The organism is Gluconobacter sp. ESL1110, from assembly GCF_058107395.1.
The window spans coordinates 1-55,213 of sequence record NZ_JBYLUK010000009.1 but is presented as its reverse complement, the minus strand read 5'-3'; the positions used below and the strand labels follow the sequence as shown (position 1 = coordinate 55,213).

59 protein-coding genes, 2 pseudogenes and 1 riboswitch (1 of these 62 cut by a window edge) are annotated in these 55,213 nt (G+C 57.8%); of the genes and pseudogenes, 23 read left to right on the top strand and 38 right to left on the bottom strand.

All coding sequences use genetic code 11. From position 1 onward, the window contains the following. Together AC3B6F_RS12150 and mazF are read left to right on the top strand one after the other, a co-directional pair. Positions 1 to 785 (top strand): IS630 family transposase gene (locus AC3B6F_RS12150; RefSeq protein WP_489824558.1). Its coding sequence is split into 2 segments (ribosomal slippage): positions 1 to 205 and positions 205 to 785, totalling 1,068 coding nucleotides (it extends 282 nt beyond the left edge of the window); the frame shifts between segments, so codons are not numbered across the junction. Further along, positions 733 to 1,128, top strand: coding sequence for an endoribonuclease MazF (gene mazF / locus AC3B6F_RS12145; protein ID WP_489824581.1), 396 nt, complete (start codon positions 733 to 735; stop codon positions 1,126 to 1,128). The genes AC3B6F_RS12150 and mazF overlap by 53 nt, the downstream gene beginning before the upstream one ends. 160 nt (positions 1,129 to 1,288) lie before the next feature. Here mazF and AC3B6F_RS12140 read toward each other — a convergent pair whose 3' ends face one another. From AC3B6F_RS12140 to AC3B6F_RS12130, 3 genes are all read right to left on the bottom strand, one after another. Further along, the gene (locus tag AC3B6F_RS12140) at positions 1,289 to 3,613 is read right to left on the bottom strand and encodes a TonB-dependent receptor (RefSeq protein ID WP_489824580.1); all 2,325 of its coding nucleotides are present in this window, start codon (positions 3,611 to 3,613) and stop codon (positions 1,289 to 1,291) included. 498 nt (positions 3,614 to 4,111) lie between these two features. Then, the gene (locus AC3B6F_RS12135; protein WP_489824557.1) at positions 4,112 to 4,360 is read right to left on the bottom strand and encodes a hypothetical protein; all 249 of its coding nucleotides are present in this window, start codon (positions 4,358 to 4,360) and stop codon (positions 4,112 to 4,114) included. Beyond that, positions 4,332 to 5,135, bottom strand: coding sequence for a hypothetical protein (locus tag AC3B6F_RS12130; protein WP_489824555.1), 804 nt, complete (start codon positions 5,133 to 5,135; stop codon positions 4,332 to 4,334). The genes AC3B6F_RS12135 and AC3B6F_RS12130 overlap by 29 nt, the downstream gene beginning before the upstream one ends. A gap of 624 nt (positions 5,136 to 5,759) precedes the next feature. Here AC3B6F_RS12130 and AC3B6F_RS12125 point away from each other — a divergent pair. Continuing rightward, positions 5,760 to 6,857: a hypothetical protein gene (locus AC3B6F_RS12125; protein WP_489824554.1), complete on the top strand. Its 1,098-nt coding sequence runs from the start codon at positions 5,760 to 5,762 to the stop codon at positions 6,855 to 6,857. 86 nt (positions 6,858 to 6,943) lie between these two features. On the opposite strand, the pseudogene AC3B6F_RS12120 reads toward AC3B6F_RS12125, so the two are convergent. After that, positions 6,944 to 7,246 (bottom strand): annotated as a pseudogene (locus AC3B6F_RS12120) (transposase); the annotation flags it as partial. A gap of 319 nt (positions 7,247 to 7,565) precedes the next feature. Next, a complete protein-coding gene (locus AC3B6F_RS12115; protein ID WP_211555710.1) occupies positions 7,566 to 8,465 on the bottom strand; it encodes a LysR family transcriptional regulator in 900 nt (299 codons plus the stop codon). 107 nt (positions 8,466 to 8,572) lie between these two features. Here AC3B6F_RS12115 and AC3B6F_RS12110 point away from each other — a divergent pair, with 107 nt between their 5' ends. The 4 genes from AC3B6F_RS12110 to AC3B6F_RS12095 all read left to right on the top strand — a co-directional run bounded on the left by AC3B6F_RS12110 (position 8,573) and on the right by AC3B6F_RS12095 (position 15,596). Next, entirely contained in the window at positions 8,573 to 10,213 is a 1,641-nt protein-coding gene (locus tag AC3B6F_RS12110; protein ID WP_211503511.1) for an NAD-dependent malic enzyme, read from the top strand. A 3-nt stretch (positions 10,214 to 10,216) separates the two neighbouring features. Then, complete coding sequence (gene fumC / locus AC3B6F_RS12105) at positions 10,217 to 11,665, top strand: class II fumarate hydratase (RefSeq protein WP_211503512.1); 1,449 nt, start codon at positions 10,217 to 10,219, stop codon at positions 11,663 to 11,665. A 333-nt stretch (positions 11,666 to 11,998) separates the two neighbouring features. Then, the gene (locus AC3B6F_RS12100; protein ID WP_237390140.1) at positions 11,999 to 14,908 is read left to right on the top strand and encodes a Tn3 family transposase; all 2,910 of its coding nucleotides are present in this window, start codon (positions 11,999 to 12,001) and stop codon (positions 14,906 to 14,908) included. Positions 14,909 to 15,047: 139 nt separating this feature from the next. Then, on the top strand, positions 15,048 to 15,596 hold the full coding sequence (locus tag AC3B6F_RS12095) for a recombinase family protein (RefSeq protein ID WP_237390139.1): 549 nt from the start codon (positions 15,048 to 15,050) through the stop codon (positions 15,594 to 15,596). On the opposite strand, the gene AC3B6F_RS12090 is transcribed toward AC3B6F_RS12095, so the two are convergent. The 8 genes from AC3B6F_RS12090 to AC3B6F_RS12055 form a co-directional block, all read right to left on the bottom strand. Next, the gene (locus tag AC3B6F_RS12090; protein ID WP_489824553.1) at positions 15,593 to 16,186 is read right to left on the bottom strand and encodes an HD-GYP domain-containing protein; all 594 of its coding nucleotides are present in this window, start codon (positions 16,184 to 16,186) and stop codon (positions 15,593 to 15,595) included. The genes AC3B6F_RS12095 and AC3B6F_RS12090 overlap by 4 nt on opposite strands. Positions 16,187 to 16,240: 54 nt before the next feature. After that, the gene (locus AC3B6F_RS12085; RefSeq protein WP_489824552.1) at positions 16,241 to 16,663 is read right to left on the bottom strand and encodes a hypothetical protein; all 423 of its coding nucleotides are present in this window, start codon (positions 16,661 to 16,663) and stop codon (positions 16,241 to 16,243) included. A gap of 2 nt (positions 16,664 to 16,665) precedes the next feature. Next, positions 16,666 to 16,962, bottom strand: a complete 297-nt coding sequence (locus tag AC3B6F_RS12080) for a hypothetical protein (RefSeq protein WP_346006254.1) — start codon at positions 16,960 to 16,962, stop codon at positions 16,666 to 16,668. Positions 16,963 to 16,966: 4 nt separating this feature from the next. Beyond that, the gene (locus tag AC3B6F_RS12075; protein ID WP_489824551.1) at positions 16,967 to 17,254 is read right to left on the bottom strand and encodes a DUF2312 domain-containing protein; all 288 of its coding nucleotides are present in this window, start codon (positions 17,252 to 17,254) and stop codon (positions 16,967 to 16,969) included. Between the two features lie 11 nt (positions 17,255 to 17,265). After that, a complete protein-coding gene (locus tag AC3B6F_RS12070; RefSeq protein WP_489824550.1) occupies positions 17,266 to 17,817 on the bottom strand; it encodes a transcriptional regulator in 552 nt (183 codons plus the stop codon). Next, positions 17,810 to 18,340 carry a hypothetical protein gene (locus tag AC3B6F_RS12065; protein ID WP_489824549.1) on the bottom strand — a complete coding sequence of 177 codons (531 nt, stop codon included), beginning with the start codon at positions 18,338 to 18,340 and terminating at the stop codon, positions 17,810 to 17,812. Before AC3B6F_RS12065 ends, AC3B6F_RS12070 begins: the two co-directional genes overlap by 8 nt. 70 nt (positions 18,341 to 18,410) lie before the next feature. After that, the gene (locus AC3B6F_RS12060) at positions 18,411 to 18,764 is read right to left on the bottom strand and encodes a hypothetical protein (RefSeq protein ID WP_489824548.1); all 354 of its coding nucleotides are present in this window, start codon (positions 18,762 to 18,764) and stop codon (positions 18,411 to 18,413) included. 86 nt (positions 18,765 to 18,850) lie between these two features. Next, entirely contained in the window at positions 18,851 to 19,213 is a 363-nt protein-coding gene (locus tag AC3B6F_RS12055) for a hypothetical protein (protein ID WP_489824547.1), read from the bottom strand. A gap of 375 nt (positions 19,214 to 19,588) precedes the next feature. Between AC3B6F_RS12055 and AC3B6F_RS12050 the strand changes: the two genes are divergently transcribed. From AC3B6F_RS12050 to AC3B6F_RS12040, 3 genes are all read left to right on the top strand, one after another. After that, positions 19,589 to 20,161, top strand: coding sequence for a hypothetical protein (locus AC3B6F_RS12050; protein ID WP_489824546.1), 573 nt, complete (start codon positions 19,589 to 19,591; stop codon positions 20,159 to 20,161). A gap of 168 nt (positions 20,162 to 20,329) precedes the next feature. Further along, on the top strand, positions 20,330 to 20,590 hold the full coding sequence (locus AC3B6F_RS12045; protein WP_173585269.1) for a type II toxin-antitoxin system RelB/DinJ family antitoxin: 261 nt from the start codon (positions 20,330 to 20,332) through the stop codon (positions 20,588 to 20,590). Continuing rightward, complete coding sequence (locus AC3B6F_RS12040) at positions 20,587 to 20,880, top strand: type II toxin-antitoxin system RelE family toxin (RefSeq protein ID WP_003618711.1); 294 nt, start codon at positions 20,587 to 20,589, stop codon at positions 20,878 to 20,880. Before AC3B6F_RS12045 ends, AC3B6F_RS12040 begins: the two co-directional genes overlap by 4 nt. A 116-nt stretch (positions 20,881 to 20,996) precedes the next feature. Here AC3B6F_RS12040 and AC3B6F_RS12035 read toward each other — a convergent pair whose 3' ends face one another. Continuing rightward, positions 20,997 to 21,464 (bottom strand): DUF2513 domain-containing protein, encoded by a 468-nt coding sequence (locus tag AC3B6F_RS12035; RefSeq protein WP_489824545.1) that lies wholly within the window; start codon positions 21,462 to 21,464, stop codon positions 20,997 to 20,999. 375 nt (positions 21,465 to 21,839) lie between these two features. Here AC3B6F_RS12035 and AC3B6F_RS12030 point away from each other — a divergent pair, with 375 nt between their 5' ends. From AC3B6F_RS12030 to arsH, 11 genes are all read left to right on the top strand, one after another. Next, the gene (locus AC3B6F_RS12030; RefSeq protein ID WP_489824544.1) at positions 21,840 to 22,136 is read left to right on the top strand and encodes a type II toxin-antitoxin system RelE/ParE family toxin; all 297 of its coding nucleotides are present in this window, start codon (positions 21,840 to 21,842) and stop codon (positions 22,134 to 22,136) included. Continuing rightward, positions 22,133 to 22,429: a helix-turn-helix domain-containing protein gene (locus tag AC3B6F_RS12025; RefSeq protein WP_099287326.1), complete on the top strand. Its 297-nt coding sequence runs from the start codon at positions 22,133 to 22,135 to the stop codon at positions 22,427 to 22,429. The genes AC3B6F_RS12030 and AC3B6F_RS12025 overlap by 4 nt, the downstream gene beginning before the upstream one ends. A 365-nt stretch (positions 22,430 to 22,794) precedes the next feature. Beyond that, entirely contained in the window at positions 22,795 to 23,778 is a 984-nt protein-coding gene (locus AC3B6F_RS12020; protein ID WP_489824543.1) for a DUF1852 domain-containing protein, read from the top strand. 27 nt (positions 23,779 to 23,805) lie between these two features. After that, a complete protein-coding gene (locus AC3B6F_RS12015) occupies positions 23,806 to 24,834 on the top strand; it encodes a methionine synthase (RefSeq protein WP_489824542.1) in 1,029 nt (342 codons plus the stop codon). Positions 24,835 to 25,026: 192 nt separating this feature from the next. Next, positions 25,027 to 25,935 carry a LysR family transcriptional regulator gene (locus AC3B6F_RS12010; protein WP_489824541.1) on the top strand — a complete coding sequence of 303 codons (909 nt, stop codon included), beginning with the start codon at positions 25,027 to 25,029 and terminating at the stop codon, positions 25,933 to 25,935. Between the two features lie 80 nt (positions 25,936 to 26,015). Next, positions 26,016 to 26,222, top strand: a riboswitch (cobalamin riboswitch). A gap of 310 nt (positions 26,223 to 26,532) precedes the next feature. Beyond that, positions 26,533 to 28,575, top strand: a complete 2,043-nt coding sequence (locus AC3B6F_RS12005) for a TonB-dependent receptor (protein ID WP_489824540.1) — start codon at positions 26,533 to 26,535, stop codon at positions 28,573 to 28,575. Between the two features lie 381 nt (positions 28,576 to 28,956). After that, positions 28,957 to 29,289, top strand: coding sequence for an ArsR/SmtB family transcription factor (locus tag AC3B6F_RS12000; RefSeq protein ID WP_211571844.1), 333 nt, complete (start codon positions 28,957 to 28,959; stop codon positions 29,287 to 29,289). Then, positions 29,280 to 29,726, top strand: coding sequence for an arsenate reductase (glutaredoxin) (arsC, locus tag AC3B6F_RS11995; protein WP_211591234.1), 447 nt, complete (start codon positions 29,280 to 29,282; stop codon positions 29,724 to 29,726). Before AC3B6F_RS12000 ends, arsC begins: the two co-directional genes overlap by 10 nt. 90 nt (positions 29,727 to 29,816) lie before the next feature. Further along, positions 29,817 to 31,130, top strand: coding sequence for an arsenic transporter (locus tag AC3B6F_RS11990; RefSeq protein ID WP_489824539.1), 1,314 nt, complete (start codon positions 29,817 to 29,819; stop codon positions 31,128 to 31,130). Positions 31,131 to 31,151: 21 nt separating this feature from the next. Then, the gene (locus AC3B6F_RS11985; RefSeq protein ID WP_211571841.1) at positions 31,152 to 31,691 is read left to right on the top strand and encodes a GNAT family N-acetyltransferase; all 540 of its coding nucleotides are present in this window, start codon (positions 31,152 to 31,154) and stop codon (positions 31,689 to 31,691) included. After that, entirely contained in the window at positions 31,688 to 32,410 is a 723-nt protein-coding gene (arsH, locus tag AC3B6F_RS11980) for an arsenical resistance protein ArsH (RefSeq protein WP_211591231.1), read from the top strand. Before AC3B6F_RS11985 ends, arsH begins: the two co-directional genes overlap by 4 nt. A gap of 168 nt (positions 32,411 to 32,578) precedes the next feature. Here the strand turns inward: arsH and AC3B6F_RS11975 are convergent, their stop codons facing one another. From AC3B6F_RS11975 to AC3B6F_RS11945, 7 genes are all read right to left on the bottom strand, one after another. Next, positions 32,579 to 34,600 (bottom strand): ATP-dependent helicase, encoded by a 2,022-nt coding sequence (locus AC3B6F_RS11975; RefSeq protein ID WP_489824538.1) that lies wholly within the window; start codon positions 34,598 to 34,600, stop codon positions 32,579 to 32,581. After that, positions 34,593 to 35,276, bottom strand: coding sequence for a hypothetical protein (locus tag AC3B6F_RS11970; protein WP_489824537.1), 684 nt, complete (start codon positions 35,274 to 35,276; stop codon positions 34,593 to 34,595). Before AC3B6F_RS11970 ends, AC3B6F_RS11975 begins: the two co-directional genes overlap by 8 nt. 10 nt (positions 35,277 to 35,286) lie before the next feature. Next, entirely contained in the window at positions 35,287 to 36,258 is a 972-nt protein-coding gene (locus AC3B6F_RS11965) for a DUF3991 and toprim domain-containing protein (protein ID WP_489824536.1), read from the bottom strand. Positions 36,259 to 36,572: 314 nt separating this feature from the next. Continuing rightward, positions 36,573 to 36,935, bottom strand: coding sequence for a hypothetical protein (locus AC3B6F_RS11960; protein ID WP_489824535.1), 363 nt, complete (start codon positions 36,933 to 36,935; stop codon positions 36,573 to 36,575). Next, the gene (locus tag AC3B6F_RS11955) at positions 36,932 to 37,765 is read right to left on the bottom strand and encodes a DNA/RNA non-specific endonuclease (RefSeq protein ID WP_489824534.1); all 834 of its coding nucleotides are present in this window, start codon (positions 37,763 to 37,765) and stop codon (positions 36,932 to 36,934) included. The genes AC3B6F_RS11960 and AC3B6F_RS11955 overlap by 4 nt, the downstream gene beginning before the upstream one ends. Before the next feature lie 74 nt (positions 37,766 to 37,839). After that, positions 37,840 to 38,085, bottom strand: a complete 246-nt coding sequence (locus tag AC3B6F_RS11950; protein WP_489824533.1) for a hypothetical protein — start codon at positions 38,083 to 38,085, stop codon at positions 37,840 to 37,842. A 93-nt stretch (positions 38,086 to 38,178) separates the two neighbouring features. Continuing rightward, positions 38,179 to 38,418 (bottom strand): hypothetical protein, encoded by a 240-nt coding sequence (locus AC3B6F_RS11945; protein ID WP_489824532.1) that lies wholly within the window; start codon positions 38,416 to 38,418, stop codon positions 38,179 to 38,181. Between the two features lie 281 nt (positions 38,419 to 38,699). Here AC3B6F_RS11945 and AC3B6F_RS11940 point away from each other — a divergent pair, with 281 nt between their 5' ends. Beyond that, positions 38,700 to 39,218 (top strand): hypothetical protein, encoded by a 519-nt coding sequence (locus tag AC3B6F_RS11940; protein WP_489824531.1) that lies wholly within the window; start codon positions 38,700 to 38,702, stop codon positions 39,216 to 39,218. On the opposite strand, the gene AC3B6F_RS11935 is transcribed toward AC3B6F_RS11940, so the two are convergent. The 15 genes from AC3B6F_RS11935 to AC3B6F_RS11865 all read right to left on the bottom strand — a co-directional run bounded on the left by AC3B6F_RS11935 (position 39,200) and on the right by AC3B6F_RS11865 (position 52,847). Next, positions 39,200 to 39,721: a hypothetical protein gene (locus AC3B6F_RS11935; protein WP_489824530.1), complete on the bottom strand. Its 522-nt coding sequence runs from the start codon at positions 39,719 to 39,721 to the stop codon at positions 39,200 to 39,202. The two genes, AC3B6F_RS11940 and AC3B6F_RS11935, sit on opposite strands and share 19 nt — an antisense overlap. Before the next feature lie 8 nt (positions 39,722 to 39,729). Further along, positions 39,730 to 39,978, bottom strand: coding sequence for a hypothetical protein (locus tag AC3B6F_RS11930; protein ID WP_489824529.1), 249 nt, complete (start codon positions 39,976 to 39,978; stop codon positions 39,730 to 39,732). A 34-nt stretch (positions 39,979 to 40,012) separates the two neighbouring features. Continuing rightward, positions 40,013 to 40,468 (bottom strand): DUF3085 domain-containing protein, encoded by a 456-nt coding sequence (locus AC3B6F_RS11925; protein WP_415575208.1) that lies wholly within the window; start codon positions 40,466 to 40,468, stop codon positions 40,013 to 40,015. A gap of 75 nt (positions 40,469 to 40,543) precedes the next feature. After that, positions 40,544 to 40,720, bottom strand: a complete 177-nt coding sequence (locus tag AC3B6F_RS11920) for a hypothetical protein (protein ID WP_156472135.1) — start codon at positions 40,718 to 40,720, stop codon at positions 40,544 to 40,546. 255 nt (positions 40,721 to 40,975) lie between these two features. Beyond that, positions 40,976 to 41,365 carry a hypothetical protein gene (locus tag AC3B6F_RS11915; protein ID WP_489824528.1) on the bottom strand — a complete coding sequence of 130 codons (390 nt, stop codon included), beginning with the start codon at positions 41,363 to 41,365 and terminating at the stop codon, positions 40,976 to 40,978. 55 nt (positions 41,366 to 41,420) lie between these two features. Beyond that, complete coding sequence (locus AC3B6F_RS11910; RefSeq protein WP_489824527.1) at positions 41,421 to 42,035, bottom strand: hypothetical protein; 615 nt, start codon at positions 42,033 to 42,035, stop codon at positions 41,421 to 41,423. Positions 42,036 to 42,104: 69 nt separating this feature from the next. Continuing rightward, positions 42,105 to 42,773, bottom strand: a complete 669-nt coding sequence (locus AC3B6F_RS11905; protein ID WP_489824526.1) for an LPD29 domain-containing protein — start codon at positions 42,771 to 42,773, stop codon at positions 42,105 to 42,107. A gap of 493 nt (positions 42,774 to 43,266) precedes the next feature. Continuing rightward, the gene (locus AC3B6F_RS11900) at positions 43,267 to 43,572 is read right to left on the bottom strand and encodes a type II toxin-antitoxin system PemK/MazF family toxin (RefSeq protein WP_415528103.1); all 306 of its coding nucleotides are present in this window, start codon (positions 43,570 to 43,572) and stop codon (positions 43,267 to 43,269) included. Positions 43,573 to 43,586: 14 nt separating this feature from the next. Next, complete coding sequence (locus AC3B6F_RS11895) at positions 43,587 to 43,805, bottom strand: antitoxin MazE family protein (RefSeq protein WP_346006236.1); 219 nt, start codon at positions 43,803 to 43,805, stop codon at positions 43,587 to 43,589. Between the two features lie 201 nt (positions 43,806 to 44,006). Then, the gene (locus AC3B6F_RS11890; protein ID WP_489824525.1) at positions 44,007 to 45,869 is read right to left on the bottom strand and encodes a ParB/RepB/Spo0J family partition protein; all 1,863 of its coding nucleotides are present in this window, start codon (positions 45,867 to 45,869) and stop codon (positions 44,007 to 44,009) included. 53 nt (positions 45,870 to 45,922) lie between these two features. Beyond that, entirely contained in the window at positions 45,923 to 46,348 is a 426-nt protein-coding gene (locus AC3B6F_RS11885; protein ID WP_489824524.1) for a hypothetical protein, read from the bottom strand. Between the two features lie 188 nt (positions 46,349 to 46,536). Then, positions 46,537 to 46,845, bottom strand: a complete 309-nt coding sequence (locus tag AC3B6F_RS11880; protein ID WP_489824523.1) for a DUF5983 family protein — start codon at positions 46,843 to 46,845, stop codon at positions 46,537 to 46,539. Then, positions 46,842 to 47,195: a hypothetical protein gene (locus tag AC3B6F_RS11875; protein ID WP_489824522.1), complete on the bottom strand. Its 354-nt coding sequence runs from the start codon at positions 47,193 to 47,195 to the stop codon at positions 46,842 to 46,844. Before AC3B6F_RS11875 ends, AC3B6F_RS11880 begins: the two co-directional genes overlap by 4 nt. A 133-nt stretch (positions 47,196 to 47,328) precedes the next feature. Further along, on the bottom strand, positions 47,329 to 52,470 hold the full coding sequence (locus AC3B6F_RS11870) for a DEAD/DEAH box helicase family protein (protein WP_489824521.1): 5,142 nt from the start codon (positions 52,468 to 52,470) through the stop codon (positions 47,329 to 47,331). 113 nt (positions 52,471 to 52,583) lie between these two features. Beyond that, positions 52,584 to 52,847, bottom strand: a complete 264-nt coding sequence (locus AC3B6F_RS11865) for a hypothetical protein (RefSeq protein WP_141353760.1) — start codon at positions 52,845 to 52,847, stop codon at positions 52,584 to 52,586. Positions 52,848 to 53,208: 361 nt separating this feature from the next. Here AC3B6F_RS11865 and AC3B6F_RS11860 point away from each other — a divergent pair, with 361 nt between their 5' ends. After that, positions 53,209 to 53,721 carry a Ros/MucR family transcriptional regulator gene (locus tag AC3B6F_RS11860; protein ID WP_489823319.1) on the top strand — a complete coding sequence of 171 codons (513 nt, stop codon included), beginning with the start codon at positions 53,209 to 53,211 and terminating at the stop codon, positions 53,719 to 53,721. Positions 53,722 to 53,723: 2 nt separating this feature from the next. On the opposite strand, the pseudogene AC3B6F_RS11855 reads toward AC3B6F_RS11860, so the two are convergent. Beyond that, positions 53,724 to 54,661: pseudogene (locus tag AC3B6F_RS11855) on the bottom strand (phosphoadenosine phosphosulfate reductase domain-containing protein). After that, positions 54,658 to 55,035 carry a hypothetical protein gene (locus AC3B6F_RS11850; protein WP_489824520.1) on the bottom strand — a complete coding sequence of 126 codons (378 nt, stop codon included), beginning with the start codon at positions 55,033 to 55,035 and terminating at the stop codon, positions 54,658 to 54,660. The pseudogene AC3B6F_RS11855 and the gene AC3B6F_RS11850 overlap by 4 nt, the downstream one beginning before the upstream one ends. Positions 55,036 to 55,213: the final 178 nt, after the last annotated feature.

Sequence of the window (55,213 nt, the reverse complement as noted above, 5' to 3'; positions counted from 1 at the left end):
GAATTGATCATCAGTGGCCCCGATCGGAACCGAGACGGCGTGGTCCGTTGGCGCCGCGTTGACCTAAAGCGGGTGATCGAAGAGCGCTTTGGCGTTTCGTATCACGAACGCCATGTGTCCACCCTGCTGAAGCGGCTGGGCTTCAGTCATATCAGCGCACGGCCCCGCCACCCGGGACAGGATCCGTCCGTCATGGAGGCATTTAAAAAAACTTCCCCCGTATCCTAAGCGCTCACACCGGCCATCTGCCGAAGGGAAGGCCGATCGAAATCTGGTTCCAGGACGAGGCCCGGATCGGTCAGAAGAACGGTGTCGTCCGGCAATGGGCCAGACGGGGCACGCGACCACGTCAGCCCGCCGACCAGCGTTACGCCAATGCCTGGCTATTCGGCGCCATCTGTCCTGCACGCGGCAAAGCGGCAGGCCTCGCGCTCCCGTTTATCGGCACTGACAGCATGCAATTGCATCTCGACGAAATTGCGTGCTGTGTCGCCCGCGGAGCCCATGCTGTCCTCCTTCTCGATCGGGCACCATGGCATACGACTGGAAAGATCAGACTGCCGAAAAATGTCAGTCTGATCTTCCTTCCATCACGCGCTCCCGAACTGAACCCAGTCGAAAACGTCTGGCAGTTCCTCCGCGCCAACTGGCTGTCCAATACCGTCTTCGAAGACATGGACCACATCATCAAGGCCGCATGCTCAGCTTGGAACAACCTCGTCGCACTCCCCAATACCATCCAATCCATCGGCCTCAGAAAATGGGCTCATATCGGTCAAACATGATAACCGTTGGTATAAGGCCTCTTGGGTTCCAGATTGCGGAGAGATTGTCTGGCTTGAGTTTGACCCACAGGCGGGAAGGGAGCAGGCGGGGCACCGTCCTGCTGTTGTGCTCAGTCCGTCCAGCTACAACGCCAAGGCAGGCATGATACTCTGTTGTCCGACGACTACGAAAATTAAAGCCTATCCGTTTGAAGTAGCCATTGCGGGCAAGGCGGCGAGTGTCGCTTTGTCTGACCAGGTGAGAAGTCTCGACTGGCGTGTTCGGAAGGCGAAGCTCAAAGGGAAGGTGACGCCGGAAGAACTGGAAGCCATCCGTCAGCGAGTTCGACTTCTGGTCGGCTGAAAAGCCCAAAGTTTTGCAAGGGTTTTTGAAGGCGAAAGAACGCGGGAGCCAGCAGTGCTCAATGGCTACCCATCGAGCAGCTGGCAAGGGGGAAATGCTTCCCCCGTCGACCCCCATATTTATATTTCAAATATTTGTTACGAGCTTATACCTATATCTCTTAGAAGTCTACGCTGGCTGTTCCAAGAACCGAGAACGGGCTCGCAATCATATAGCTGGTGCTTTGGCCAGAAATGTTAGAACCAAAGACCCCTGTTGTTGCTTTCGCATTGGTTGCAGCACCGCTGACAAAGCCAAGATAATGATTGTTGGCGATATTCATAATATTGAGTTTCAACATTGGATGTTTGAGGAAACCAATATCTTTGAAGCGATATCCAGCGTTAACATTCATGCGGACGTAACCTGGTATTTTGAGATCGTTTGTAAAGGTGGCGTACTGTGAGCCAGTATATTTCAAGCTAAAACCTGAGAAAAAATGTCCGTCATCATAGTCTAAGTTGAAACCAACCTGATATTTGGCTGTTTGCGGTGCGTATTTTCCTTTGGAGCGAACGTAATCACTCACACTCCCGCCACTAGCGGCTAAATTGTTATCAGTTCGAGCATCAACGTATTCAAAGGAAGCATAAGGACGAAAGTTATGAAATGGACGCGTCCCGATTTCTGCGTCCACGCCTGAGGCATGCATACCCCCACCGTTTATGCTGGTCGTGTAGTAACCACCGTTGGGTTGGGTAATAACCTGCGTATAAAGACGATTGGTAAAGTTATAATGAAAAAACGTGATGGAGCTCATGATGCTAGGGCCCTGATAGCGCCAGCCTGCTTCCTCTGAAATGGAGTACTCAGTCTTTTGGTTGGGGTTGGCTTTTGTAGAGTATCCGGAGTTTGAATAATACGCACCTGAATCGTACAGAGAGCTATTCATAGGAATGCGGAAATTTGTCGTGGCAGAGGCAAATAACTGGTTTTCGTCATTAAGTTTGTAGCGAATAGAGAATGCAGGCAAGGGCTGTTGCCAAGATCCATTGATGTATGGCCCCGTCGACGTGTCTGGGAGACCATTATACCCTTGGCGTTTGACAAATGTATATTTCAAACCAGCTTCAATGTTGAGTCTGTTGTTGAGCAGAGAGAGGCTATCAGCGATGAAAAGGGTGTGAATGCGCGTTTGCGTGAGTGTGTCTCGATACTCAGCAGTTTGCCCATTAGACAAAACAAGATTAGGACCACCTCCCAAGAGATCCAAAGCCTTTCCGGTTTGAGAGTTGATAAGACTATAAGGTCCGGTTTGACGTTGTTTGGAGTACTCGAACCAGTATCCAACTTCGAGTCGATTAATTCCCGTGTGTAATGTTAGTTTGGTAACAGATCCAGGGCGATATGTCTGTGTGTTAGATGGATTGTACAAGAGCATAGATTTTGTATTTGATGCATTATACTTTCCTAAAGAACCTGATAATTTTTCGGATCCATACTGATAATTTTGAAATTTTGTACTGTAAGCCCCGCCACCATTGCCATTCCCATACCAGAAATATGGAGTCTCAGTCAGGGTAATTTTGTCTGAAAGTTTGAAGGTAGATGGTGCAGAGGAATAAATATTAGTAAAAGGGTTTCGATGTAGCTGATAGTAATTTCCACTAGGATTGCTCGGATCCCATTTTGCGTCGTAAACGTTATTCTTTATCATGCTATTCACCATGGCATTATAACCTTTGCCAGTGTTCATAGCGTTTATGTCAGCTGCAGACGTTACTCGGGTGGAAGGAAATAGTACACCTGTGGAATGGTTGCCGACAATGGTGAGCGAGACAACGTTGCCATCACCCCATTTGTTCACCCATTTGGTTTCACCATGCATTTTGTTGGAGCTGCCTGGACCACGCCACATATCTTCTGCGGCTTCAGAAAACGACATGAAACCACGTAGATTTGTGTGGCCTACATAGCCTGTGTCTATACGACCAAAAATACGCCGCATGTTATAAGTGCCATAGGAACCAACAACTTTACCCCCGAAATGAGTCATTGGATCCCGTAGATACATGTCTACAGCCCCGCCAGTGGCAGAAATATGCGGACTATCGAGATCTGCTGATCCTTGTTCAACGTTAATCGTTCGAAGATTTTCAGCATCAACAATTTCCTGTGGATAGACCGCATAGCTACCGATATCGTTGATGGGGAACCCCTCAAGAGTGAAGCCAATCTGTTGAGATGTCAGGCCGCGCATGGTCATGTTGCCGCCTGTCATCCCCAAGGGGTCTTGATCTGATGTGTTCACACCAGGAAGAAGCGCAATGAGCTGCATCGGGTTAGACCCGTTGGCCTGTGTCTCAATAAACTCTTGCGTCACGGTTGAACGTGATTTGGGTGCATCCTCCTTAATCATTAAACCAGCAGCGATTTGACGGTGTCGGGCTCCATGGACAGACACTTGTTCTTCATGAAGGTCAGTAGGAGCTGTGGAGCCCATCATACTTGGGGCATTATTATCTTGGAAGCGGGTATTTGCTCGGGGATGATGTATTGATGATGTAACGTGTTTATCTGTTTCAGCGTGTGCAGGCTCAAAGTATATCACTGACATCGCCGAGGTACACAGTAGTGCGCATAAGAATGTTTTCATTTCTCGTCCTGATCACATTTTTATATCGACGTACGACACGTCATCTCGAAAAAATTGGTCGCTCACTAACCTATCCTCCCGACGGGAGGGTGTGAAAGTTTTAAGACAAATAGAACATAGTTGCCATTTCATAATGGTTTTTCTGGGTGATGTGGCGTACGACTGTGAGAAATGTTTGATAGTTTAATAGGTAGGATGTTGGTCCATGAGGCGCTTAATCTGACGGTTCTTTTCAGATCAGAAGTGAACCGGGAAATAAAAAAGCGGTGTTTTTCGGGGGTCAACGGGGGATGCAATCTCCCTTGCCAGATGCTTAATGGGTAGCCATTGAGCACTGCTGGCTCCCGCCTAACTCCAGCCTTTTTTGAAGATGTCGTCGGGATAAGAAATGGTTTCAACGGTCTGTTTGAGATTGGCCGTTGTAATGCCGCTGAGATAGGTCGAGGTCCCTTGGCTTTTATGCGTCGCTTCATGGCCCAAAAGCCTATCAATCCAGATTTCCCGAATGTCGGACGAAGTGTTCCGCAATTGCGTCGAGACGCTGTGTCGGAACGAATGGAACGTAATCTCAGCAGGGAGTCCAAGGCGCGTTTTCATGTTCGAGAAGGACCGTCCGAAGACTGTCCTTCGACACGTTGAGGCCGGGAATGAGGTACGGGCCGTCCACTGTGTCTTTCAGGGTGAGAAATCCTGCCTCAATGAGTTTGGAGTGAACAGGGACAATCCGCGTTCCGGCGTCTGTTTTGGGCGACCATCCGTCTTCTGTGTGAGGCTGGATGACAAAGCACGGAATGCCGTCAATCGTTTGAAGGTCTTCTGTTCTCAGATGACAGATTTCCCCCAGTCTCATGCCGGAATAAGCCCCTATCATCGTGACGAGCCGGAATCTGCTTTCTGGGACGGAGCTACTGGGCCAATCTCCTGTCATGAGGGTTTGCAATTCCGGAGTGCTCCAACCTCGCCGAATGGTCTTGGACCCAGCCTCAAAGCTCCATCCGGTCCAGGGGTTCTTTTTGACCAGTTCCCGTTGCAGTAACTGGTTCCACAGGGCTGAGAGCCGCATCATATGGTTCTTCACACTCTTGCCGCTCAGAGTGGGGCGTTCGTCCTTTTTGGCACGGTCTGCTTCCTCTGTGAGTGTGAGACTGCTTTTTCGCTTTCCCAGAGACGCAGGCAGGGAGAAGAGCAAGTCCCGAAAGGCTCCGGCCTTCTCGTCGCCGATGATAGAGACAGGTGCATCTCCATAGGCTTTCAGGAACAGTTCTACAGCCCGCTGCGTGGCTTTTTTGGTGTCGACGCTAGCGTGTGGGTTTTTCAGGACAAACCGCGTCAGAGCCTCAGACAGGAGCAAGGGCTGGGGTTTGCTCTGCATTTTTGGAATCTTCCGCATGTTCTGCGGTCTCGGTCGTGAGACAGGCAAAGGCATCGCTTCAATGCCTGCCGCTCTGTCGACCAGGCGATGTAGGTCATTCAGTGCGTCCCGCACGTGGAGGGTTCGAAAAACCCTCTGGTTCTGGTCCTATCTGTGTGATTCCATCTGTCCTGCGTTGATTGAGGATGATGGAAGATGAAGCAGCCGGGATTTTTTGACGTTGAAGAGCGGCTTGCCCCCAGGTCGGCCGCGACACCGAGAAATGGTTACAAGCCTGCGTGAGTTAAAATGTCTCTCGCAAAGAGGGCCAGAGACGATCAGGCTGTCTTTCCGGCAGCAGACGTTGTCCTTGCATGAGCATCCGTGGAACACGCCTCGAAAAGACCTTTGCGGGTCCTTTTGGGTGCTCACCCCCTATGTCCGATAAAGTAAATTAACGGACATAGGGGTGGGGAGGGGGCGCGTTTTGGAAAAATTTGCAAATTTAACCTAAGACCGATTTAACATGACTTCATGCCTGTCTTCGCTCTCTCTCCAAGCCTGTCTCGGCTCACACTGAAAGCCACCTTATAAGCCCTTTGATGTGAGGGCACTGATGCTCCATGATCCTGCGCCGACGATGCCGTGATGTTGTTGCCGACCCGTACGACGCTTCAGGTCTCTGACGTAGCGATCGACCTGACCGCGGCATCGATAACCATCGGTCGTCTCGATCAGCGGCTCCAGAATCATCCCCTGAAGGAGGCCTTTCTCTATCGTGCCCGTCTCGACGCTGTCCGGGCCCAGGCGCAGGTCGATGGACAGGCCATTGATCCCTGGCACCTGGCGGCTGTCCTGGAAGGCCTGCGCCTCCCAACGCAGGACCTTGAGGGTGCTGACCGGTTTGCTTTGGTGGAAGCGGCACAAACAGCGTTTCGGCTCTACCAGTGGCAGACCCATCCTTCAGCGACACAACGGCAGGATATTGCACGGGCTCTCTCTCATCTCCGGCCCTTCATCCGAACGTGTGGACCCTTCCTCGGTGCGGCGATCGCGTTCCATGACTGGCTGCATCAGGGAGAACAGAGGGCTCCCTTCCGGGCGGCCCTTGGCGTTTTGTGGCGCAAACGAGGCGTCATGCGCAGCGCCCTTCCCCTAACAGGTCCTGCTGCGCTTCGTGCTGGAGCGCCTCATGATCCTGTGCGATGGGTTCCGGTGTTCCTCAGAGCCGTTACGGCAGAAGCCCACTCCATGACCGAGATGCTGCGTGGCATGGAACGCCAGTGGGTCATAGCCCGCAGAGAAGCAGGCGCGCAGCGTCGGAACTCGCGAGCTCCTGCAGCCATTGATATTTTGGCCGCTCGCCCTTTGACGTCCGCGACGACGCTGGCAGACCTCCTCAAGATGTCTGTCAACGCCGCCCTTGACCTTCTTGAACGGTTTGAAAGCCTGGGACTGGTGGTTGAAGTGACGCATCGGTCCGCGCGGCGTTTGTTCGCCTTGCGGGGGTTCGAGCCCCTGCGCGAGGCTCTGATGCCGCCGCGCCGGCACGCGTCTTATCCCCTGAAAAACACGGATCCTGCGCTGCCTGACGAACTGCGCCCGTCAGATCTGTTATCAACGCTCTCCGGACAACAGGCAGCGATCTGGAAGCCCGACTTTACCGAGCTTGAGGCTGCGATGAAAGAAGCAGATCACATCCTCAGGAAAACGACTTCGCGTAGAAACAAGCCTCGAGTGTAACGCGATAATAAGGCCTGCTCTCAAGGGGAGTCCGTTTTCGAGTTGTCCGGGGGGCACGTCAGGTTGAACCGCCCATCGATCGCACCCGCTTGTGTCAGGCGTTCACGGAACAGCCAGACTGTTTTGGCATCAGGCACCCGATCTGAAAGTCCCATACCAAGGAAACGCATAAAGGAGAGGCGATCGTTGATGAGATACTCTGTCCGCTCATCAGAAAAATTGTTGAGCATCTGGATTACCAGGATCTTGAACATCAGCACCGGATCAAGTGGCGGTCTTCCGCCTTTGCTTTCGTCCGCATAAGCCAATGCTTTATCCAGGTTAGGGCGGAATACTTCAAAATCCACAGTCCGGGAAAACGCTTCGAGCTGATCACCAAGCCCACTCAACCGGGCAGCCGTTCTTCATCATCCCAAATCAACTAAGGCGAAATGGAATCACAGAGGAACCCTCAAAACCAGAGGGTTTTTCGAACCCTCCAATTATTTGGTCTGATTTCATTGAAACAATTGACTGGAAATAAGGCAACACAGAAATCGTCGTTTCACCAATTTTGAAATGCCGGTTCATTGTCTTTCCCTTTTCAGGGTTAATACGGTGTAAAACGTTCCGATATCGTTAACGTATTATGCGTATCAACGTTTACTGGTCTTCCTCTGTTTTATTTTCATAATGTATCGACACTTACCTCTCCTCATATAATCAAGACTAAGGGTGCGCCAAAAAGTCTCTTAAATTATCGAGAAAAGTTTTAACGCGTAGAGGGACGTTGCGTCGACTGGGCATCGTTGCAAATAGCCCGATTGTTTCCCCCTGATACTCTGGAAAAAGACGGACCAACCTACCGCGTTGCAGGTCGTCGCTGACGTCCCACAAGACTTTGAATACGATGCCTTTGCCCTTGAGGGCCCAGTCATGCACCACTTCGCCGCTCGTCGTCGAGAGATGAGGAGTTACCTCTACAATCTGAGCTTCACCCGAACGAGATAGTCTCCACTGGTCGAGCATCCCCAGTTCATGCCCCCGCATCAGGCAAATACAACGGTGCTCAGTTAACTGGGCAAGGGCGGTCGGCATGCCAAACCTCTCGAGATAGGCTGGAGAAGCGCAGATGACCCGTTCACTATTCATGATCTTCGTCGCGACAGTTCCTGCTTCATTTGGCATTCCAATCCGAATGGCTAGGTCAAGGCGACTATTAACGACATCCAGTCCTTCGTCTGACAGGAGGAGATGCACACGCAGCTTTGGAAAACGATCGGCAAATTTACTGACAAAATCAGCCAACCGACGGCGCCCCAGTTCAAGTGGCGCCCCGATCCGCAGGACACCACGAAGCTCCTTCTGATTGGCAGAAATCTCTGCTTCAGCCGCCTCGATATCAATCATGATCTCTGCAGCACGCTCATAAAACGTCTGTCCCTCGTCCGTCAGGTCGAAGCGTCTTGATGTCCTTGTGACCAGACGTACGCCAAGCCGCTCCTCCAGCCGAGCCAGTCTTCGACTGGAAGCTCCTGCCGAAACGTTGAGGTGACGCGCGACTGCAGTCAGATTCCCCGCTTCAACGAGAAGTACGAAAAATCTCAGATCACCAGCGTCATCGTGCATTGAGAGTACCATCTTTGCATTTTAAACACAGATACAATGTCTTTTATGTGACTACCAGCGCGATAAACACACATCCATTGTGAGTACATCAATGAACGGAGACAGACATGACGTCCGATCGCACTGTACCTTCACTCCCTCCCCTTCTGGATGCGGTTCACAACCGCGAAACTGCCTTCACAAACGAAGAGCGGCACAAGAATGGTACGCTCGGCCTCTTGCCAGACGCCGTCGAAACCCTTGATCGGCAGATGGAGCGCGTCCTGTGGCAGCTTGACAGCAAGAGCAGCGATCTCGAGCGCTTTCTCCATCTGAACGGATTGTCACAGCGTAACGAGACCCTGTTCTTCAAGGTTGTGATGTCTGATCCGAAGCGCTTTCTTCCCATTGTTTACGATCCGACAATCGCTGATGCCTGCCTTCAGTACAGCCGTCTCTTCGAGAGACCACAGGGTATGTATCTTTCGCTACGTCACAAAGGTCGTGTGAAAGAGGTACTCGCCAACTGGCCCGAAAAAGATGTGCGCTTCATTTGCGTCAGTTCCGGCGGCCGTATTCTGGGGCTCGGAGATATCGGAGCCAACGGTATGGGCATTCCGGTGGGCAAGCTGCAACTCTATACGGCCTGCGCCGCCATCCCACCTCAGGGCCTGATGCCAATGTTACTGGATATCGGTACAACCAATCAGGAATTGATTGACGATCCACTTTATCTCGGTTTGCGGCAGGCACCCCCATCGTCAGACGAACTCGACGCATTCGTTGATGAACTCGTCGCAGCCATTCAAGAGCTTTATCCTCATTGCTGCCTGCATTTTGAAGACTGGAAAGGAGACGATGCCATCCGCCTACTGGCGCGATACCGTGACAAAATCCTTTGCTATAATGACGATATTCAGGGGACTGCGGCCATTACGATCGCGGGCCTCGACACCGCCCTGTCGATCAAAGGCGAGGCGCTGAAAGAACAGCGTATCCTGTTCTACGGTGCAGGGTCTGCCGGGATCGGTATCGCAAATATGATCGTGAGTGCATTACAGGACGAAGGTCTTTCTGCAACTGACGCCCGCGCCCGCATTTCCATGATGGATATCAACGGTTTGATCGAACCTTCGCGGCAGGATCTTAATCCGTCTCAGAAAGTGTTCGCCCACTCCCATGCCGCGACGAAAGACCTTGCGGCGGCAGTCAGAGCCATTAAGCCCACTGTTCTGATCGGCGTTAGCACCAACGCGGGTGGCTTCACCGAGGAAGTCGTTCGTACCATGGCGAGCATCAACGACAGGCCCGTTATTTTCGCGCTCTCCAATCCCACCGACAAGGCGGAATGTACCGCCGAACAGGCTTATCGCTGGACAGACGGCCGTGCCCTCTTCGCTGCTGGCGTCCAGTTCGACGATGTTACTTTGAATGGCAAAACGCTCACCCCCGGACAGGCCAATAATTTTTATATCTTCCCCGCCGTGGCACTGGCTGTCTGGGCAACACAGGCACGACGCATCACCGACGAGGTCTTCCTTGAAGCTGCGAAGGCAACCGCTGAACAGGTCACAACGGAACAACGTACCCATGGCCTGCTTTTTCCGCCGCAAAAAGATGTCCTACGTGTGGAGATCAACACGGCCATCAAAGTCGCGCGTCAAATCTTCAAATCGGGCCTGGCTCAGGTTCCTGAACCCGAAGACATCGTGGACTGGATTGAAGCTAAGCTCTACCGTCCGGAATACTCTACGTTAGAGGAGAACTGATCCATGGCTCTTCCGCTTCATCTGCGAGACACCTCGATTGGCCTCAACGTTTCGGGAACGCGTGTCGAAACAGACTCAATGGGGCGGATCGACGTCCCAGCCGACCGCTACTGGGGTGCCCAGACGCAGCGCAGTCTTGAGCATTTTTCCATCGGCAACGACCGGATGCCAATGGAAGTCTATCATGCCTATGGGATCGTCAAGAAAGCTGCAGCGCAGGTCAACGCGGCAGGTGGTCGCCTGACTGCTCTCAAAGCAGGTGCAATTATTCAAGCTTGTGACGAGGTCATTGCTGGCGAACTGGATGCTCATTTCCCGCTCTTTGTCTGGCAGACTGGATCGGGGACACAGAGCAACATGAACATCAACGAAGTGGTGTCCAACCGGGCGATCCAGCTTTTAGGTGGAACACTCGGTAGCAAAAACCCTGTTCACCCAAACGACGACGTTAACATGGGCATGTCGAGCAACGACAGTTTCCCCACAGCGATGCATATTGCGACACTTACACTGCTTGATAAGCGCCTGCTTCCGGAGCTGGACGCTCTGGCCACCACCATCGAGGAAAAAGCAGGGTGCTGGATGGACGTTGTCAAGATCGGACGCACTCACCTCGAAGACGCCGTACCGCTGACGGTTGGGCAAGAGTGGTCCGGCTATGCTCATCAGATCCGAGAGACCATCGCAAACCTGAAGCTGGGACGTGCAGGGCTATTCGAACTCGCGATTGGCGGTACCGCAGTTGGAACCGGCCTAAATGCACCTAAAGGTTTCAGCGTCGATATGGCCAATGCCATAGCCCAACTAACAGGCGAGCCATATGTTACAGCGCCGAATAAATTTTCCGCCCAAGGTACTCTAGATGCCATGGTTCGCATGAGCGCAGCTTTGCGAGGCGTGGCCGTAGCACTCATGAAGATCGCCAACGACATGCGCTGGCTGGCTTCCGGGCCACGATGCGGGTTGGGTGAGTTGCGGCTACCAGAAAATGAGCCCGGATCGTCGATCATGCCGGGCAAGGTCAATCCTACTCAATGCGAGGCCCTCGTCATGATCGCGATCCAGGTCATTGGTGATGATACCGCGGTCGCTTTCGCCGGCAGTCAGGGCAATTTCGAACTCAACGCCATGCGACCGATCGTCATCAATAACGTCCTGCATGCAATCCGTATTTTGTCTGATGGTTGCCAGAAATTCCGTCAGTATTCTGTCGAAGGTACAGAACTTAATCTGAAACGTATTCGTGAAATGGTCTCACGGTCGATCATGCTGGTAACAGCACTAAGTCCTGATATCGGATACGATAAAGCCTCTGCCATTGCCCATGTGGCGATGGAGCAGGATATGACACTTAGGGACGCTGCTCTCAAAAGCGGCTATATTGATGAGCAGACATTCGATCGGCTCGCCGACCCTATGACAATGATCGGTCATGGGGTCGGGGGAGCCTGATGGCGATAGCACCCTAAAATTGCACAATTCCTCTTTTTCCTAGAGCCGAGTGCTTTTTAGTAAGTGAACCGCCCCGGGATTGGCGGAGACTGGTTTTCTTAAGTTAGTCTGCCATGGGGACGTGGTCCATAGCGGCATAAAACTGTTGCTCGGCCTCGGCCGGCGTGATGTTTCCGATGGGCTCGAGGATGCGTCGGTTATTGAACCAGGCCCAGTGGGCCCGAAGCTGTGATTTTGGCCATGTTGAAGAACGTGCCGGGAACGGCGAGGCTTTTGATTGACGCTTGATGCGTCCCAGGCAGATCGTGCTTCTCCAGCAAGGAGAGTAGCACGATGCAATCTGAGTCTTCGGCAGCCAACCTGGCGACGTCATGGAGCCTGAGTTTTGCAGATCTCGACTTTATCCACGGAAAAGCCGAAGCGACACGACTGGGTCTGGCTGTTCAGCTGAAATTTTTTGAAGCGTACGGCTATTTTTCGTTGGATCATACGGCAGTTTCCTCTGACGGTATTGCCTATCTCGCCGAGCAACTCGGCACTCACGCCGCGACCCTGAATGACTATGAATTTTCTGGCCGGACAGCGCGACGACATGCTGCGGAGATTTTGAAGTATCTTGGCTTTCGACGCCTTTCCCGGATTGATCGGGAGAAGATGTCCGCGTGGATTTCCAGGGACCTTTGCCCGACCGGCCAGCCAGTCCCTGTTATGCTCGGGCAGGTATTTCTATGGTGCCGGGATCGCCATATTTTTGGCCCGTCACGAAAAGAGCTTGAGCGTCTGGTCCGTTCGCTGCGGCAGAAATATCTGGATACCTGGCTGACCGGAATACGCAATCAGCTTCCTGAAAATACAGCAGCCATGCTGGAAGCCTCAATTTCAGATCCTGATGGGCCAACAGGCTTTAATGCCATGAAGGGTGACGCGGGATATGCTTCACTCGACACGGTTATCAGCATGGCAGCCAAGCTCGATTTCATTCAGAAACTTGATCTTCCAGGTGATATTTTGGGATCGACCGGCAAAACGTGGATCGAACAGATTGTTCGCCGCGTGGGAGCCGAAACGGCCTCGGAGATGCGTCGACACTCTCCCACAAGGCAGCTCGGGCTCTATACCGTCTACCTCCTGTCCCGTCAGGCACAGCTAACCGATGCGATGGTCGACCTGCTGATAGAAACCATTCACAAGATAGGCAGTCGTTCAAAACGCAAAGTCATTGGGGATATCGCCAAAGATATTGAACGGGTTTACGGCAAGGAACGCCTGCTGGTCGATATCGCAAGCGCATCACTTGATGATCCTTCAGGCCGTATCTGCGATGTTATTTTCCCGATTGCCGACAGCGTTAAACTGACCGCTATCATCAAGGAAAGCCAGGCGAAAGGGGCGCTTGACCGACGGATATACAAGGTGATGCGCGCGTCCTGGGCCAGTCATTACCGCCGCATGCTTCCCGGTCTGCTTTCAGTTCTGCAGTTCCAATCAAACAACACGACATGGCGCCCGGTCCTTGCCGCTCTTGAATGGATCGGCAGCAAAATGGACGAAGGATGTCGTTATGTGCCTGCATACGGTGTTCCGACCGATGCTGTTATTCCCGTTAAATGGCGCAGTGCTGTTGTTGATGGCGAGGGACGGGTGAACCGGATCAGCTATGAGCTTTGTGTTCTGACGGTTTTGAGGGAGCGTCTTCGATCCAAGGAAATCTGGGTTGTCGGAGCAGACCGTTATCGTAACCCGGATGACGATCTGCCGAAGGATTTTGAACATCGTCGCACAGCCTATTATGCCGATCTCAAATTGACACCGGATGCCGGGGAGTTTTCCGCTGGCATCCGCGCGGATCTTGAACGGGAATTATTGCTGCTGAACCAGACGATCCTTCGAAATGACAAGGTTCGGCTGCTGTGGCGAGGTGAAAACCGTATCTCGATTACGCCGTTCAAACCGGTGGCAGAGCCCAAAGGTCTCGAAGCGATTAAACGCGAGATCTCTGGCCGGTGGCCCATGACCAGTTTGCTGGATGTTCTGAAAGAGGCAGCGCTCGATACGGGTCTTCTGGATGCCTTTGAAACATCAGCGTCCCGGGTTTCTCTGCCAAAAGCGGTGCTGGATCGGCGTCTGCTGTTATGCCTCTATGCTTTGGGCACGAATGCAGGCCTCAAGCGTGTCGCCGGCGCTGTGCCTGATGTCAGCTACGAGGAACTGCTGCATGTCCATCGTCGCTTCATCAATGCGCCCGCGCTCAGGGAAGCGTGCGCCCAGGTTGCAAATGCGACACTCACTATCCGGAACGCCGCCGTCTGGGGCGATGCAGGCACGGCCTGCGCGTCAGATTCCACAAAATTCGGTGCATGGGATCGTAATCTTATGACCGAGTGGCATGCCCGGTACGGTGGCCGCGGTGTGATGATCTACTGGCACGTCGAAAAGCGCGCGACATGCGTTTATTCCCAGCTCAAGCGGTGTTCCTCCTCAGAGGTTGCATCGATGATTGAAGGCGTCCTGCGCCATTGCACCGACATGGATATTCAACGCCAGTATGTCGACAGCCATGGTCAAAGCGCCGTCGGCTTTGCCTTTTGCCGTCTCCTGGGGTTTGAACTCGCACCGCGACTGAAGGCGATCGCCCGTCAGAAACTGGCAATCCCGGATACGGCAATGCGCACGCGCCTCCCCAATCTGTTGCCGATCCTTTCGGGTCCGATCAACTGGGAGGAGATTGAGCAGCAATACGATGAGATGGTGAAATATGCAGCCGCGATGCAAACCGGGACCGCAGATCCGGAAGCCATTCTACGGCGCTTTGCACGAACTGAAGTCATGCACCCGACTTACAAGGCATTGAGTGAGCTTGGTCGTGCCATCAAGACAATCTTCCTCTGCCGGTATTTGCGTCAGGAGGAATTCAGGCGAGAGATTCATGAAGGGCTGAACGTCGTAGAAAACTGGAACAGCGCGAACGGGTTTGTGTTTTTCGGCAAAGGCGGTGAGCTGGCCACCAATCGTATTGAGGAGCAGCAGATTTCAGCGATGGCGCTGCATCTGCTGCAAGCGTCATTGGTCTACGTCAACACCCGTATGCTCCAGACCGTTCTGGTTGAGCCGCAATGGACCAGTCGGATGATGCCTGAAGATTACCGCGGGCTCACGCCGCTGATTTACAGTCACGTCAATCCCTATGGGCGTTTCGACCTGGATCTGGACACGCGGATCGATTTTAGCGCTCTGGCCGCATGAGAGGCAAAATTCTCATAACATTAGGGTGCACCTCAATGGGGCAGATAAAAGTGACATAAGCGACATGTAACAAATGGGTGGTTTTCTTCCAGATGTGACGATATGAGGAAATAACCACCCTAATGTGACGGATTGTCTTATGACCCGTGTCGGTTATGCCCGTGTCAGCACCACGGACCAGGATCTCGATATTCAGATTGCCCAGCTGAAGGCCGGAGGATGTGAAATCGTTCGTTCGGAAACAGGATCAGGGCGATCACGAAACGGGCGGACCGAGCTTGAGACCATCATGCAGTTCCTGCGTTCTGGAGACGAGCTTGTCGTCCTGCGTCTTGACCGGCTTGGTCGCTCCACACGGGATGTCCTGAACCTGGTCCATGAACTGGAAGAAAAGGGGGCTTCGCTGCGCGTGCTTGAGCCGGGCGTTACGACGGCCGGAGCCATGGGACGTATGGTCATCACAATTCTCGGCATGGTCGCTGACATGGAGTTAAAATTTATCAAGGATAGACAGCGTGCCGGGATTGAGGCGGCAAAAGCGGAAGGAACCTACAAAGGCCGGAAGAAAAACGTCGATGATGATGAAATCCGGCGGCGTATCGCCGCAGGCGAAAGCAAGGCTGGCGTTGCGCGCGAACTGAAAATCTCAAGGATGACTGTCTACCGTGCGCTTGAAACCATCGATTAAGCCGTCAGACACCCGACGCTCGCCCGATCAAGCGCCGTGTTTCCAGTCCGTTCTTCAACATGGCCAAAATCACAGCTTCGGGCCCACTGGGCCTTATAGGCCCGGGCGGAGAGCAGGGCGTCGATCACATCGGCCAGGCCGATGATGCGGGCGGCCAGGGGAATGGCTTGACCCTTCAACCGGAAGGGATAACCATCACCGTCATAGCGTTCGTGATGCAGAAGCACGGCCTCATGCACGAGGGTCGGAATATCGGCTGACAGTTGAAACAGCGCTCCAAGGCCGAGCGACGGATGCTGTCGCATCACCAGCATCTGCCGGTCGTTAAACATGCCCGGATGATTCAGGAGGCTGTCTGGCAGGAGCAGTTTGCCCGCATCGTGCAGGCGGCCTGCCAGTTCAAGGGCGCTGGACGAGAGGCCAGTTTTCGCCAGATGGCCGAGCAGGCCAGCGAGGCGCCCGACCCTCTGGCCATGTCCGTCATCCCCTTGGGCAATCTGCGCCAGGAGAGAAGCAAGAGGCGGCCCCTGCCGCCGATAGGACGCAGGCAGTTTCACCACTTCTTTCAGGAGTGTCTGCAGTTCAGGCATCTTTCCTCTACCGGTTGTGTAAGATCACTCTAGGCGCGGCTAATGTGAGTCCGGTCATCCCGGATGGATCAGCCCGCGGGCGAGGCCGCCAAGGGCCAGAGCCACGCAGGTGACGAGGAGCTTGATCCCGGCTGCGCGGCGCGGCCCACGTCCGGACAGGATCCCGGCCGTCCTTTCGGCGAGTTTCACAAGACCAAGGGTGGCGCAGGCCAGAAGCGTCCACTGCCAGAGCGACAGCGTGACGACCGGATGGCCCAGTCCGGACAGATGCCAGCCCCCCTGCCCTGCAAACTGGTCCAGACCGAGAAATCCATCCGCCGCGTTCGTTAGAAGAAACAGACTGACCCCAGCCAGACATCTGGCGCCGCAGACCCGACGCTGTACCGTCCCGACAGCGCGAGCCGGTCCCAGGGTAGAGATGTAACGAACACTGGTGACGCACGTTGGGGTCCAGTCCTTAAACAACGGTGCGGGCACGATCAGAACCCATCCGGCAAAAGTCTGGAGAGAGAAAGCAGGCAGAGCACCAGACCGAGGCTGGCAAAGACCACTCCGCGCCTCCGCTCAAGCCCGTAGTCGCGTCCATCCTCACCGATCTCGGGAACACCCGGTCCCATCATGGTTGCAAGGCAGCCACCGAACATAAAAACGGGTCCCATGACAGCGCCAAGCCTGGGAACCACAAAGGCAAACAGAAGCAGGCCCACACTTGGCCAACAGACCAGAATCTCTCCAGCGGCTTCGGCGATGCGGCGGCGCGGTGGGGCATCTTGCATCAGGTCACATTCCCAGGGCACGGCGGTAGATCTGCAAAAGGGTTTCCTGAGCCTCGACCTCTGCGGGCTCCTGCTTGCGCAGCCGGATAATCGTGCGGATGACCTTGACGTCGAACCCGGCCGACTTGGCTTCGGCAAAGATGTCCTTGATGTCACCACTCAGCGCCTTGCGCTCTTCTTCGAGGCGCTCGACCCGTTCGATGATGGACCGCAGCCGGTCGGCGGCGATGCCGCCTGCGACGGCACCCTGATCGTCCTGAGCGTCGTCAGGAAAAGAAACGCGTTGCAACATGGGTCAACCTTTCAGGGATCGGGGGAGAGGCAGATGGGTGAGAGGGGGCGGGGCAGATCGCGATGCCCGTCTGCCAGGGCTTCAAGCCAACGGGACTCTCTCACTGGAAGATGCCCGTGACTTGAGATCAGACGGCGAAGGGCTGTGCGATGCTCCCCCAGGCGCTCGGCCAGCACGCGCTCGGACCAGCCGATCGTGATCAGGGCACTGGTCATCGCGTAACCATTCAGCGGGGGTCGGTTGCCCACGGGAGGCACAGCCCGGGCCAGAGGATGGCTCAGTCGACGATGCAACATCCCAAGAGCTGCAAGCCACCTGAGGAAGTCCGGATCAGGAATGCTATGCCCCGATTGCCAGCGCAGGATCCGGTCCTTTGAAAAGCCGGATCGGCGGGACGCCTGACGCACGCCCCAGCCGATAACGGAGAGCTCGCCTGCGATGGACAGCGCCGCGCGCCTGTGCCCTGGACGAACGGACCGTGAATCCACATGTCCTGCCCTCGGTTGCCCACAGTGCTGTCCACTGGTTTGGGGGATAACCCGCAAACGCAACGCCTCAGCCATGCCGGGCGATATCAGTAAAGGTCCGGTCCTGTGCACCCTGGCGAATGTGTTTGGCCATATGCGGCGAGACAATCCGGTAACGGTTGGGGCGGCGCGGATCCAGTCGCTCCTCGATCAGCCCCGCCCGCTCCAGGGCCGAAAGGGAGTCCCGTACCTCACCGACGGAGAGGCCGAGCCATGTCGCGATTTCACTGGCGGTTTCATGTTCGGTCAGGGATGCAAAGACAAGATCCTCGATCGGCGAGGTCTTCACGGTTCGTGTCGCCGGCATCCACGGCACGCGGGCATAAACACTGTGACCCAGGGCGGCGATTTCTCCAGCCTGTGCAAGCGTCGTTAAAGCCATGGGCAGGGCCCCGGCCTGCTCGGGCGTCAGGTTCGCGCGGAGTTCAAGGACATTATACGGCCCCCGGTTGAGGCAGGTCCGGACGTGCTGGAGCACGGACTGATAGACCTCACGCTGCATTTCGGCCTTAAGCTTGCGGAAGATCCGCGCCTTGGGTTGATGACCGCCAAATTTCACTGTGATGCCCCGTCGTCTGTGACCGTCGGGACATTCTGCCGGAGACTGTTGTGAGTGCAGTCACGCGACGTCACCATTGGCCTGCCGCCTTCATGCAGTCATAGGCGTTCCGGAGATTGAACAGACCGACAGCCACCCAGACCGGAACGAAGACCAGAACATGCCAGCGCGGCATGAAGGCGTTCGTCTTCCACTGGCGCATGACGTCCATCACAAGGACAGAGAGGGCCAGGGAGAAAAGGATCGCCTGCGCAAGCATGGTCCAGACCATCTGGACATCCAGCGGAAAGAGGAGCCAGCCGAACCCGAGGAGCATGGTCGCCGAGAGAACCATGCAGCCAAGCATCCAGGGGGAAGACAGTGGGAGAGAAAGGGTTGGTTTGGGCAGATCTGGCTGCCCAAGAGAAAGAGAGTGCTCGGTCATACCGGGCAGTATGACGACAGCGTTTGTGAGTGCAGTTCAGGGGATCGACCGGGAGGGGTTGAAGCGACAGACCCGACTGGAGGTCCTCAGACCGTCAGCCCGAGATCTGAGGCCTTGTAACGCGGGGTCGGAAGAAGCCGCACCGCAGCATTTCCCTCAACATTCGAAAGATATAGCAGCCCCTCTGATGGACAGCCCAGGGGACGACCATTCGCATCCAGCACAAGATGAAGGCTCTCGATCGGGCTCACCGCGTAGGCACAATCCTCTTCCAGGAGAACGAAAGCGTAGTCTCTCCCCTGGTCGGTCAGCGTTTTTAGCGTGCCTGGAACCACACCGGCAGATCCAGTCATTAGACGCTCCGCCATGAACCGCGCGACTGCCTGGAGTTGTTCCTGGCTCAAGTCTTCATAGCGCGCAAAGACCGAGCCTCCCTGCTCTGTTGTCACGTCTCTTCTCCCTGCACGCCTCTTACTCCGTCGTGACCCTGGCCGATCATTTCCTGCCGGATGTGACCCTAACCCACCCGCTCCCGCGTGAATACACAAGGTACGTCGCAGAAGGAATCGCGTACGTATTTGCCCTTTTCTGGAGTGCTGTGATGTGGCTTTCCCCTCCCGCACCGTGCATCCCACTCATTTCGCGACAGTATGATCAGGGTGCGAGCGGCGATTGACCGCGCTGGCATCGAGAACGTCTCACGAGATATCGGTGAGGTACGGTGCCTCAAAACAGGAAGATAATCATATTCTGGGCTAAGCCTAGGAGACGTCTGTAACAGACCCGGCCTGACCTTTCCGGTTCCGAGAGGATAGAGACAGCTTATGACCCTTCCCAGAGCGATGATCGTTAAGATTATTGCCCTCTGTTTCGAGATAGCGTGGTGCTCTGTCGCCCGCGCTTCCGCGCAGGCCTGCACTCTCAAGACAGCCGAGTTCTGCCGGGACACCAATCAACTGGTTTGGAGTCCGGGCTTCGATGATGAAATCAAACGCTTTGTTGGACCTCATACGGGCGAATTTGGGACGCTTCAGCGACAGGTATTAGCCTCTTTGGGTGGTCCACCCGATCATCCGGTCGAAATGCTAGGCTACAAGGCCGGGGGCTGGCTTTTCTCGGCATGTAAAGCACACGAATGCCCGGTCAAGGGGGCTTTGCTCCTCGATTACAACCACTCGATCCGCGGGCTCGCGGTATTCGATTTTGGGACAAAAGGGGAGGGAAATCCCCGCCTTGATCTGATCCTGAGAGACCCTGAAGACACAAAAGCCCGTGACGTTCTCACCGCATGGGCAAACTGGACCATTGCCCAGGACCTCTTCACCTATTCGGGTGACTACGTCGCGCCCAAGCTGACAGGCATCAGGGTCCTGCCAGCACAGCGTCTCAAAGACTGAGAAGTGTATTTTAAGCGGCAGAAAGTAAGGCGTCCGCTTACGCCTACTTTTCTGCCATTTCCGCAACCGATCTGGTTTCTCGAATGCAGACATCAGCATCGGCCATCTTTCGCTTCATTTGTACTAACGAATGTGATACGTATGTACATACACGCAAGGAGGCTTTGTATGTCTGCTGTTACATTCCGGGTAGATGAAACGTTGAAGGCAGCCGCAGTTGAGAAGTTGTCGGCTCAAGGCATTTCACTTTCTGACGCACTGCGCGATACGCTCGCGTATATTGCTGAAACGGGTCGCTCTCCCGTCAAGCGGAGGCTTGTCACAGACGAGGATGCGGAGCTTATCGAGATTGTGCGCGAACGCCTCAAAAACCCTGCCCAAAAGCATCGTATGACTTTTGCAGAGCTTAAGAGCCGTCATCGCGAATGAAAGAGTACTGTCTTGAATTCGACGATAGAGCGCTCAGAGAGTGGGATGCTCTTGACGGCAGCGTGCGTAAGAAATTTGAAAAGAAGCTGGAAAAGCTGATCTGGAACCCTCACTCTCCAGGAAACGAACTGCATCGCGACCTATCAGGGTTTTATAAGATCAAGCTTCTGAAAGATGGTTACCGCCTTGTTTATCAGGTCATCGACGAACGGATCGTTATCTATGTAATTGCCGTTGGCCGGAGAGCCGATAATGAGATTTATGAACTGGCTTCGAAGCGGACGGAGTGAATTTACTTTCTTGGTAGAAAGTCAGTTTCCGCCCTCTCTCCAGACATGGAAGCGGTTGTCACAGTTACCTGAAAGCCGACACACCCCAAACAGTTACTTATCGGCCGCATAACCTTTCAGCCTATATCCAATCCTGTAAGAGACTTTATTCTGTCTTTCAGAACTGCCTTTGCAACGGCGGCGAGGACATCGAAGGAGGCGCTACCGGCTTTTTCTTTCGTTTTTTTCCAGATGCTATCGTCCCGAATGGTATCCAGGAACTCTTGCCCTTTCCACGACAGGGCTCGGAACGTGACTGCCGTCATCGCTCCGCTTCCAACACGCTCTAAAAAACCAGCTTCTTCAATTTTGGTGAGATGGAAGTAAATCTCATCAGATGTTCGACCTTCGACGGCGACCTCTTCAGAGTTTCCAGCGATAAGGAGAACATCGTGAGGCCCCTTCTCAATGCCTTCCAGCTTCAGAAGTAATTGGCGAACCAAATCCATATCGCGTCTCATTTCCGCCCCTCCGTTGACGCTCCATATTTGGTGAGCCTGACATTCCTTTGGCAGTGAGACAATAATTAAAAATATCTGATCCACGCTCCGAAGCGGATGGTCCGCAATCCCCCCCCCAAGTCAGCCGCGAGCCTCAGAATAGTTACAGACCTGCGTGAGTTGGAATGTCTCTCGCAAAAAGGGCCAGAGACGACCAGGCGGTCTTTCCGCCAGCAGACTTTGTCCTTGGATGAACGTCTGTGAAACGCGTCTCGAAAAGGCCTTTGGGGTCTTTTTTGTGGCCCACCCCTATGTCCGATAATAAGAAAAAATGGACATAGATTTTATGTCGGAAAACTGCGGATTTTTGGTATTCCTTGAGGTTTCTGAACGGCTGTTTGTCTAAATGCCCATCACGCCCTTCATGTCTCCGAACTATACGCCGTTGACGTATGAGCCAATGACGTATATATTTTTGTGATGTCAAAGCTACAGACCGTTGTCGAACTGCCTGAATTCATAAAGCGGGCAAAAGCCTTGATGTCAGATTCTGGCATTTCTTTAGGTGGCGGTCTGCGAAAGGTCCGCTTTTCCCGCGAGGGTGGTGGGAAGAGGGGAGGGTACAGAACTCTCTACGTTTTTGGCGGAAGACAGATGCCTCTGTTCCTGCTGACCGTTTTTGCCAAAAACGAGAAAGACAATCTGACGCGATCTGAACAGGCCGCCCTGGTAGACTTGAGCAAGACGCTTGTTGCGAAATACGGAGAACCATCATGAGCGCTTATGACAGCATTCTGCAGGGGCTGAATGAGGCTCTCGCCTATGCGGAAGCTCCGGTCGAGGACAGCGTGACCCACCAGGTCCGCGTTCCGTCGGTTGACGTAGCGGCCATCAGAACCCGGACCGGACTCTCTCAGGCACAGTTTGCCAGAAGTATCGGGGTCGCCAAGGGGACCCTTCTGAACTGGGAGCATGGCCGTCGTCAGCCAACCGGACCAGCCCAGGTTTTGCTGGCGATGTTGGAGAAGCGGCCGTCGTTGGTGAGTGATCTGCTTTCCGCGGCTCGCTGAGAAAACATAAGTCCCGATACGCTTATTAAAATGGCCGCTATGGGGGGAAAGCGGAAGGTCGGCTATCGGATTAAAACGCTGATTAGCTGACACGCAAAAGAAATTCTAATGCGCTTCAGATTATGCTGCTTCATTCAGGAACTGTTTGGGCCTCCCGTTATTCCCTGATTCACATCTACCTGTTCATAAGAGAATTTCATGAAATTATGAAATAAAATCATTTTTTTTCACTGATCATACCGTGCATATCGGTCCCCACAATTACTCACAGTGAACAGCGGAAAGCTGTCTGCTGTGCCAGCGTAAATTCGAGTGAATTCTCAGGAAAATATGGGGATTTCTCGCATCGCAAGGTCGAACCGAATATGTCTGTAGAGTTTACTTTCAGTATAAAAAAAACACGGTTTGACGAGGCTTACTGTCCCTCAAATGATACGCGCCTCACGACCAATTTTGCCAATCTGGCAAGAGGCAGTTATCGGCAGAAGAACCTGCAGAACGTTCTGAAAATGATCGATAACCGTTTCAATGCTTTGGCGTCTTGGGACAATCCCTCGGCAAGCCGGTATTCTGTTGAAATTGATATCATATCGGTCGAGACGACGATGAGTCGCAACGGAGACCAACAGTCGTTCCCACTCATTGAAATCCTGAGCACGTCCATTGTTGACAGCGTCAGTAAAGAGCGCATTCCAGGCATAGTTGGGAATAATTTCTCTTCGTATGTTCGGGACTATGATTTCAGCATTCTTCTGAAAAACCATAATCAGGGACTTGCAGAGTTTGCAGTTCCGGAACGTTTCGGTGTTCTGCATGGGAAAATGTTCAGATCTTTTGTTGGCTCTGATGAATACAAGACTAATTTCAGGAAAATGCCGGTTGTTTGCCTGAGCGTTTCAAATAACAGAACGTACCATAAGACCGGAAACCTCCATCCTATTCTCGGGTATGAGTATGAGCAGAGAGAATATTCTCTCACGGATCAGTATTTTGAAAAAATGGGCATGAAGGTCAGATATTTCATGCCTGCCCACAGTTCGGCGCCTTTGGCATTCTATTTCTTCGGGGATCTTCTGGCCGATTATTCCAATCTAGAGCTCATTAGCACCATCAGTACGATGGAATGCTTTCAGAAGGTCTATCGACCGGAAATCTACAATGCCAATTCTCCGGCATCCTCTTGCTATCAGCCCAGTCTGACGAACCAGGACTATTCGACAACCCAGATTGTCTATGACCGGGAAGAACGCAACAGACTTGCGACTGAACAGGGAAAGTTCATCGAAGAAAACTTCATCAACCCAAATCGGGACACTCTTGAGCAGTGGGCTGCCCAGTCTTCAGTCTGAACTCCGGAAATCGATAAGGTCGTTATCATGACAAAACTCTTCCCGACGTCTACTGTTGGCAGCCTGCCCAAGCCCTCCTGGCTTGCAAAACCCGAGACGCTCTGGTCCCCCTGGAAACTACAGGGCGAGGAACTGATCGAAGGCAAGCAGGACGCACTGCGCCTGACACTTGACGATCAGAGCCGTGCCGGGATTGATATCGTCAGTGACGGTGAACAGACCCGCCAGCACTTCGTGACGACATTTATCGAGCATCTGAGCGGCGTTGATTTCGAAAACCGCCAGACGGTCAAGATCCGTAACCGGTATGAGGCGAGTGTGCCTTCTGTCGTCGGCGCTGTGGGGCGTGAAAAACCAGTCTTTGTTGAAGATGCGAAGTTTCTCAGAACGCTGACGAAAAAGCCGATCAAGTGGACCCTCCCGGGGCCAATGACCATGATCGATACGCTTCATGACGGCCATTACAGAAGCCGAGAGAAGCTGGCCTGGGAATTCGCCAGCATTCTCAATCAGGAAGCCAGAGAACTGGAGGCAGCCGGGGTTGACATCATCCAGTTCGATGAACCGGCATTCAATGTCTTCTTCGACGAAGTCAATGACTGGGGAGTTGCGGCTTTGGAACGAGCCGTCGAAGGGCTCAAATGCGAAACAGCAGTTCACATCTGCTACGGGTATGGCATCAAGGCCAATATCGACTGGAAAAACAGTCTGGGTGCCGAGTGGCGGCAGTATGAGGAAATTTTCCCGAAGTTGCAGAAATCCACTCTCGATCTGGTCTCTCTGGAGTGTCAGAACTCGCGTGTTCCGATGGATCTGATCGAACTGATCCGGGGTAAAAAGGTCATGATCGGGGCGATTGATGTGGCGACCAACATCATTGAAACCCCTGAAGACGTGGCCAATACGCTTCGCAAGGCTCTGCAGTTTGTGGATGCGGATAAGCTCTATCCTTCCACCAATTGTGGTATGGCGCCTTTGCCCCGTCATGTCGCCAGGGCAAAGCTGAATGCTCTCGGCGCCGGAGCCGATATTCTGCGCAACGAACTCTCGATCTAATGGGTACAGCCTCTGCGGCCTGATGATCTGAGATAACGAATGGCTGGGCAAAGACCTGCGGTCTCTCTGCTCAGCCAAATGCTTCCAGATCGCCCCGGATGTAGGCGCAACTCTCTGGCAGAGAGTTTTGTCTTATGAAGAGAAATGATATCAATCCATGATTAAATAAAACCGAATCATGGATCGGGACATATGGCTATTCTGGAACGTAACCACCTGATGATCGTGCAGGCTGTTGCACAGGAAGGGTCCCTGACAGCGGCGGGGGTTCGGTTAAACCTGACACAGCCCGCTCTCAGCCATGCTGTTCGCAAGATTGAAGTCCAGCTTGGTGTAAAGATCTGGCGCCGTGAGGGGCGTTCTCTGGTTCTGACACAGGCAGGACAATGGCTTCTGGCCCTGGCAAATCGTCTTCTTCCGCAGTTTTCTCTTGCAGAAGAAAGACTGGAGCAGTTCGCCAATGGCGAACGAGGCATATTGCGCATCGGAATGGAGTGCCATCCCTGTTACCAGTGGCTCCTGAACGTCGTCTCGCCCTATCTTGAGAGATGGCCTAAGGTGGATGTCGACGTCCGGCAGAAATTTCAGTTTGGTGGGATCGGAGCCTTACTGAGCAGCGAGATCGATATTCTTGTGACCCCGGACCCGCTTTACAAACCGGGTCTTACTTTCACGCCAGTGTTTGATTACGAACTTGTGCTTGTCGTCGGCCGCGGTCACAGACTTTACGGTGCGACGTCAATTACGCCTGAGCAGTTGTCCGGGGAAACACTGATTACCTATCCTGTGCCTTCGGAGCGTTTGGATATCTACACGCAGTTTCTGCAGCCCGCGGGTGTCGCGCCCCGTCAGCAGAAGCAGATTGAAACGACCGATATTATGCTGGTTATGGTTGCACACGGTCGAGGTGTTACAGCTCTCCCTCGCTGGCTGGTAGAAGAACATGCGTCCCGTTATGGCCTTCATGCGATTAGGCTGGGTAAAAACGGGATTGCGAAGCAAATCTTTCTCGGCCGTCGTGAAGCAGACGACGACATTCATTACCTTAGGCATTTTATAGAATTTGCTGCGATTTCGAAAAATCGTACCATAGAGGCTTGATCTATTTCGGGAGAAGAGTATTCGGAAGCTTTAAAAGTTCCAATATTCAATATCAGGATTGACACGACAAGGTCGTTACAGTTTTGGTATTTTCGTATGGTTCTTTGTTCTGCCAGCAGGTGGAATGGAGCTAAGAGGGAAGTCGGTGTGATGCCGACGCTGCCCCCGCAACTGTAAATGGCGAGTTGCCAATCGCCTGTATGTCACTGGAGAGACCCCTCTCCGGGAAGACAGATTGGCTGCGTTGACCCATGAGTCAGGAGACCTGCCATGCGTGTTTTCAACCACCGGCGGGGTGTCCGGGACGGCAGTGTCTGGCATTCTGGTTTTCTCTGAAAAATCGGGCGTGCAGGCACTTGTCCTGCTCCTGTCATAATGAGCAGGGCTCATATGACTGTACTGTTTTCAAAGACGAAAAATGGACCAGGAAATCTGTTTCATTTTCGAATGCTGGTGTCCTACGCGCGTTCACCCATTTCTCGACTATGTCTCTCGTGCGTTCTGGCCAGCGTCTCCCTCGTTCCAGACGCTGCACTTGCGACAGCCCCAGAAGCCTCGTCAGTTAAAAAAAGCGAGAAGACGAGCGACCCGAAACCTGTGTCCACCCGGCCTCTGACGGCTGCGCCTGAACAGATTAACGTCACGGCTTCCCGCAGAAACCTTCTGGGGAGAGCGGAGACGGCGAGCGAAGGATCCATTACCGCCCGGGAGATCCAACTCCGTCCGGCTTACCGCGTAGGGCAGATATTGGAAGCTGTTCCGGGCCTGGTGGTAACGTCTCATTCCGGAGAAGGAAAAGCCAACCAGTTCCTTCTGCGTGGCTTCAACCTCGATCATGGTACGGATCTCGCCACCTTCGTTGATGACATGCCAATCAACGGCGTCAGCAATGCGCATGGTCAGGGTTATACAGACCTCAACTTCCTCATTCCCGAACTGCTGTCAGGCGTGGATTATACCAAAGGACCATTCCATGCGGATGTAGGGGATTTCGGCGTCGCTGGGTCAGATCATATGAAGCTCGCGGATGATGTGCCTCGACAGCTTGCCCTGAGTGCCGGGACACTGGGAGATTATCGCGCCTATTTGGGAGGAACAACGCATCTTGCGAATGGCGATCGCTGGATCAACGCTTTCAGTCTCTCTCATACGGATGGGCCATGGAAATATCCTGACAATGCCAGAAGCATTAAGGCGGCCACTCATTATACGCATGGCGATACACTCAACGGCTTTGATGTCACGGGCATGTTTTATCGTGGGCAATGGCGCGCCACGAACGATCAGCCTTTAGCCGCCTATAGTGAAGGGCTGATCAGTCGATATGGTTCTCTTGATCCGACGGATGGAGGGTTTTCAGAAAGATATAGCCTGTCGGGTCATTATCGTCTGGCCGATGACGCCTGGAAATGGGTGACGAGCGCGTTTGTCTCGCATGACCGTCTGACATTGTGGAATAATTTCACACATTATCTGGATGATCCGGTGAATGGCGATCAGCAGCAGCAGGATGAAAACCGCACAACCGTTGGTGGCAGCAGCGTTTACTCCCGGCAGGATCGGATCGGACGGGTAAGGACAGACACGCAGATTGGTGTACAGGGCCGGTATGACTTTCTCTATGTGGATCGGCGACATACGCGGCAACGCGTGACACTGTCATCCTGTCCGTCCAGTCTGGAAGCAACGGCTCCCTATCTCTGTAATGCCGATGACATCAATCTGGGTTCGGCAGGCCTGTTCATCCAGAACACGACGCATTGGCTGCCGTGGTTCAGGATGGTCATTGGTCTGCGTGAAGATTATCAGGGCGGCACGGACAGTAATCTGGTGGATGGCAGTCTGACGCGAAAACACCAGTGGCTTTTTCAGCCCAAGGGAAGCCTGATTTTTGGTCCATGGAAGAAAACCGAGTTTTATCTGAGCGGAGGACGGGGTTTTCATTCCAATGACTTCCGGTCCGTGTCCGGATCCTATGCTTCGGATGAGTTTACCAAGGGCTCGGTCAAGGTGCCGCTCATGACATCTGCTGTCAGTGGAGAAGTCGGAGTGAGAACAACACCGCTCCGTCATCTGAATGTGCAGGCGGCAGCCTTCATCATCGATTTCGACTCTGAACTCAGTTACGACGGAGATGCGGGTGTGACGTCCCCCGGTCCAGCCAGCCGGCGACAAGGGGTTGAATTTTCCGCGCAATACAATCCGTTTACCTGGCTTGAGTTCAATACTGACCTGTCTATTGCGAAGGCACGCTATCAGGCAAAAAACCTGGCCGATTACGGAATTGACGGTCCTTATGTAACGAATGCGCCCAGCTTTGTGTGGTCTTTCGGTATTATTGCGGATCGTGGGCCTTGGTATGGTGGCCTGCAGGTTCGATGGCTTGGTGGCTATCCACTGGTTGAAGATAACAGCCTGCGTTCGAAAGGGTATCAGGAAGTTAATCTGAACATCGGGTATCGATTCACAAAAACCCTCAAACTGGAAGCAAGCATTTTTAATACCTTCAACACACACGCCTACGCCGCGCAATATGCCTATGATTATCGGCTGACACCTACTTCAGCGATACAATCCGGAGCGACGGGTCACCCTCTGGAGCCAATCTCCGCACGATTTTCGGTGCAGTACGGTTTTTGATTTGCGAGTTTTTGTAATCAAGATCATTTACTCCGCTCCCATGCATGATCGTAGGCGCTTACGAATAGTTTCCAGTGATTCCGTATGCTCGCGCGACGTCTGCTTGCGGAATAGTTTACCTGCGGAGAAAATGTCTGGGATGTAGGCGAAACTGGTAAGTCCGCTTAGCGCGTGACAAGCAGACAGGCTGATTCCGCCTCATGTCGGCCATACACGCGAACGAATAGCTTTCCCGACAGCGGACATCAGCAGCACGGTGTCTTGTGGCTCAGTTTGTCAGATACCGGAGTGTCTGCTGTCGGATGTCTCGCTGGAAAAGCGGACTAATAATTCGATCAAAAAGCGATTGCGTTCGATCTTTATATCCGTCATTCTGGATATATGGAAAAAATCGACGCCATTGCCTCTCTGGGGTCGCTCGCGCAGGACACGCGCCTCGATGCTTTCCGCCTGCTCGTGCGCCACGAGCCGGACGGTCTGCCTGCGGGTGAAATCGCCCGCCGGCTCAACGTGCCGCAGAACACCATGTCTGTGCACTTGACGTCCCTTGCCCGCGCCGGACTTGTGAAATCGGAACGCCAGAGCCGCCTGATTGTCTATCGCGCTAACCTCGATACCCTGCGCGAGCTTACATTATTTCTCGTCAAAGACTGCTGCGCGGGACGCAAAGAGTTGTCTGCCCCACTGATTGCGGAACTGATGCCATGCTGTTGAGCGAAGACCATCCGGTCGATGTCGTGATCTACCACAACCCGGAATGCGGCACATCGCGCAATACGCTGGCGATGATCCGTAATGCAGGTATTGAACCGCACATCGTCGAGTATCTGAAGACACCGCCGGCACGTTCGTTGCTGCTGCAGCTCATCGTCCGCGCCGGTCTCACGCCGAAGCAGCTTTTACGCGAAAAAGGCACGCCACTTGCAGATTTGGGTCTCGAAGATCCATCGCTGTCGGATGGACAGTTGGTGGATGCGATGATGGCGCATCCGATCCTGATCAACCGGCCGCTCGTTGTGACACCCCTCGGCGTGAAGCTATGTCGCCCGTCGGAGGCGGTACTCGACATTCTTCCGACACCTCAGGGCGGCGCCTTCACTAAGGAAGACGGCGAACGGGTCATCGATGCCCAGGGTCATCGCGTGATCTGATCGGCCGGAAGGGCCGCCCTTTCCTGAGACGCATTCCGCTCGGCGCGATCATTCGCGCCTGCGGCGGCACGCGCAGAACTGAGATTCCAAATGCTGGCTTTCGCCATTTTCCTCGTCACCCTCGTCTTCGTCATTTGGCAGCCGCGCGGGCTCAGCATCGGGTGGAGTGCCATGGGAGGTGCAGCAGTGGCGCTCGCGCTCGGCGTCATCCACTTGCACGACATCCCAACGGTTTGGCCCATCGTCTGGGACGCGACCTTCACCTTCGTCGCCCTCATCATTATTTCGCTGCTGCTCGACGAGGCGGGATTTTTTCATTGGACTGCGCTGCATGTCGCTCGATGGGGCGGTGGCAACGGCCGCAGATTATTCCCGCTCATCGTGATGCTGGGTGGCGTGATCGCCGCAGTGTTCGCTAATGACGGTGCGGCCCTGCTGCTGACGCCGATCGTCGTTGCCATTCTCGCCCGGCTCGATTTTCCGCCCGCAGCGGCGCTTGCATTCATCGTGGGCACAGGCTTCGTCGCCGACACGACGAGCCTGCCGCTGGTGATCTCCAACCTCGTCAACATTGTGAGTGCGAACTTCTTCGGCATCCATTTCGGTCACTACGCGAGCGTCATGGTGCCAGTGGATCTTGTCTCTCTCGGTGCCACGCTCGCCGTGCTGTGGCTCACCTTTGGCCGGATCGTGCCTTGTGAATACGACGTAACCACCTTGGAATCCCCCGCGTCGGTCATCCGTGACCACGCAGTGTTCCGCGCGGCATTCCCGTTGCTGGGCGTCCTTCTTGGAGCCTACTTCCTCCTGCCGACGTTCGGGATCCCTGTGTCGGCGGTCACCGCCACCGCAGCGCTGGTACTGTTGGCGATCGCAGGGCGGTGGCATCGCGATGGTCGTGGTCATGTCATCTCGCTGTCCAAAGTACTTCGTGGTGCGCCCTGGCAGATCGTCGTCTTCAGTCTTGGCATGTATCTTGTGGTCTACGGTCTTCGTAATGCGGGCCTGACGGGCTATCTCGCTTCGGCATTGACCGAACTCGCCGCATACGGTGCTTGGCCTGCCGCTGTCGCGACCGGATTTGGGGCGGCCATCCTGTCGTCGATCATGAACAACATGCCGGGTGTCCTGATCGGAGCCCTGTCTATCGACCAGGCGCAGCGGTTGCCGGCGGGCACGCGTGACCTCATGGCTTACGCCAACATCATCGGCTGTGATCTCGGGCCGAAATTCACGCCGATCGGAAGTCTTGCGACCTTGCTCTGGCTGCACGTCCTCGCCACCAAAGGCATCCGCATCTCTTGGGGGCAATATATGCGGGTCGGACTGTTAATAACGCCACCTGTGTTGCTGCTTACTCTGACGGCGCTGGCCCTGTGGCTTCCCCGCCTTGGCGCGTCTTGATTGTTCAGAAGGACTTTGACCATGCCTACCTTGGAAATCCGTCCCGCCACGATCGACGACGCAGAGGCCATCACTGACATTTATGGTCATCATGTTCGGCACGGCACGGCGAGTTTCGATTACGAACCTCGCACGCTTGCTGAGACAATCCAGAAGATCCAATCCGTTCACTCGCGCCAATGGCCGTTTCTGATCGCGATAAAAGATAGCCAGGTGGTCGGTTATGCATATGCAACTCAATTTCGCGATCGCCCCGCCTACAGCTTCGCGTGCGAGAACTCGATCTACGTTCATCACAACCATCTCAGGCAAGGCGTCGGTAAAGCACTTCTGGCGGAGCTTCTTGTCGAGGCACAAGCATCGGGATTTCGCCAGATGATCGCGGTCGTGGGAGGAGGAGAACCGAGCTCGGTTGCGCTCCACGCACAGCTAGGATTTGAACATGCCGGTTGCATGCGGGCCGTCGGGCGCAAGTTCGGACAGTGGCTCGATACAGTCTACTTGCAGGCCCCACTGGGCGGCGGTGACCGCAACGCACCAGAGAAGGAGCCCGTGGCATGACAGCCGGCGTGCAAGAATCAATCACCCTTGAAGGGTGCCCGCAGGCCGATGCGCGGATCGTGCAACCGCTCGATCTGAACAGGCTGGAACCGGGCGAACGGGCGACACATGCACCGCGCATCCTGCTGCTTTATGGCTCGCTTCGCGAGCGTTCGTTCAGCCGGCTGCTGACCGAGGAGGCCGCGCGTCTGCTTCAGGCTATGGGTGCCGATACCAGAATCTTTGATCCGCGCGATTTGCCAGTCACCGACAGCGTGCCAGCCACGCATCCCAAGGTCGTCGAGTTACGAGAACTGTCGCTTTGGTCTGAGGGGCAGGTCTGGTGCAGCCCCGAGCGGCACGGTGCCATCACGAGTGTCTTCAAGAACCAGATCGACTGGCTGCCGCTCGAGGTCGGATCGCTCCGTCCGACCCAAGGGCGCACATTGGCGGTGATGCAGGTGTCGGGCGGCTCCCAGAGCTTCAACGCGGTCAATACGCTGCGTCTTCTTGGCCGGTGGATGAGGATGTTCACCATCCCCAATCAATCTAGCGTCCCCATGGCCTATAAGCAGTTTGACGACGAAGGGAGGATGCTCCCCGGCCCCCTCTACGACCGCGTGGTTGATGTCATGGAGGAGTTGGTGCGCCTCACCTGGCTGTTGCGCGATAGGGCTGAATATCTCGTGGACAGATATAGCGAGCGCAAGGCGGCGTCTGTGCTGCCCGCCCAGATGTGAGCACTACATTCGATGTCCGCTTCAGAGAAGCCAAGCGACAGCTCTTAATTTCGGCAATGGGGGGGCGTAGCTGTCACAGCTTGTCGAGCGAACGGCTGGAAATATTGTCCGGGCGCTCCAAAGCGGCCGGACCGCTTTCCCCCCAAGTCAGTCGCAGCACGTGAGTGGTCAGAACCCCATCGCCTCTCTCTGGGCCTGCCGATTGAAAACCGTTCCCCGTTGGAACGCGGGACGGCGCCTGAGATTGCGCCCCCAACCATCCCGCCGCGCCTGGAGCGGGATCTCGTCGATGAAGCAGCTCGGATTGGCCTGCTCGCCCCGACGAAACTCGCACCAGGACACACTGACGCGCTGGCGGCCGCGGGTGAGTGCGACATAGGCCAGTCGGCGTTCTTCAGCCGGGTCGATGTTCGTGCGCGACGGAAACAGCGTATCTTCCCAGCCGATCAGAAAGACATGCCCGAACTCCAGGCCCTTTGAGCCATGGATGGTCATCAGCTTGACCCGACCGACACTGTCATCGTCGCAGCTTTCCGAACCAAGGGCCGCATGGTCAAACAGTTCCTCTACCGAGCTGAACTCATTTGCGAGTGACAGAAGCTCGTGCAGGTTTTCCAGCGCCGTGCGTCCGTCTTCCCCGGCCGCCTGGTGCATCGCGAGATACCCGCTCTCTTCTACGAGAACCCTCAGACGCTCTCCCAGACTGGGCTCGTCACTGCGGGCACCTTTCAGGATCACGTCCAGGAAGCCGCGCAGCTTGTCAGCAGCTTTGCCAGTGCGCCCCTGCACCGTGCGCTCCGCTGCCTCGTACAGCGAGATCGCCTCGTCATCCGCGACCTGCTCGAATGTCGCCATGGCTTTGGCCCCGATCCCCCGGGCGGGCTGATTGACGATCCGACGGAAGGCCTCGTCTGACTGCCGCTCATACGGAAAACATGTCAGACGCAGGAAGGCCAGCGCGTCCTTGACCACGCCGCGCTGCCAGAAGGCGGTATCATTGACCAGCTCGTAAGGGATCCTTGCGCGCAGCAGAGACTCTTCCAGCAGCCGGGAGAGATGGTTGAAGCGATAGAGCACCGCCATCTCCTCGTAAGGCACGCCTTCCAGGGCACGACGTCCGATCTCGGCAGCAATCCCGGAGGCCTCGTCCTGACTGCCGGTATGCCGCAGAATATCCACTGGCTCCCCATCTCCGGACGCGGTATACAGTGTTTTCTCCAGCCGGTTGGTGTCGTGAGAAATGACTGCGTTGGCCGCTGACAGGATATGACCGGTCGAGCGGAAGTTCTGCTCCAGGGCAATCATGCGTCCGGTCGGAAACTCCTTGAGAAAGCTTCGGATAATCCGGACATTGGCCCCACGCCAGCCGTAAATCGACTGCGCATCGTCGCCGACAACGAAGAGCTCGTTGTGGTCTTTGGACAGGCATTTCAGCCAAAGAAACTGGAGGCGATTGACGTCCTGGAACTCATCGGCCAGCACGCAGTCAAACCGATCCGCCCAGTCCCGTCTGTAGCGTTCGTCGCGGAGCATGGTCACGGTAGGCCACAGCAGCAGGTCTGCAAAATCCGCGCGATTGCTTTCGCGCAGCATCGCCTGATACGCAGGATAGAGCACGGCCGCATCCCGCCAGACCATGATGTCATCGCCTTCGGTGATGGCATCCGTCGCAATCCGTCCCTCGACCCAGGCCACGGCATCCGGGGGAAGCACCATGTTTTCCTTGAGCATGGCGATGCGCGAGCTGACGGATTTCACACGCTTGCGAAACGTCTCTCCGTCATCGGCATTCATGACGCCTGCTTCAATCGCCTTTTCCAGAAGTCTGCGCACGATCTTCGTGCTGTCTTCGCTGTCACAGACGTCGAAGCCCGGACGCAGCCCGGCAATGTCAGGATCGGTCCGCAACTGACGGCGTCCGTGCGCATGGAAGGTGCCCACCCAGTACGGGGCCTGCGCGATGTTCAGGGCCGCTGCGATCCGCGTCTTCATCTCCCCGGCCGCCTTGTTGGTAAAGGTCACGGCCAGAATGCGATCGGGCGACATCCGGCGTTTGACGACGCGGTCGACAATACCGGCCACAAGCGTCTTGGTCTTTCCGGTCCCGGCACCCGCCAGAACAACAACCGGTCCTGTCTGACGCGCGGCGTCTGCCTGGGAGGGGGTCAATCCTGAGAGATGATTATCCACGACCACGTCCCTGCTCCCGGGTGCCATGAAGAACATCGCACCGCGTCGCACGGCGGCCATCAAGGCTGAGGATGACGTCCGGCTCCACCATCAGGTCAAACTCCTGCCCGAAGTCCCATGTCCCGTCCGCCAGAACCGTCCCCCCGACCACGAGACCGCGCAGCACGTCACCGCCGAACGCGATCTCGGCGTAGGTCTGCGGGAAAGGCGGCTGATTGTGCAGCAGGGCCCAGGTATGCCACACGCGGGTTGTCTCGGCATCGGCATGCCAGGCGGCGGTCAGTTCTGCGACATGTCCCAGAAGTGTGACGGCATCCGGACGGTCAGGATGAGGCGTGCTTCCGGGAACGGTGCCAATCAGGACAAGCTGCTGCTCCCCCGCCCGGCAGGTCAGGAACCCACTGTCTCCGGTCGGAGACTGAACAAACAGGACGATGCGTCCGGAGAGATCCCAGCCTGCCGCACTCCAGCGTCCGCCAACCACGAGACCCTGACGCCGCTCCGTCTGAGGACCATACGCCACCAGAGCCCAGGGAATACGACATCCGAGGTCTGGCATCAGGCGCAGATAATGGGCCGCATCCGGGTGCGCCAGAAAGGCCGCTCTCAGGGCGTCGTTCTTCTCATGTCCGGGAAACAGAGCCTCCATGTCCCGTCGTGCCTTGTCATTCGTCATCAGTCTCTCCTCAGGCGGCGCGGGCGGCGGCCACAACAGTCTTCAGGGCGTCGTTGAAATCTTTGCAGCCACCGTGGGGAATACGGCGGATCACGCGGACACCGGCTTCGCGGCCCAGCTCTGCAAGGCGCGCGGCATAGCGGTTGCCGGCGTCATCATGATCGGTTGCGGCCACCAGAACGGCAGCCGGATCTTTTGCCATTTCAGCCAGCTCGGCCGTGAGGGCTTCGACCGTCTCCGGCCCCATGCCACCTGCGGTCGAGCAGTACAGGGTTTCGCGGGTGCGCTCGCTGTCGAGGGCGGCGTAGGACAGGGCATCAATGGCGGACTCACTCACCACCAGCCGACGGACCGTGCGGCCAAGGCCGGGCTGGAACCGGAAAAGCGTTTTGACCGTACCCGACAGACAGATGCCCTTGGTGTCCGGACCGCGCAGTTCCGCACCGCAGACCGCTCCCGCGGCATCCCGGTGGCAGAACCAGGCGGCGTGATAGCCGTCCCGGATGCAGCCGGTCATGATGGCCCGACGCAGAACCCATTCCGGAAGGCAGCGCTCCTCGGTGAGATAGGCCCAGACCTTCGTGCCGGATTTGAGCTCCTTCCTGGCCTGCCAGCGCTCGGCCGGAGCAACGTCTGGCGTTTTGGCCTGACGCTCGCGGACGTATTCTGCCCCCTTCGGTTCAATGCCCACCAGCTGACCCAGCTCACGGCAGGCATCGCGAAACTTCAGACCGGGCGTCAGGCGCTGGATCAGGGAGAACACATCCCCCTTTTCATCCGATCCCGTATCCCACCAGCCACGGCCTTCATGGTTGACGATAATCGTCTCACCCTTGCCCGCACGGTATTTCAGAGCGTTCCGCGTGCTTTCGGGCTTGTCGAGAAGATAGCCATGGCGCTCAAGCAGCAGAGCACAGGAGACGCCTTTGACAATGTCGGTCCGGTCGTCATCAGACAGTCTGAACGGCTCAAAGCGTGCCATGATCGTCATCCTTTCTCGCTTCGGGGCGGCGCAACGGTCAGAACCGGCCTCAACGCCCCTGTGATCTGGGTTTAATTTAGGAAAGATCCGTAAGTATTGCAAGGAAAAACGGCGGTTTACTGCGGGTTTAATCGGTTTTTATTTGCCGTGACTTGCCCATATACAAACATCATCGCCACGAACTTAACGAATACTTAAAAAGCCTTTCGTTCGACCCGTGCCGGAGGCAAAAGGGGCGAAAGCAAGCGCAGCGACGCCTTTCGTCCCGACACTTTCAGGTCCGTCACAAACGCAGCGCAGGACACGATGCCTTCTCAGGGGACGCGGCTGCACGGAGCAACCGAAGGGCGCGGAGGAAGCTGGGGTGGAAGGTCGTCTTGTCCGGAGTGAGGCTTGTGGCACTCCACACCTTCAGGACAGTCCCGGTCCGCAAAAGGGTTTGGAATCACGCTGTCCTCTCGAGCAACGCGTGCGCGATCCGGAAGATGGGCCGATCCTTCAAGCTCGCGCGCAATGGCGTCGATCTGAGCCTTCAGGGCCTGAATATCCTGCAGGCCGATCCGGTCCCTTCGAATTTCGAGGCGTCCGTACAGGGCGATCCGCTCAGTGCCGTTCTCAATCGTCAGGTCATCGATCCGAACACTTTCGCCTGCGTCCAGGAAAGGAATAAAACTCATGGTGTGGTCTCCAGCACAGGGCTTCCGGAAGCAGGACGGATGCGAACAGCATAAGGACTTTTCAGGGGGCGAGGCAGCTTCATGGCCGTCTGACGGATCTCATCAGGCAGGGATGGAAAGGGGTTTACCCCCGTCGCCTGGGTCAACGCGCCGATGCTGATGATCGTACAGGTTGGCTGACTGCTATTTTGACAGAAATATGCGCCTGCTTCGTCCTCGGCGGGATCGTAAACAGCCTTCCAGGTCGCAGAGGGCACAAAAACCCGATGCGATCCGATGGTCTTGACCGACGCTCCGAATGCCGGACCGGTCACGACGTAAAGCTCGCCTTCGCGCTGTGCGAGACGACGCACTGCCATTTCCACGCCCGTCCAGATGCCTTCATTCAGTTCCGGGGTCTGGGGAACCACATTGGCGAGCGAAAAACTCTGCTCCTGAGCCTGAAGACTGGGTTCGTCCCCCGAACAAGCCATGTGGCCGCGGTCATAATCCGACGCGCGGTAATCGCTCAGCTCGGCCCGGTCCTCAAAGGAAAGACGGGGATCGGCATGAAAGAACCGGACGACCCGGCCGATCTGCATGCTGCGTTCCAGGTCTTCTTCGGTCAGATGCTCTGCCGTCCACAGGGGGCCATGACTGATCCCCGAATGCAGGACAGCAAAGGCGTCATTGCACAGAAGCACGGTCTGCTGCCCAAGCGCCTCGCTGGTCAGAACCGGAAGCTGGCCGTCTCCGCCAAACTCGGCGCACCCGGCCGGTGCCGCCTGACTTGCGGTGGCCCAGAACAGGGCGCTCAGGGCAAGCCCCGCTCTATGGTGTCGCATCGCCATTCCCTTTCCTCCCGGATGCCTGTGGTGTGCATGCCAGGATGACACGGCCTGTTGTGAGTGAAGGATCAGGGCTGTCAATGGGAGACACTCAGAAGCGTGCGTTGTGCCGAACGATGGGCGGCGCTGGCGTCACGGCGCAGTGCGGCGCGTAACGCCGCCCCGAGACGATCGTCATTCGCGTCATCAACCAGGTGATCGGCTTCCGCGTAAAAGCGCCGTGCGCGGCCAATGGTCTTGCCTGCCGAGACGGCGCGGTGAAAGATGGGCGCCTCAGGCGCGGGAAGAAAACTGGACGAAGCTGTGAGGGTCTGGACCTGCACGATGCGGTTCCTTTCTTGTATTTTTTTGCCGGATGCGGGCCGCGCTGCGGCCCTGATGTCAGTGGAGGAAGGAGAGGATCGGAAGAGCTGGTCTCAGTTCCCGGTCCGAGGCAGGGGAGCGCGCTTTACGGCCATGCCATCACTCGCAAAACAGAGCATTCCGTTATGCCGGTAATGATTGCGGCGCACTTTGCGGTACACGCCTGACAACTCCGCACCGGCCACGCAAAACGTCTCGTCAATCTGAAGATCTGCGAAGAGAACCGTATCCGGCCCAAAGACCTCTGCCTTTTTACGGGCTGCTGTCAGATCTGTTTTCCTGCGCTTGGACATGCTCTGCCTCTCTCGGTTTATTTCGTTCCCGATCGGCAGCCTCGTGGGGCGGGCGGCGTGGCAAGGGCGGCGCTGTGCGCCGGGAGCGGAGCGACGCACCCTTGCTGCGACGCCTGCCCCATGAGAGCCCCTTCCCTCCCTCTTCTTTCTCTTTCGCGCGCGTCTCTTTTCTGCCCTCAGAGGTATCCGGGAAGGCCGAATGAGTCCGGTATCTTATTGTTTTTGTTGACTTTTATTTGTGGCGCGCTTTACGCTTACCGCACAACGACAGGAGGACACCGATGAGTGCACAGACAGATCAGACCGCCACGGTGATCCGCTTTCCCCAGGAGCGGCGTCGTGCGCCGACCCTGGACGCGCTCACCGACGCAATCCTGCCCGAGACGCAGTTGCGGTCGCTTGCCGAAATCCGGGCCGTGACACCGCCCCGACAGGTTGAGCGCCTCCGCGCGTTCGGACGCGAGAGGGCGCGACAGATTTTCGGAGCCACGCCCTTGCCCGACACGCGGGAGGGTCGTCAGCGCATGGCGTCTGACTGGCTGACGCTTCTGGTCGGTCGGGCACTGGCCCGGGTTTCCGACGCACGGTCCCTCACGGAACAGGCGGAGCGGCGCGAGATCGAAGATCCGCAGCGCGACGGCATCTATGACGATCTTGCGCAGGCGCTAAGCGCCGAGATCGTCGCCTGGGAGACGGCCCAGAATATTCTGGGCGGATGGGAGGTCGTTCAGGGACTGATCGACGATCCGGACTCCTGCGCCGTCACGGACAGCGCAACGTGTCAGAGCAGACCCATCTGAACAGGCTGCTGCCGGGACAGCGGTGCAGCCAACGCCGGAGCCAGTGAGATGCGGCCGGCATGATCAGCCGGCACGCCGTGACGGTCGATCAGCCTGCGTAACAGCGCCTGTTCGCCTCGGACAGTCTCCTGGCGCAGTTCAGCGCGGTACAGGTCCAGTACCTGATGCTCGACCAGAAGAGCCGCGATCCGGCTTTCCACGTCGGACCAGGTCCAGGCGGGATCGCCGATCCCGCCACGCGCGATGATCTGATCGAGGAAGGCGAGACGCCCCTGCGTCGAGCTGAAATACCGGCCCGCAAAGCCGTTCCGGTTAAAGCAGGCGATAAACCCCCACATCTGGCTGACGCGCTGGTACAGCGCCTTGCTGAACCCCTCCTCCGGCAATCCTTTCGCAACAAAGGCGAGGATTGCATTGGCCAGTTTCGCCTTGTCCTGCGGTGAGCTCCACTGGGTGGCCGTCAGGCCCTCGGCCTCAATGCGGACGCGCCGCAGGTGTGGCAACAGCAGGCTCATGCGGTGGCCTCCTGCGCGAGCGCGGACAGAGCCTGCGCGACAGCGCCGGCAAGATCGGGCCGCCGCGCGATCAGCCAGCCCGTCAGTGCGGTGCGATCCGCCGCGTCCACAAGGGAGACGACGCGATCGACGTCGCAGCGTCTCAGCTGCTCCACACTGTCAGCGGCCACCGCCACGGCCGAGGCCCAGATCTGGTCGCGCGACTGCGGACCCGCAGACACCATGGCAGGCGTAGCATCGGACATTTTTCTTCTCCTGAAGGATTTCAAGGACGGCCGGTCAGGCCAGAAATTCTAGGGTTTCCGGGGTGATGGTCATGCGCAGTGTGTCGCCTGACGCCTGGCCGAGGGCCTGCCGCACAAGCGTCGCCTCCAGGAACTCGCATCCGTCATCCCCGCCAAAAGCCTGGCGTTTGACGTCATGAGCCCTGCCCGCGTTCTGTGCCGGGTCCGCTTCGCGTGCATACGCGCACAGATTGGGCTTCTGACCGTCATCGGACGGCAGAAGGGGAAGCCCGTTCGACATCATGTAGATCCCGTGATCTCCAACCAGCCACAGACCCGCAGGGATCTTTGCAGGATCGACGTCGTCCTGACGGCCCCATTCGCGCGCGCCGTGCCCGGGCTTGCGCAGGCTCTTGTCAAAGAGCTGCGTCAGCGTGGCACGGCGCTCGGACGCGGCCTCGGCATGGGCGAGAAGGCGCTCGATCAGCGCGCGGTCGAAGGTGACGATCATGGGATATTTCCTCGGATCAGAAATGAAAAACCCCGCACGATGGCGGGGCGTGTGGCGTTCGGAGAGGTGGAGGCTTCAGCCCCGACCATGGGCGGTGTGGGACGCGGAGGCGAGATAGTGATGGGGCACCGGGCCAGCCAGAAAGCTCGGCAGGCACGTAAAGGCGAAGACCAGGGCTAGAAAACCGAAGAACCCACCGGCCAGTCCGGCAACGTCCTTGATGTCCTGAAGGGTCTGTTGGGAAATCTGCATGAAAGGTCACTCCTGTTGCCGTCATCTCTTTTCTCTGATGACTTCTCCGGCACAGGCACAGGATGGCTGTGATGGCACAGGCGCCGCGCAACGGCGGGATCTCCACGACCCGGAGCCCGTCAGGGCGAGGACGCGTGGAGACCCACCCTTTGCCAGCGCAGACAGCCTGTGCTGCCCCTCTCTCCTTCTGCTTCTTTCCCTCTTTCTTCTTCCTGCTCTCCCTCCGCCCGGCTCGCGCGGGTGACGATACGGGGTTCAGATGTGTCCATTTTGGCGCGCGGATTTCTCCTGCCCGGCCTCATCCACCAGCTGATAGGCCGTCAGGGTCAGGTGGCCCGTCCAGCGATGCCTCAGGACGATCATGGGAACACCCTCGACCGTGCCATGCTCCCCGCGGCGGCTCGCCTCGGCGATCTGGGCGCGCGTGACGCGTGGCGGCTGCGTCCGGGTTCGGAAATCCGTCTCCGCCGCCTGCCGGTCCGAATAGGGGCCGTGCCAGTGCTGGGCGGCCTCTTTCGGCCAGAACGACGTCACGCGCAGATAGACACGCCCATCCGGTGCAACGCCAAGATGGACCTTGCGACGATCCAGAAGGCAGGTCTCGATCTGGAGAAGGCTTTCATCGACCATGGAAAACTCGCTCATCTTTTGAACTGTTAGATCTCGCAGGGGAGACATCATCCGCTCCCCTGCATTGGCCTCAGGCCGCCAGTTGGTCCGCCTGTGAGGCCGCAACCAGGACGGCGGCGGCCAGGGCAGGATGCTGGTGGGCGCGATAGCGCGACACCAGAGCGTCCCGGGTCTCGCAACTCAAAGCGGCCGCAGGCGCGCCTCTGGTTTCGGGACTGGCGGCGACTTCCACGACCCATCCCTTGAAGCCAGGATGGCCGTCGTCAGAGAGGCGTTCGGCCTCGGTGAGTGAGACCTCGCGCGGCTCTGCACCGTCCATGCGGAATGGCGTGTACCGTGTTCCCCATGAGGCCACACCTGCCGTGCCCTCGTGGGGAACCGGGTCTGCAATCGTGGTTTCCAGCCATTCGGAGGTGCCAAGCGCCTCGGAATCGTAAGCCGCGTCGAAGCCACGCGGCTTACGGCTGCCACGATTGACCGTGACCATGATCTTGAAGGACCGACCAGCGTGCTGAAGGGCAGTGTCGCGGCCAAAGCTCAGAATGAGCGGCTTGAGGCCCTCTACGGACGTGGCTTCGACGACACGTCTCTCTCCGAGATGGGACAGGAGCGCCATGTTGGTGCTGGTGAAATATCCCTCACGTTTTGCGGTGGCAGGCGTAGCACTGAGCGTAAAGAAAGCCATGTCGGTCTCCGGATATGACAAAGGCCGCCTCGCGGCGGCCTGGAAGAACTGTGACGAAACGAGGTGGGGTCAGAAGACGTATTCGGCGCTGCCGAAAACCTCCTGCCAGGGGCTCCGGCTCTTGGAGTGACAATCCGTCACGTCGTCATAGAACCCGGATCTGAAGCGCTTTCGGATATCCGAGACGGTCTTCTGCGCCGCATCGTCCAGCGGATCGTCGCAGCTGATCGACACGGACCCGTAGGAGGACTTGCGCACCCGGAACGTGTGGTTCGGCAGAGCGGCTTTCAGCAGGCGGCGGATGTTCTTTCCTGCCAGCACCCCGCTCTGGTCTGATCCCTGCTCCAGATGGGCGTACTCGGGATCGGTGCGCAGACGCTCGATTTCAGCCGCATGGGCTGCCTCAGCCTGCTCCTTCTGCGCCTGCTTTTCAGCGCGGCACGCTTCGGCATGAGCGCGCAGCTGCGCAATTTCCTCCGGTCCTGCCTTGGGCTCGTCGTGGAAGATCGTCCACTGCACGCCGTGCAGAATGCTCTCGAGCAGCCTCTTGCTGATACTGCCGCAGGCGAAGACGATGTCAAAACTCGCATTGCCCCCCGCGGCAATGAAGCCGCCAGCAAGGCGTCGGATCGTCTCGGGACGCGGCGTGCCATGGACCGCATACACGACGCCCCGGCCTCTGTTGTACAGGATGGTGCTGACGCGGGTGCCCACGGTGACAGTCGGGTGTTCGGACATGCTGATCTCCTTCTCTTCATGTCTCTTCAACTGTCCTCTCCGGGGTCAGGGCCTGGCTGGCGGGGCAAGGGCGACGCGTCAGCGGCGGTCCCGCAGGCGTCAGCCGAGGACACCACCCCTTGCGGCGACAGACAGGCTCTGGCACCCGCGCCCTCTCCTCTTTCTCTCTCTTTTCTCTTCGCTTTTCGTCCTCGTGCGGGCAGCCTCTTCCCCTGTGAAACAAGGCATCGTCTCACTGCACGAAAAAGGGCGGAGCCATGCTGACTCCGCCCTTGAAAATCGTAACCGGTTCGTCCACGTTCAGAGGTGAGCCGTGAGGGGCTTCGCAAAAAACACCTCACGGCCCGGTTTACCTTAAGTGATTTGCTCGGAGAGGCTCTTCAGTGCGGTGGCAACCGCCTGAAGGGTCCTCTTCGTTTTGCGTTTGACGACTGTTGGAAGGTATCCCCACGACTCCCTGTTAAATCAGACGTCACTCGGCTTTCTACGCGCTTCAGGCCAGACCTAAAAACAGGGCCAAAGCGCGATTGACAGAGAGCATGACCGTATCGCTGGCGATCCCGAAGGTTGGACCGATCTTGTCGCGGGAGACAGTGCTGGGCTTGTCGATCATCACCTGAGACGTCTTGCGCAGCCCGTTTCGCTCGTCCGGTGTTACCGACAGGCGAAGCAAGGGCGCGTCTATGAGCGTGCTGGTAACAGGGAGTACGGTCACAGAGGCCGTCGTTTCGAAGCGGTCAGCCTGGACGATTAGCGCGGGACGGGGTTTTCCGAGATCACCCTGGAGAGCAACGGTCACGAAGTCTCCCCGGTTCATGCATCCCATCCGTCGAGATCGCTGGCCGCGCTTTCAACGAAGGACATCAGCGCGGGATCGTGCCGTTCTGCTTCGGCCACGAGACGCGCCTGGCGCTTGCATTCTGCATCAAAGCCAGGTGTGCGCGTATCGGGTACCCAGATCTGGACAGGGCGCAGACCGGCCTTGCGAAGGGTGTCACGGCGCTTTTGGACGCGAATGGCAACAGGGGTCATGGCTTTTTCTCCTCTCGTTACATGTAACAAAAAAATTCCCTGATTTCTACTAAAAAGCGCTCAACGCTCAGGAACGGAATCAAGGCCGAAACCCTTGAAAAATAGTCTGCCATAGGGGCTCTTTCTTCTATCTGCTTACAAAAAATCGGCACTCAGAAGAGCGCCGCCTGATGTCCGGTCTATTCGTGGCCGCATGCGGCCTCAGATCCGAAGGATCTCCAGCCGCCCTCCCATGGCGGCCTGCATGGCCACCAGTTCCTGGGGCACCACAAGGTCCGGTTTTTCTGCCGGCTCATCCTCAGTGACGTGCGGCTCGCCAGCATCTTCTCCGCCCTCCTCGTCCATCCCGTCTTCCAGATCCTCCGGATCAGCGCACTCCAGGCCGTCTTCATCCCCGGCTTCCAGATCGTCTTTCAGGGCGGCCCATTTCGCGCGGCGGGCCTGCCTGTTTCGAACCTCATCGGTCCAGACGCCAGTCGCCTGCGCAAAGCCTGCGGCCTCCGGAACCCAGTGCCCGTCTCCCACGGCGTTCAGCAGGGCGGCCCGCATCTCCTTGCCTGTGTTGAGTGGTGCAAGCCCATGCGCCTGAACCGCTTTGGTGATGCCGGGCTTGCTGTAGGTCTTCAGGAAGTCCTCATCGGCCATGCTCGGCATGTGGGTATCCGCGTCGAACAGACAGCCCAGCAGTTCCGCTGCCATGCCGGAGCCGGAGTGCATGCTGACCTCACAGTTCATGAAGCCTCCGAGGCTTTCCAGCGCATGGCGGCGGATGAGCGCTTCATCACGCACCAGTTCGCCTTCCGGAAACAGCTCTTCCATGGCGGTTTTCACCGCGTTCTCATAAGGCGACCGGCCTGATGAACCGTAAATATGAACGTTATTGGCATTCAGTGCGAGCAGCAGGCCGGCCACCAGATCCCACGGATCCGCGTCTTCACTTTTCGCTTCCAGCGCCTTCTTCAGCGCGAGAGTCCGCACAGAGCCGATCATCTTCAGACCCGTTCCGGAAATGTCCGCGCGCTCCTTCTTTGCGGGTGGCGTCTGCTCCACCACGCGCGGTTCGGAGCGGACGGTTTCTTCACCCGTGTAGCGGAACTTCCGCTCTTCGACTTTCAGGGTACTCCGATTGAGCCAGTAGCCGACAACATCGGCCTCCTGCTCGCCCATCCAGTTCGCAACGAAGTTATAGCCCTGAGGGCGGAGGGGAGACCCATACTCGTCCGTCTCGACCGCGAGCGTTCCTTCGGGGCGGTGCTCGGCAATCCAGTCTTCCTGCGCCGCCCGAAACGCGGTGGCATCCGTGACGTAGCGATTGTCCTCACTGCCCTGCCCGAACAGATCTTCGGTCCAGACGACGCCATGCTTTTGCGCCAGCGCATCGTCAAACCGGGCATCACGCGCATACCACTCCTCCTGACGCAGGTGCCAGGTGAAGTCACGCCAGTCCACGGTATCATCCGGATCCTCGACGTTAAGGCGATACCCGGCCGGGTCCTCTCCCTCCTCCACGCTCTCGGCAAACATCTCAGCCCAGGCAGCGGCCTGATCCTCCAGCGACGACAGGGCCAGAGTCCGACGCTCTTTCAGGTCGGGGCCGCGGCCAATTTCGATGGCGTGCAGGATTGGCGGATGCAGCTTCGCGAGCAGGGTCAGTCCACGGAGATAGGCAGGCGTGATCATCAGCGCCATGCACAGCTGCTGATCCGTATAGCCAAGCTCTTCGCGCATCCGGGTCACGGCACGCCACTGGTCCGGCTCGGACATGCCTTCGCGGATCATGTTCTCACTGGCCGCCGCCAGGGCTTCGTGCTTGCTCTCTTCGTGCGTCACATGAACCGGAATTTGCGAAAGTCCGGCATAGATGGAGGCCCGCTTCCGGCGATGACCCGCTATGATCATCAGACGCCCGTCTTCCAGCTCCCGCACTTTTGGCGGGTGAATGAGTCCCACCTGCAAAATGTTCATCGCGAAGCGTCGGAGACTGTCCTGGCTGCTTTCTGCTTTGCGCGGATTTTCCGGATTATCGACAAGGGTGTTGGGATCGACAAGGCGCAGTTCGTCCATGATGGGCTCCAGTGATGTCGTAAGGGTGTCGAAAAGGTCTCGTGGGGGAGACGTCAGGCGGTCAGGCTGTGCGCGAGGTGGGAGACCACACGCTCGATATGCTCGACCTCAAGCTGCCGCGTTTCCAGCGTCAGCATGGCCGTGCCGTAAGACCCGTCTTCATCGGTGTCGTAATCGGCCTGCACGCGGCGGATAACGGTTTCGACGCAGTGCCAGACCACAAGGTCAAAGCTGTTCGGAAACAGAGGAGCAATCGTCTGGTCAGGTCCGAGCGCTGCAACGGCCTTCTCAAGGGACAGGTCTTCGAACAGATCCGGACTGTCGTCCGCTGTCACATGAAGCGTTGTCCACCAGCCTTCTTTGGCCTCGTACTCAACTTTGACCGTCTTCACACCATGCGTCTGCATCGCGTCAAAGATCAGCGTCAGGTTTGCTCTGAGCGCCACTTCGGCCGCGGGTTGTCCTGCCGGGTCTGACACGCCTCTCTCCTTTTATCTGTCGTGATGATCTCGGCGCGGGCACGGGGCGTGGCTTCGCGCAAGGCCGCGCGTCAGCGCGCCCGGCCTGAGCCTTGCGCGGAGCCGCGACCTGTGGCGGCTCCCTCTCTCATTTCCGCTTGTTTTCCCGCCTCTTCTTTTCTCCCTGAGGCAGGCAAGGCGGTGGCGGTTCAGTCGTAAAAGGGCAGCGTCCCGTCGATCGACCCGTCCCGATCGAAGTGGATGTAGTGGCAGTCCTGCTTTCGCGCCTGAACCATCAGGGCGGCCAGTTCGGGAGACACGTCCTGCGGGACGTCCTCCGCCTCGGTGGGAACATAAATCATCCAGCCATAAGGCCCGCCAAGACAGCTTCGCCCTGCTGTGCCTCCGCTGCTGAGATAAAGCTCGCACGCATCGCGCTCTGCGACTGGAAGATGCCCGGTACTGAGATCCAGGTGCCGGCAGACGACGCCCGCGGACGTCGGAGGAACGTCGCTCATGCCCGGGCCTCCGGCCGGACAATGAACGGGGTCAGACAGGTCGCCCCTGTCCAGCGATGAAAAGCCAGAATCATCTCGCCATACTCGCGCGTCTTCGTAAGTGTCCCGTTCAGACGCCTGCGTCTGACATCCTCGGGTGTCAGCACAGGCAGCGCATGGCGGTCCACGAAGTCGGCCTCGGCCTGAGCGGCATCCGCATACGGGCCATGCCAGTCATTCCGGTTGACCGGATAGGCGTCCACGGTGCGCAGCAGCACCTCACCGCTCGGGTATGTGAAAATTTCCACATTCAGGCCGCACAGGACTTTGGAGACGGTCGTGGTTTGCGGGGACGTCTGATGGTCGCACATGCTCTCTTCCTCTGATCTCTCTTTCAACCTCTCCGCGGATGCAGGGGCTGCCCGGTGCGGCAAGGCCGCGCGCCAGCGCGCCCGGCCTGAGCCTTGCCGCACCGGGCGGGCCATGCCCGCCCTTTCCCTCTTCTTATGCTGCCGCTTCTTCTTCCTCGCCTTCTCCCCCATTGTCGTTGACGCTCAGGCTCTCCATCGCGGCCAGGGCTTCCGCAGCATCCGCCTCCCGCCGCGCTGTATCCTCGGCCAGATCCGCCTCCAGAGACGCCATTTCCTCCTCCTTCTCCTCCAGAAGTGCGGCCTCGCGGAACGGCATCCCGTCACGGGCGCGGTAGCCGGGCAGCTTGCGCTCCGTCTCGGCAACCACACGCTGCGCATCCGCAAGCTCACTATCGAACCGCAGCAGGGTGTTCTCGATGCGGGCGATGAATCCGAGCGGCGCGGTGTCGTGATCAAAGTCGATCCCGATCATCCGGTCCTCGGCCACGATGGCGATGGTCGCGTCCCATTCCGTCTCACCCATGAAGGTCGAGCTCCAGGTCTCACACACCAGCTCGAAACCGCCGATCTCGCCGAGTTTCCACCGGCCTTTCTGCTCGGCACGTTTGGCGGTGCGCGCCTGACCCATCAGCCACCTGCCGGCATCCTGCCGCTCGGTCAGCACATCCGACTTGCGCACAAGCTGGAACGCCTCGCCCCGTGTCGACTGGCGTTTCGCGATATCCGCCCGGATCTTCGGAATAACGGCTTCGGCCACCCTCTGATCACGCTCGGCCCGCTCGATCGCGCGACGCACGTTGAACTGGTCGTCGTAATGGGCGGCTTTGAGACGACGCAGACGGGCCAGCTCTGCTTCCAGTCCCGCCTTTTTCATCAGGCGTTCGTCGCCCGAGGCCAGTGCCTTCGCCATGGCAAACTGGTTCGCACTCTCGCCGATATCCTCCAGACGACGGATCGACCGGTCTCCCGACATGGCCAGACACAGGAAGCGCTGTTTGCGCTCCAGAAGCTGCCAGTTCGTGGCATCCACCGACCCTTTCAGGGCGTAGGCGTAAATTTGGATGACCGGGTTCTGGTTGCCCTGGCGTTCGATCCGTCCCTCACGCTGGATGATGTCGGCCACCAGCCAGGGCACATCGAGGTGGTGCAGGGCAATCAGACGCTGCTGTGCGTTCACGCCCGTGCCCATCGTCGCACTCGAACCGATCAGGATGCGTTTGCGTCCCGAATTGAGATCCCGGAACAGCCCCTGCTTGGCGGCACTTTTCTTGTAGTGCTGCATGAAGGCGATCTGCTCGCGCGGCACACCCATCCGCATCAGTTCGTCGCGGATCCACAGATAGGCCGAGAAGCCCCGTTTCTCCAGCGCCGCTTCCGTGCCCAGATCCGAGAAGATCATCTGCACGGCCCCGGGCAGGTCATAGGACTTGCCGGTGTCGGGATCGGTGTAGCGGTTTTCGCTCGTCGCCTTCCAGATGTCGAAGACCCTCGCGATCATGACGTTCAGCTTGTTGCTGGTGTCATTGTCCTCCGAAGGTCGGACAAAACGCAGATCAATCGCTGCGTGACGCGCATCGTTGATCACGGACAGGATGATATCCTCACCCTTCTGCGGCTTGCCTTTGCGCTCCTCGATCACCTTGATCCGCGCTTCCAGCTCCTTCTGGTAATCGCGAAAGGCGGGTCCGCTGTCTGCGACGATGATCTGTCGGCTGCCCGTGGCGATGTCAGGCAGCTTCACGTACTGGCGCAGGTCGTCCTGCTGCACGACGTCCGCAAAATGCCGGTACATGGCCATCAGATCGGCCACGTTCACGAACTCCGCAAACCGCGTCACAGGCTTGTACAGCCCGCTCGGCTGAAGTTCGAGTTCCGTGCGGGTCTCCCCGAAATTGGCGGCCCAGGCATCGAACTCGTGCAGGCCACGCTCGATCAGGGCGTCGATCTGCTGGAAGCGCTGCACATTGTACATCTCGCCCAGAGTGTTCGTAATCGGCGAGCCCGAGGCCATGATTAGCTCGCGACCGGGGTTGAGACGGCTGAGATACCGGGCCTTGACATACAGGTCCCAGGCCCGCCCGCTGCCGTTCGGATCGACCCCTTTGAGGCTGGACTGGTTCGTACCGAAGCTGAGCTTGCGGAACTGCTGCGCTTCGTCCACGAGGATCTGGTCGATCCCGATCTCGCCAAGATGCACCAGATCGTCCTTGCGGCTGGCCAGCCCCTCCAGTTTGGCCTCCATCCCCTCCTTCATGCGCTCGATGCGCTTGCGCGACACGCGATCGTCCTTGTCCACATCGCACAGCAGGCTCTCGTAAGACGCGATCTGCGCCTCGATCATCGCCTGCTCGAACCTGGTCTCGACCGGAATGAACTTGAAGGCATCATGCGTGATGATGATCGCATCCCACTGACCCGTGGCCGCACGGGCGAGAAAGCGCTGGCGCTTCGCCTTCACGAAGTTCGTCTCGTCCGCCACCAGGATCTTCGCGGTCGGGTAGAGCATCAGAAACTCGCGGGCCATCTGCGCCAGACAGTGTCCCGGCACCACAACCATGGCCTTCGAGATCAGGCCAAGACGGCGCTGCTCCATGATCGCCGCGCACATCGAGAAGGTCTTTCCCGACCCCACAGCGTGGGCCATGTAAGTGTTTCCTGTGGCGATGATGCGCCAGACCACCCGCTTCTGGTGAGCACGCAGCTGGATCGTGGTGCTGGCCCCGGGCAACTGCAGATGCGAGCCGTCAAAGGCGCGGGGGATGAGGTTGTTGTAGGTGTCGTTATACAGCCGTACCAGACGCTCGGCGCGCTCTGGATCCTGCCACACCCAGGTCTGGAAGGCTGTCTTGATAGCGGCGAGCTTTTCCTTGGCGGCCTCGGTCTCCTGCGCATTCAGCTGCCGGTGCTCGCCGTTCTCGTCGCGCCACGTGTCCCAGATCTGCGGAATGGCCTGATTGAGCGCATCCTCGATCAGTTCGCCTGCGGGACGGCGTTCGGTGCCCCAGGCGGACGTCGCCTCGGCCTTGCCACGGAACGGTCCCTTGTCCAGGGTCCAGGACGCCACCTCTTTGGTGTGCCACACGCCGGCTTCGACCCCGATCACCTCGGCGATGAAGCCCTCGATGTCGGCGGTCGGGATCCACGGCGCGCCCAAACGGGCGGTAATGTCACTCGGCCGCAGATCCTCGGGCTGGGCCTCTTCCAGCGCGGCCAAGGTGCGGGCAAAGCGGGGATCGGTCTCAGCGGCTTTGCGGGCCTCCGCCAGCTTCGTGCGCACCGCCCCTGACAGGGCTTCGTCGGCGGGCACCCAGACATCGCGTCCGGGCTGGCTGCGTGCGGCATCGAGGTAGATGGCACTGCCCAGCTCGGCGATGACCTCGTCCTCGGACCGTCCCAACAGTTCGGCAATGCGCGGGATCTCCACCACACCCGTCTCGTGCAGGCAGACCGCGAGCGCGTCATGGGCGCTGTGCACCTCCGGCTCCAGCGTCGCCTGGATCACACGCTCGGAGAACAGCGGCCCCTGTGTGCCGACCTGCCGGTCCTCGTCGTACTCCTCGATCGAGCTGACCAGCCAGACGTCCGGATCGTCATAAAAGGGCTGGAGGTTCGGACGCCGCTGCGTCGTGCTCTCGTCCCCGGTTTTGGGATCAATGCGCGTGCTGGTCTGCGTGAGGTTGATCGGCCCGAACTGTCGCACAAAGGACTGATAGGCGCGTTTAAGATCCGCCTGGAGCCCGCTGTAGGGCAGGTTCTCCACCTGGGCGCGCAGGACCGCGCGGGCGGCATCACGGACCGGGATCAGGCCTTCGATGATACGCGCGTGCTTCTGGAACATGCCGTCCTTCTGCTCGCCTTTCTTGACCTGCACCGGCACCGACTGGCCGTCAACGATCTGGTGCAGGCCCCCCTTCTCAATCAGGTAGCTGCCTTCCTTGAGGCTGGCCCCCTCCCCTGCCGTACCGACATCCGCTCGGCGGCATGCGCGCAGAGCCTCGACGTCGAGCGTCTGTGGCATCGGGAAGCGGGCTAGCGCGGCCAGACGGGAGAGTGCGCTCGGCAGGGCGTCGTCGAGCATCAGCATCGGGTTCGGGGCGCAGGTGTATTCCGGCCCGAACTGCCCGCTCGTCCAGCCATGCCGACCCAGCACCTGCTGACCGTTCTCCGCAAAATAGCGGTTGATGCTGAGCGGTCCCTCCCCCTCGTCGGTGTCGGACAGGTCCGCAACCTCCAGCCAGGCGGTCCCGCCCGGGCTGTCTCCAATCTCGCGACGGCGCAGAACCAGCACGTCCACGACCACGTCCGTTCCGGCATCATCGCGCATCGCGCCAGCCGGCAAGCGAACCGCACCGACCAGATCGGCCGTTTCGAACAGGTGCCGGCGTGCTGTGGCGTCGCGCTTGTCCATCGTCCAACGCGACGTTACGAACAGACCCATCGCTCCAGGCCGCAGGCGGGACACTGCGCGTGCAATGAAGTAGTCATGCAGCGACAGCCCAAGCCGCCCCAACTCGTCCGTGCCGCGCACCGTGCGGTTACTGAACGGCGGGTTGCCAATCGTGAGGTCGAACTGCTCGGCAATCTTCGCCGTCGTGAAGTCCTCTGACCGGACCCACTGGTTCGGAAACAGCTTGCGGGCGATGCGGGCGGTCAGCGGATCGTTCTCAATCGCCGTCCAGGCCGTCTTCGGGGCAAGTTTCTCCGGGATCGCGCCCATGAACAGACCCGTGCCACAGCCCGGCTCCAGCGCACGTCCGCCGCGGAACCCCATCTGCGCCACCAGATCCCACAGCGCATGCACGATCAGTTCCGGCGTGTAATGCGCGTACTGCGTGGCCCGCGCCAGTCCGGCCCGCTCCTGCTGGCTCGTCAGCGTCTCAAGCTGCACCCCGATCTCTTCCCAGCCCTGACGGAAGGCTTCGCCCGGACGGGGGAACAGGCTGTTGGCCAGCTCCCCGGCTCCAAATCCCGTAAACTTCGCCAGCAAAGCCTGCTCGGACGGCGTTGCATTGCGGCCCTCCGTTTCAAGTTCGGTCAGAAGACGGATGGCGGCGAGGTTGTCCCGCGCCCGCGCTTTCCAGCCCTGTGCCAGCTCGCGTGTGCCGCAGAGACGGAAGTCAATCTTAGACGCGGCAACCGGGGCTGCGGTGGCTTCTTTCGCGAGGGAGGCGGCCTCTTCGAACGCACGATCTCCGGGCAGGTCGCCCCAGAACAGGGTGCTGCTGCCGCCACCCAGGGCGGAGGTGTCGAAAAAGCTGAGCTGGGTCTTGCTCATGGGAGGAACTCCGGACAAGCGGCAGCGCCCGGTGCTGCGCGGGGACAGACCGGGGGGCCGGAAAACAAACAGGATGGGTTTGGGCGAAAGGCGCTCAGGCCTTCCGGGTCAGGTCACAGCGGACCGAAGCGCAGGGAGATCTGTTCGCGCTCACTGTGAGACAGACGCGACAGGGCCTCACGGTGATAGGGCGATCCCTGACGGGCCTGGCGCGCGACCTGCCACCAGGCATTCTGGTCCGAGCAGGTCACGCCGCGCAGCTGGGTGTCAGCGTGCTCCGGGCCGCAGCCTTCGAGAATGGTCCAGCCCTCGCGGTGGGCCTGAACCAGGCTGAAATTCTGTGTGGGGGTTGGGCGTGTGAGGGCCATGACGGGCATCGTCTGCTGTCTCCTTTCTGACCCTTTCCGGCGAGCGCGGCGTCGTTCTGGGCGGCAAGGGCGACGCGTCAGCGTCGGGACCGCCCGGCCCGCAGCGCCAGCGAGGACACGGACGGACCCACCCCTTGCGGCACAGGGCGATCCCGTGGTGCCTGCCCTTCTTTCCTTCCTTTTCTTTCCTCTTTTTCTTTTACGGTCCGCGTCTTCTGCGATTTGTGCTCTCACGATCAAAGAAACATGACCGTGTTTCGACGCGGCTCAGGGAACTGTTAATATCTGAGGCAGTAATAGTCGTAACGACTTGCAGTCATGACCTGAAAGAGCCATGTCCAGAGCTCTTCCAGAACCTTGAGGGACATTTATGACCGACCTGAATGAGACCAGTGCACACCCTCATGCTGATCTTCTGCCACTCACCGCCGACATCGTGGCCGCCTATCTGTCGCAGAACGAGCTTTCCGCCGACCATCTGCCCGCGCTGATCCGCAGCGTGCACGATGCCCTCACCACCCCGACCAAGGCCGAGCCTGTCGCGGAAGAAGCCCCGACCCCCGCCGTGAACCCGAAGCGCTCCGTGTTTCCGGACTACATCATCTGCCTGGAAGACGGGAAAAAGCTGAAAATGCTCCGCCGTCATCTCAAGACAGCCTACAACATGACCCCGGAGGAGTACCGGGCCCGGTGGGGCCTGCCGCGCGAGTATCCAATGGTGGCACCCAGCTATTCCGAGAAACGCTCGTCCCTCGCCCGCGAAATTGGCCTGGGCTCTACGACCCGCGCCTCTGCGTCGCAGGAGCCCTCCCCTGAGGAAGACACCCTTCCTCCGGTAAAGAAGCTTCCCGAGAAACGTCGCGGCCGTCCGGCCCGCGCCTGAGACTAGACCGGCCCTCCCCCGGTGCCGAAGGCTCCGGCCGGGAGGGTCCAGTCCTCTGTCAGAACCGTCTCTAACGGTCGGTCTGCCAGGCAGGCTGCGACCAGGTCGGGCCGCGACCGGGCTTCCTGATAGACCGTCCCTTCGGACGACAGCTGTTCGAGCCCCCCTGTCACGTTTGATCGTGCAGCCGAAGTCCTTTTCATATCTGACCAGTTTCGCAAACCGGTTCGCATCCATCCATTTCAGGGTGGCGAACTGGTCTGCATTGCCGAAGATGCAGAACGCGCAGGACAGGCGCGAAAAGCCGACCTGATAGGGAAAGGCGGGCATCACGCGCCAGCGCTCGAGGATGGCCCAGACTTCGGCCTCGGACCAGGCGTGCACGGGCCGGAAGTGATCGACATGTCGACGCCGCCGCGTCCCGTTTCTCGTGTCAGTCCGTTGGCGTTCGAAGGCCGCATAGCGGGCCCGTGCGGGACTTTCCTCAGCACGCTCGCCTGTGACCATGAGGGTACGTCGGTTCAGGAACCGCTCCTGTCCCCGCAAGGCGCGATCGGCCACATCAACCTTGAGGCTTGCCGAACACCAGCGCACGGAGAGGCTGGCTGAGACCTGGGGAAAGCGCAGGCGTGTACCCTCTGGCCCCTGCCCGCCTGCTGTGATGACCCCGTCAGGGGTTTCGAAGACAACCGGAGCTGTGGGCGCATTGTCCCGCAGCATTTCGCGCTCGAAGTCACCCTCGCGCCAGGGCTGCGACATACGGGCCTGTGGAGGGCCAGTCCATGAAGGACCGCCCTGCCCCATCCACCTCGTGATGCCAGAGCTCGATGCGTTCGGCCGGAGCACCGGCTTCCAGCAGGGCGAGCAGACAGGCCGTGCCGTCCTTGCCTCCCGACACGGCGACAATAATGTGGTCATAGGACGCGAGATCCGGGCTCATGAGGTCCACCGACTGACAGGCGCGCCTGTCCGCACCGAGCGGCACATCAGAGCGTGGGCGATCGGGCGTTCCCGCAATAGCAGCGGCTTTTCGTGGCGACCGTCCCAGGTCAGTCCCTCACAAGGCATCAGAAGCCCCATCTGGACGGCCGCTTCGTCGCGACAGGCGCACACACGCTCATTGCCAGCTGAGCTGCGGCGGCACGGCTCATCCGCAGGTGCGCCGCAGCCCGTGCAGGCAATCGTCAACGCCGGATCACCATCTTCCCAATGCGCGTTGCAGCGGCGGCATGTTGTGGGCTCCTGGGTATCCGTCCAGCGCATAGGCGGCCGGCCACGGGGTGTTGGGACATAGGGGAACTGGTAGCGTTGCATGATGCTCGATCCATCTCTGGTTCTTCAAACATCATCGCGACGGTCAGACAGGCGACCGTGCTGCAACAGTGCCACGCAGCGGCAGGATCGGCGTCACCCGGACCCACGCACAGGCGGCGCAGCCGGCGAGCATGGGGAGGACAGACGGCGACCCACCTGTTGCAGCACGGGCGGCTGA

What these genes read in the sequence shown, in the direction of transcription:
- AC3B6F_RS11970 (WP_489824537.1), bottom strand. Translation starts at nt 35,276, where the DNA reads ATGACGAATGACAAGGCACGACGGGACATGGAGGCTCTGTTTCCCGGA.
- AC3B6F_RS12025 (WP_099287326.1), top strand. Translation starts at nt 22,133, where the DNA reads ATGAGCGCTTATGACAGCATTCTGCAGGGGCTGAATGAGGCTCTCGCC.
- AC3B6F_RS12110 (WP_211503511.1), top strand. Translation starts at nt 8,573, where the DNA reads ATGACGTCCGATCGCACTGTACCTTCACTCCCTCCCCTTCTGGATGCG.
- AC3B6F_RS12075 (WP_489824551.1), bottom strand. Translation starts at nt 17,254, where the DNA reads ATGTTGCAACGCGTTTCTTTTCCTGACGACGCTCAGGACGATCAGGGT.
- AC3B6F_RS11955 (WP_489824534.1), bottom strand. Translation starts at nt 37,765, where the DNA reads ATGGCGATGCGACACCATAGAGCGGGGCTTGCCCTGAGCGCCCTGTTC.
- AC3B6F_RS12010 (WP_489824541.1), top strand. Translation starts at nt 25,027, where the DNA reads ATGGCTATTCTGGAACGTAACCACCTGATGATCGTGCAGGCTGTTGCA.
- AC3B6F_RS12050 (WP_489824546.1), top strand. Translation starts at nt 19,589, where the DNA reads ATGACCCTTCCCAGAGCGATGATCGTTAAGATTATTGCCCTCTGTTTC.
- AC3B6F_RS11990 (WP_489824539.1), top strand. Translation starts at nt 29,817, where the DNA reads ATGCTGGCTTTCGCCATTTTCCTCGTCACCCTCGTCTTCGTCATTTGG.
- AC3B6F_RS12070 (WP_489824550.1), bottom strand. Translation starts at nt 17,817, where the DNA reads ATGGCTGAGGCGTTGCGTTTGCGGGTTATCCCCCAAACCAGTGGACAG.
- AC3B6F_RS11915 (WP_489824528.1), bottom strand. Translation starts at nt 41,365, where the DNA reads ATGAGCGAGTTTTCCATGGTCGATGAAAGCCTTCTCCAGATCGAGACC.
- AC3B6F_RS12080 (WP_346006254.1), bottom strand. Translation starts at nt 16,962, where the DNA reads ATGCAAGATGCCCCACCGCGCCGCCGCATCGCCGAAGCCGCTGGAGAG.
- AC3B6F_RS11965 (WP_489824536.1), bottom strand. Translation starts at nt 36,258, where the DNA reads ATGGCACGCTTTGAGCCGTTCAGACTGTCTGATGACGACCGGACCGAC.
- AC3B6F_RS12045 (WP_173585269.1), top strand. Translation starts at nt 20,330, where the DNA reads ATGTCTGCTGTTACATTCCGGGTAGATGAAACGTTGAAGGCAGCCGCA.
- AC3B6F_RS12100 (WP_237390140.1), top strand. Translation starts at nt 11,999, where the DNA reads ATGCAATCTGAGTCTTCGGCAGCCAACCTGGCGACGTCATGGAGCCTG.
- AC3B6F_RS11910 (WP_489824527.1), bottom strand. Translation starts at nt 42,035, where the DNA reads ATGGCTTTCTTTACGCTCAGTGCTACGCCTGCCACCGCAAAACGTGAG.
- AC3B6F_RS11895 (WP_346006236.1), bottom strand. Translation starts at nt 43,805, where the DNA reads ATGACCCCTGTTGCCATTCGCGTCCAAAAGCGCCGTGACACCCTTCGC.
- AC3B6F_RS12020 (WP_489824543.1), top strand. Translation starts at nt 22,795, where the DNA reads ATGTCTGTAGAGTTTACTTTCAGTATAAAAAAAACACGGTTTGACGAG.
- AC3B6F_RS12130 (WP_489824555.1), bottom strand. Translation starts at nt 5,135, where the DNA reads ATGCAGAGCAAACCCCAGCCCTTGCTCCTGTCTGAGGCTCTGACGCGG.
- AC3B6F_RS11880 (WP_489824523.1), bottom strand. Translation starts at nt 46,845, where the DNA reads ATGAGCGACGTTCCTCCGACGTCCGCGGGCGTCGTCTGCCGGCACCTG.
- AC3B6F_RS11960 (WP_489824535.1), bottom strand. Translation starts at nt 36,935, where the DNA reads ATGAGTTTTATTCCTTTCCTGGACGCAGGCGAAAGTGTTCGGATCGAT.
- AC3B6F_RS11850 (WP_489824520.1), bottom strand. Translation starts at nt 55,035, where the DNA reads ATGCAACGCTACCAGTTCCCCTATGTCCCAACACCCCGTGGCCGGCCG.
- AC3B6F_RS12115 (WP_211555710.1), bottom strand. Translation starts at nt 8,465, where the DNA reads ATGCACGATGACGCTGGTGATCTGAGATTTTTCGTACTTCTCGTTGAA.
- AC3B6F_RS11870 (WP_489824521.1), bottom strand. Translation starts at nt 52,470, where the DNA reads ATGAGCAAGACCCAGCTCAGCTTTTTCGACACCTCCGCCCTGGGTGGC.
- arsH (WP_211591231.1), top strand. Translation starts at nt 31,688, where the DNA reads ATGACAGCCGGCGTGCAAGAATCAATCACCCTTGAAGGGTGCCCGCAG.
- AC3B6F_RS12000 (WP_211571844.1), top strand. Translation starts at nt 28,957, where the DNA reads ATGGAAAAAATCGACGCCATTGCCTCTCTGGGGTCGCTCGCGCAGGAC.
- AC3B6F_RS11930 (WP_489824529.1), bottom strand. Translation starts at nt 39,978, where the DNA reads ATGTCCGATGCTACGCCTGCCATGGTGTCTGCGGGTCCGCAGTCGCGC.
- AC3B6F_RS11890 (WP_489824525.1), bottom strand. Translation starts at nt 45,869, where the DNA reads ATGGACGAACTGCGCCTTGTCGATCCCAACACCCTTGTCGATAATCCG.
- AC3B6F_RS11945 (WP_489824532.1), bottom strand. Translation starts at nt 38,418, where the DNA reads ATGTCCAAGCGCAGGAAAACAGATCTGACAGCAGCCCGTAAAAAGGCA.
- AC3B6F_RS11875 (WP_489824522.1), bottom strand. Translation starts at nt 47,195, where the DNA reads ATGTGCGACCATCAGACGTCCCCGCAAACCACGACCGTCTCCAAAGTC.
- fumC (WP_211503512.1), top strand. Translation starts at nt 10,217, where the DNA reads ATGGCTCTTCCGCTTCATCTGCGAGACACCTCGATTGGCCTCAACGTT.
- AC3B6F_RS12135 (WP_489824557.1), bottom strand. Translation starts at nt 4,360, where the DNA reads ATGAAAACGCGCCTTGGACTCCCTGCTGAGATTACGTTCCATTCGTTC.
- AC3B6F_RS11920 (WP_156472135.1), bottom strand. Translation starts at nt 40,720, where the DNA reads ATGCAGATTTCCCAACAGACCCTTCAGGACATCAAGGACGTTGCCGGA.
- AC3B6F_RS11905 (WP_489824526.1), bottom strand. Translation starts at nt 42,773, where the DNA reads ATGTCCGAACACCCGACTGTCACCGTGGGCACCCGCGTCAGCACCATC.
- AC3B6F_RS12040 (WP_003618711.1), top strand. Translation starts at nt 20,587, where the DNA reads ATGAAAGAGTACTGTCTTGAATTCGACGATAGAGCGCTCAGAGAGTGG.
- AC3B6F_RS12090 (WP_489824553.1), bottom strand. Translation starts at nt 16,186, where the DNA reads ATGCCTGAACTGCAGACACTCCTGAAAGAAGTGGTGAAACTGCCTGCG.
- AC3B6F_RS11925 (WP_415575208.1), bottom strand. Translation starts at nt 40,468, where the DNA reads ATGATCGTCACCTTCGACCGCGCGCTGATCGAGCGCCTTCTCGCCCAT.
- AC3B6F_RS11985 (WP_211571841.1), top strand. Translation starts at nt 31,152, where the DNA reads ATGCCTACCTTGGAAATCCGTCCCGCCACGATCGACGACGCAGAGGCC.
- arsC (WP_211591234.1), top strand. Translation starts at nt 29,280, where the DNA reads ATGCTGTTGAGCGAAGACCATCCGGTCGATGTCGTGATCTACCACAAC.
- AC3B6F_RS11940 (WP_489824531.1), top strand. Translation starts at nt 38,700, where the DNA reads ATGAGTGCACAGACAGATCAGACCGCCACGGTGATCCGCTTTCCCCAG.
- AC3B6F_RS12095 (WP_237390139.1), top strand. Translation starts at nt 15,048, where the DNA reads ATGACCCGTGTCGGTTATGCCCGTGTCAGCACCACGGACCAGGATCTC.
- AC3B6F_RS12015 (WP_489824542.1), top strand. Translation starts at nt 23,806, where the DNA reads ATGACAAAACTCTTCCCGACGTCTACTGTTGGCAGCCTGCCCAAGCCC.
- AC3B6F_RS11860 (WP_489823319.1), top strand. Translation starts at nt 53,209, where the DNA reads ATGACCGACCTGAATGAGACCAGTGCACACCCTCATGCTGATCTTCTG.
- AC3B6F_RS12030 (WP_489824544.1), top strand. Translation starts at nt 21,840, where the DNA reads ATGTCAAAGCTACAGACCGTTGTCGAACTGCCTGAATTCATAAAGCGG.
- AC3B6F_RS12060 (WP_489824548.1), bottom strand. Translation starts at nt 18,764, where the DNA reads ATGACCGAGCACTCTCTTTCTCTTGGGCAGCCAGATCTGCCCAAACCA.
- AC3B6F_RS11865 (WP_141353760.1), bottom strand. Translation starts at nt 52,847, where the DNA reads ATGCCCGTCATGGCCCTCACACGCCCAACCCCCACACAGAATTTCAGC.
- AC3B6F_RS12140 (WP_489824580.1), bottom strand. Translation starts at nt 3,613, where the DNA reads ATGATGGGCTCCACAGCTCCTACTGACCTTCATGAAGAACAAGTGTCT.